The sequence below is a fragment of the Serpentinicella alkaliphila genome (assembly GCF_018141405.1).
Lineage (GTDB): Bacteria > Bacillota > Clostridia > Peptostreptococcales > Natronincolaceae > Serpentinicella > Serpentinicella alkaliphila.
This window is the reverse complement of the sequence record NZ_CP058648.1, coordinates 303,357-361,027: the sequence shown is the minus strand read 5'-3', so window position 1 is coordinate 361,027 and position 57,671 is coordinate 303,357. Positions and strand designations below refer to the sequence as shown.

At 32.6% G+C, this 57,671-nt stretch carries 56 protein-coding genes and 1 riboswitch (2 of these 57 cut by a window edge); of the genes, 50 read left to right on the top strand and 6 right to left on the bottom strand.

From position 1 onward, the window contains the following. A protein-coding gene (locus HZR23_RS01935) for a DUF881 domain-containing protein (RefSeq protein WP_213050305.1) crosses the window boundary here: on the top strand, positions 1-5 show its end. It extends 685 nt beyond the left edge of the window; only the last 5 of its 690 coding nucleotides appear in the window; its start codon lies beyond the left edge, outside the window; it ends in the stop codon at positions 3-5. A 35-nt stretch (positions 6-40) separates the two neighbouring features. On the opposite strand, the gene HZR23_RS01930 is transcribed toward HZR23_RS01935, so the two are convergent. Continuing rightward, positions 41-868 (bottom strand): DegV family protein, encoded by an 828-nt coding sequence (locus tag HZR23_RS01930; protein ID WP_132848134.1) that lies wholly within the window; start codon positions 866-868, stop codon positions 41-43. A gap of 456 nt (positions 869-1,324) precedes the next feature. Here HZR23_RS01930 and HZR23_RS01925 point away from each other — a divergent pair, with 456 nt between their 5' ends. From HZR23_RS01925 to panD, 4 genes are read left to right on the top strand one after another with little or no spacing between them, the layout of a single operon-like run. Beyond that, the gene (locus HZR23_RS01925) at positions 1,325-2,191 is read left to right on the top strand and encodes a Rossmann-like and DUF2520 domain-containing protein (RefSeq protein WP_132848135.1); all 867 of its coding nucleotides are present in this window, start codon (positions 1,325-1,327) and stop codon (positions 2,189-2,191) included. 1 nt (position 2,192) lies between these two features. Next, on the top strand, positions 2,193-3,023 hold the full coding sequence (panB, locus tag HZR23_RS01920) for a 3-methyl-2-oxobutanoate hydroxymethyltransferase (RefSeq protein ID WP_132848136.1): 831 nt from the start codon (positions 2,193-2,195) through the stop codon (positions 3,021-3,023). 31 nt (positions 3,024-3,054) lie between these two features. After that, positions 3,055-3,903: a pantoate--beta-alanine ligase gene (gene panC / locus HZR23_RS01915; RefSeq protein WP_330571407.1), complete on the top strand. Its 849-nt coding sequence runs from the start codon at positions 3,055-3,057 to the stop codon at positions 3,901-3,903. A gap of 5 nt (positions 3,904-3,908) precedes the next feature. Further along, positions 3,909-4,292 carry an aspartate 1-decarboxylase gene (gene panD, locus HZR23_RS01910; protein WP_132848137.1) on the top strand — a complete coding sequence of 128 codons (384 nt, stop codon included), beginning with the start codon at positions 3,909-3,911 and terminating at the stop codon, positions 4,290-4,292. A 45-nt stretch (positions 4,293-4,337) separates the two neighbouring features. Here the strand turns inward: panD and HZR23_RS01905 are convergent, their stop codons facing one another. Continuing rightward, on the bottom strand, positions 4,338-4,901 hold the full coding sequence (locus HZR23_RS01905; RefSeq protein ID WP_132848138.1) for a hypothetical protein: 564 nt from the start codon (positions 4,899-4,901) through the stop codon (positions 4,338-4,340). 222 nt (positions 4,902-5,123) lie between these two features. Here HZR23_RS01905 and HZR23_RS01900 point away from each other — a divergent pair, with 222 nt between their 5' ends. The 18 genes from HZR23_RS01900 (at position 5,124) to HZR23_RS01820 (ending at position 22,170) form a co-directional block, all read left to right on the top strand. Next, the gene (locus HZR23_RS01900) at positions 5,124-5,885 is read left to right on the top strand and encodes an alpha/beta fold hydrolase (protein ID WP_132848139.1); all 762 of its coding nucleotides are present in this window, start codon (positions 5,124-5,126) and stop codon (positions 5,883-5,885) included. 37 nt (positions 5,886-5,922) lie between these two features. After that, positions 5,923-6,486, top strand: coding sequence for a hypothetical protein (locus HZR23_RS01895; RefSeq protein WP_132848140.1), 564 nt, complete (start codon positions 5,923-5,925; stop codon positions 6,484-6,486). Between the two features lie 199 nt (positions 6,487-6,685). Beyond that, entirely contained in the window at positions 6,686-7,282 is a 597-nt protein-coding gene (locus tag HZR23_RS01890; RefSeq protein WP_165913661.1) for an HD domain-containing protein, read from the top strand. A 23-nt stretch (positions 7,283-7,305) separates the two neighbouring features. Further along, positions 7,306-9,057, top strand: a complete 1,752-nt coding sequence (locus tag HZR23_RS01885; protein ID WP_132848141.1) for a DUF4153 domain-containing protein — start codon at positions 7,306-7,308, stop codon at positions 9,055-9,057. Positions 9,058-9,070: 13 nt separating this feature from the next. Beyond that, on the top strand, positions 9,071-9,619 hold the full coding sequence (locus HZR23_RS01880; protein ID WP_132848142.1) for a nucleotidyltransferase family protein: 549 nt from the start codon (positions 9,071-9,073) through the stop codon (positions 9,617-9,619). Positions 9,620-10,041: 422 nt separating this feature from the next. Further along, positions 10,042-11,391 carry a citrate/2-methylcitrate synthase gene (locus HZR23_RS01875; protein ID WP_132848143.1) on the top strand — a complete coding sequence of 450 codons (1,350 nt, stop codon included), beginning with the start codon at positions 10,042-10,044 and terminating at the stop codon, positions 11,389-11,391. 28 nt (positions 11,392-11,419) lie between these two features. Next, positions 11,420-12,643 carry a cofactor-independent phosphoglycerate mutase gene (locus HZR23_RS01870; protein ID WP_132848144.1) on the top strand — a complete coding sequence of 408 codons (1,224 nt, stop codon included), beginning with the start codon at positions 11,420-11,422 and terminating at the stop codon, positions 12,641-12,643. 14 nt (positions 12,644-12,657) lie between these two features. After that, positions 12,658-14,148 carry a threonine synthase gene (gene thrC / locus HZR23_RS01865; protein WP_132848145.1) on the top strand — a complete coding sequence of 497 codons (1,491 nt, stop codon included), beginning with the start codon at positions 12,658-12,660 and terminating at the stop codon, positions 14,146-14,148. Between the two features lie 153 nt (positions 14,149-14,301). Beyond that, the gene (locus HZR23_RS17485) at positions 14,302-14,430 is read left to right on the top strand and encodes a hypothetical protein (protein WP_279229885.1); all 129 of its coding nucleotides are present in this window, start codon (positions 14,302-14,304) and stop codon (positions 14,428-14,430) included. Between the two features lie 78 nt (positions 14,431-14,508). Continuing rightward, positions 14,509-14,605, top strand: a riboswitch (TPP riboswitch). 104 nt (positions 14,606-14,709) lie between these two features. Further along, on the top strand, positions 14,710-14,904 hold the full coding sequence (gene thiS, locus HZR23_RS01860) for a sulfur carrier protein ThiS (protein WP_132848146.1): 195 nt from the start codon (positions 14,710-14,712) through the stop codon (positions 14,902-14,904). A 1-nt stretch (position 14,905) separates the two neighbouring features. Then, positions 14,906-15,712 carry a sulfur carrier protein ThiS adenylyltransferase ThiF gene (gene thiF, locus HZR23_RS01855; RefSeq protein ID WP_132848147.1) on the top strand — a complete coding sequence of 269 codons (807 nt, stop codon included), beginning with the start codon at positions 14,906-14,908 and terminating at the stop codon, positions 15,710-15,712. Between the two features lie 16 nt (positions 15,713-15,728). Further along, positions 15,729-16,505 (top strand): thiazole synthase, encoded by a 777-nt coding sequence (locus HZR23_RS01850; RefSeq protein ID WP_132848148.1) that lies wholly within the window; start codon positions 15,729-15,731, stop codon positions 16,503-16,505. Next, positions 16,505-17,608 carry a 2-iminoacetate synthase ThiH gene (gene thiH, locus HZR23_RS01845; RefSeq protein WP_132848149.1) on the top strand — a complete coding sequence of 368 codons (1,104 nt, stop codon included), beginning with the start codon at positions 16,505-16,507 and terminating at the stop codon, positions 17,606-17,608. The genes HZR23_RS01850 and thiH overlap by 1 nt, the downstream gene beginning before the upstream one ends. Positions 17,609-17,629: 21 nt before the next feature. After that, positions 17,630-18,658 carry a thiamine phosphate synthase gene (thiE, locus tag HZR23_RS17680; RefSeq protein ID WP_132848150.1) on the top strand — a complete coding sequence of 343 codons (1,029 nt, stop codon included), beginning with the start codon at positions 17,630-17,632 and terminating at the stop codon, positions 18,656-18,658. Continuing rightward, positions 18,659-19,972, top strand: a complete 1,314-nt coding sequence (thiC, locus tag HZR23_RS01835; protein ID WP_132848151.1) for a phosphomethylpyrimidine synthase ThiC — start codon at positions 18,659-18,661, stop codon at positions 19,970-19,972. Beyond that, positions 19,972-20,586, top strand: a complete 615-nt coding sequence (locus tag HZR23_RS01830) for a thiamine phosphate synthase (protein ID WP_132848152.1) — start codon at positions 19,972-19,974, stop codon at positions 20,584-20,586. Before thiC ends, HZR23_RS01830 begins: the two co-directional genes overlap by 1 nt. Before the next feature lie 104 nt (positions 20,587-20,690). Next, positions 20,691-21,107 carry a hypothetical protein gene (locus HZR23_RS01825; RefSeq protein WP_132848153.1) on the top strand — a complete coding sequence of 139 codons (417 nt, stop codon included), beginning with the start codon at positions 20,691-20,693 and terminating at the stop codon, positions 21,105-21,107. Then, positions 21,094-22,170 carry a phosphodiester glycosidase family protein gene (locus HZR23_RS01820; protein ID WP_132848154.1) on the top strand — a complete coding sequence of 359 codons (1,077 nt, stop codon included), beginning with the start codon at positions 21,094-21,096 and terminating at the stop codon, positions 22,168-22,170. The genes HZR23_RS01825 and HZR23_RS01820 overlap by 14 nt, the downstream gene beginning before the upstream one ends. A gap of 49 nt (positions 22,171-22,219) precedes the next feature. Here the strand turns inward: HZR23_RS01820 and HZR23_RS01815 are convergent, their stop codons facing one another. After that, positions 22,220-23,584, bottom strand: coding sequence for an MATE family efflux transporter (locus HZR23_RS01815; protein WP_132848155.1), 1,365 nt, complete (start codon positions 23,582-23,584; stop codon positions 22,220-22,222). A gap of 447 nt (positions 23,585-24,031) precedes the next feature. Between HZR23_RS01815 and gdhA the strand changes: the two genes are divergently transcribed. The 5 genes from gdhA to HZR23_RS01790 all read left to right on the top strand — a co-directional run bounded on the left by gdhA (position 24,032) and on the right by HZR23_RS01790 (position 30,644). Beyond that, the gene (gene gdhA / locus HZR23_RS01810; protein ID WP_132848156.1) at positions 24,032-25,378 is read left to right on the top strand and encodes an NADP-specific glutamate dehydrogenase; all 1,347 of its coding nucleotides are present in this window, start codon (positions 24,032-24,034) and stop codon (positions 25,376-25,378) included. A 141-nt stretch (positions 25,379-25,519) separates the two neighbouring features. Then, a complete protein-coding gene (locus HZR23_RS01805; protein WP_132848157.1) occupies positions 25,520-28,120 on the top strand; it encodes a PEP/pyruvate-binding domain-containing protein in 2,601 nt (866 codons plus the stop codon). Between the two features lie 174 nt (positions 28,121-28,294). Further along, a complete protein-coding gene (locus HZR23_RS01800) occupies positions 28,295-29,113 on the top strand; it encodes a transporter substrate-binding domain-containing protein (RefSeq protein WP_249536731.1) in 819 nt (272 codons plus the stop codon). Positions 29,114-29,266: 153 nt separating this feature from the next. After that, a complete protein-coding gene (locus HZR23_RS01795; RefSeq protein ID WP_132848159.1) occupies positions 29,267-29,929 on the top strand; it encodes an amino acid ABC transporter permease in 663 nt (220 codons plus the stop codon). Then, on the top strand, positions 29,922-30,644 hold the full coding sequence (locus HZR23_RS01790; protein ID WP_132848160.1) for an amino acid ABC transporter ATP-binding protein: 723 nt from the start codon (positions 29,922-29,924) through the stop codon (positions 30,642-30,644). The genes HZR23_RS01795 and HZR23_RS01790 overlap by 8 nt, the downstream gene beginning before the upstream one ends. A gap of 53 nt (positions 30,645-30,697) precedes the next feature. On the opposite strand, the gene HZR23_RS01785 is transcribed toward HZR23_RS01790, so the two are convergent. Next, on the bottom strand, positions 30,698-31,447 hold the full coding sequence (locus tag HZR23_RS01785) for a peptidylprolyl isomerase (RefSeq protein WP_132848161.1): 750 nt from the start codon (positions 31,445-31,447) through the stop codon (positions 30,698-30,700). A 188-nt stretch (positions 31,448-31,635) separates the two neighbouring features. On the opposite strand from HZR23_RS01785, the gene HZR23_RS01780 reads away from it, so the two are divergent. The 12 genes from HZR23_RS01780 to ltrA all read left to right on the top strand — a co-directional run bounded on the left by HZR23_RS01780 (position 31,636) and on the right by ltrA (position 43,038). After that, positions 31,636-32,583, top strand: a complete 948-nt coding sequence (locus tag HZR23_RS01780; protein WP_132848162.1) for an L-threonine 3-dehydrogenase — start codon at positions 31,636-31,638, stop codon at positions 32,581-32,583. A 139-nt stretch (positions 32,584-32,722) separates the two neighbouring features. After that, the gene (locus HZR23_RS01775) at positions 32,723-33,235 is read left to right on the top strand and encodes an NADH-quinone oxidoreductase subunit NuoE family protein (RefSeq protein WP_132848163.1); all 513 of its coding nucleotides are present in this window, start codon (positions 32,723-32,725) and stop codon (positions 33,233-33,235) included. Positions 33,236-33,246: 11 nt separating this feature from the next. Further along, positions 33,247-33,639: a (2Fe-2S) ferredoxin domain-containing protein gene (locus tag HZR23_RS01770; RefSeq protein WP_132848164.1), complete on the top strand. Its 393-nt coding sequence runs from the start codon at positions 33,247-33,249 to the stop codon at positions 33,637-33,639. 14 nt (positions 33,640-33,653) lie between these two features. Continuing rightward, on the top strand, positions 33,654-35,444 hold the full coding sequence (locus HZR23_RS01765; protein WP_132848165.1) for an NADH-quinone oxidoreductase subunit NuoF: 1,791 nt from the start codon (positions 33,654-33,656) through the stop codon (positions 35,442-35,444). A 15-nt stretch (positions 35,445-35,459) separates the two neighbouring features. Then, the gene (locus HZR23_RS01760) at positions 35,460-37,202 is read left to right on the top strand and encodes an NADH-dependent [FeFe] hydrogenase, group A6 (RefSeq protein ID WP_132848166.1); all 1,743 of its coding nucleotides are present in this window, start codon (positions 35,460-35,462) and stop codon (positions 37,200-37,202) included. A 134-nt stretch (positions 37,203-37,336) separates the two neighbouring features. Then, positions 37,337-37,843 (top strand): sigma-70 family RNA polymerase sigma factor, encoded by a 507-nt coding sequence (locus HZR23_RS01755; protein ID WP_207667858.1) that lies wholly within the window; start codon positions 37,337-37,339, stop codon positions 37,841-37,843. Continuing rightward, positions 37,843-39,282, top strand: a complete 1,440-nt coding sequence (locus tag HZR23_RS01750) for a DUF4179 domain-containing protein (RefSeq protein ID WP_243098197.1) — start codon at positions 37,843-37,845, stop codon at positions 39,280-39,282. Before HZR23_RS01755 ends, HZR23_RS01750 begins: the two co-directional genes overlap by 1 nt. Before the next feature lie 117 nt (positions 39,283-39,399). Further along, complete coding sequence (locus tag HZR23_RS01745) at positions 39,400-39,828, top strand: DUF1893 domain-containing protein (protein ID WP_132848168.1); 429 nt, start codon at positions 39,400-39,402, stop codon at positions 39,826-39,828. Between the two features lie 23 nt (positions 39,829-39,851). Next, positions 39,852-40,142: a hypothetical protein gene (locus HZR23_RS01740; RefSeq protein ID WP_132848169.1), complete on the top strand. Its 291-nt coding sequence runs from the start codon at positions 39,852-39,854 to the stop codon at positions 40,140-40,142. A 144-nt stretch (positions 40,143-40,286) separates the two neighbouring features. Beyond that, positions 40,287-40,796, top strand: a complete 510-nt coding sequence (locus HZR23_RS01735) for a hypothetical protein (RefSeq protein WP_132848170.1) — start codon at positions 40,287-40,289, stop codon at positions 40,794-40,796. A gap of 25 nt (positions 40,797-40,821) precedes the next feature. Continuing rightward, positions 40,822-41,184 carry an Asp23/Gls24 family envelope stress response protein gene (locus HZR23_RS01730; RefSeq protein WP_243098195.1) on the top strand — a complete coding sequence of 121 codons (363 nt, stop codon included), beginning with the start codon at positions 40,822-40,824 and terminating at the stop codon, positions 41,182-41,184. Between the two features lie 447 nt (positions 41,185-41,631). After that, positions 41,632-43,038, top strand: a complete 1,407-nt coding sequence (gene ltrA / locus HZR23_RS01725; RefSeq protein ID WP_213050304.1) for a group II intron reverse transcriptase/maturase — start codon at positions 41,632-41,634, stop codon at positions 43,036-43,038. 85 nt (positions 43,039-43,123) lie between these two features. Here the strand turns inward: ltrA and HZR23_RS01720 are convergent, their stop codons facing one another. Next, positions 43,124-43,537, bottom strand: a complete 414-nt coding sequence (locus HZR23_RS01720; protein WP_207667870.1) for a hypothetical protein — start codon at positions 43,535-43,537, stop codon at positions 43,124-43,126. Positions 43,538-43,827: 290 nt separating this feature from the next. Between HZR23_RS01720 and cuyB the strand changes: the two genes are divergently transcribed. The 5 genes from cuyB (at position 43,828) to HZR23_RS01695 (ending at position 50,857) form a co-directional block, all read left to right on the top strand. After that, positions 43,828-44,535 (top strand): cysteate racemase, encoded by a 708-nt coding sequence (gene cuyB, locus HZR23_RS01715; RefSeq protein WP_132848360.1) that lies wholly within the window; start codon positions 43,828-43,830, stop codon positions 44,533-44,535. A gap of 172 nt (positions 44,536-44,707) precedes the next feature. Then, positions 44,708-46,327 carry a Na/Pi cotransporter family protein gene (locus HZR23_RS01710; RefSeq protein WP_132848359.1) on the top strand — a complete coding sequence of 540 codons (1,620 nt, stop codon included), beginning with the start codon at positions 44,708-44,710 and terminating at the stop codon, positions 46,325-46,327. Positions 46,328-46,487: 160 nt separating this feature from the next. Further along, complete coding sequence (locus HZR23_RS01705; RefSeq protein ID WP_132848358.1) at positions 46,488-47,300, top strand: cyanophycinase; 813 nt, start codon at positions 46,488-46,490, stop codon at positions 47,298-47,300. Between the two features lie 29 nt (positions 47,301-47,329). Further along, the gene (gene cphA / locus HZR23_RS01700) at positions 47,330-49,960 is read left to right on the top strand and encodes a cyanophycin synthetase (RefSeq protein WP_132848357.1); all 2,631 of its coding nucleotides are present in this window, start codon (positions 47,330-47,332) and stop codon (positions 49,958-49,960) included. A 168-nt stretch (positions 49,961-50,128) separates the two neighbouring features. Next, a complete protein-coding gene (locus HZR23_RS01695) occupies positions 50,129-50,857 on the top strand; it encodes an HAD family hydrolase (RefSeq protein ID WP_132848356.1) in 729 nt (242 codons plus the stop codon). A gap of 16 nt (positions 50,858-50,873) precedes the next feature. On the opposite strand, the gene HZR23_RS01690 is transcribed toward HZR23_RS01695, so the two are convergent. Further along, the gene (locus HZR23_RS01690) at positions 50,874-51,917 is read right to left on the bottom strand and encodes an FAD:protein FMN transferase (protein ID WP_132848355.1); all 1,044 of its coding nucleotides are present in this window, start codon (positions 51,915-51,917) and stop codon (positions 50,874-50,876) included. A gap of 484 nt (positions 51,918-52,401) precedes the next feature. Between HZR23_RS01690 and HZR23_RS01685 the strand changes: the two genes are divergently transcribed. From HZR23_RS01685 to HZR23_RS01665, 5 genes are all read left to right on the top strand, one after another. Beyond that, the gene (locus HZR23_RS01685) at positions 52,402-53,142 is read left to right on the top strand and encodes an FMN-binding protein (RefSeq protein WP_132848354.1); all 741 of its coding nucleotides are present in this window, start codon (positions 52,402-52,404) and stop codon (positions 53,140-53,142) included. 123 nt (positions 53,143-53,265) lie between these two features. After that, positions 53,266-54,669: a sensor histidine kinase gene (locus HZR23_RS01680; RefSeq protein WP_132848353.1), complete on the top strand. Its 1,404-nt coding sequence runs from the start codon at positions 53,266-53,268 to the stop codon at positions 54,667-54,669. Continuing rightward, complete coding sequence (locus HZR23_RS01675; protein WP_132848352.1) at positions 54,666-55,301, top strand: response regulator; 636 nt, start codon at positions 54,666-54,668, stop codon at positions 55,299-55,301. Before HZR23_RS01680 ends, HZR23_RS01675 begins: the two co-directional genes overlap by 4 nt. Before the next feature lie 138 nt (positions 55,302-55,439). Then, complete coding sequence (locus HZR23_RS01670) at positions 55,440-56,840, top strand: FAD-dependent oxidoreductase (RefSeq protein ID WP_132848351.1); 1,401 nt, start codon at positions 55,440-55,442, stop codon at positions 56,838-56,840. A 112-nt stretch (positions 56,841-56,952) separates the two neighbouring features. Continuing rightward, positions 56,953-57,671, top strand: the 5' portion of a protein-coding gene (locus tag HZR23_RS01665; RefSeq protein ID WP_132848350.1) for a L,D-transpeptidase family protein. 124 nt of this gene lie beyond the right edge of the window; 719 of the gene's 843 nt are visible here — the first part of the coding sequence; its start codon is at positions 56,953-56,955; its stop codon lies off the right edge, out of view.

Genomic DNA, 57,671 nt, shown 5'->3' with positions numbered 1-57,671 from the left:
ACTGAATAGATTTTTTTTAGGGTTTTATTATAAATGATCTTTAATAAAGATAACAGAGACCTAATGCCTTTGGACCTAAATGGGCTCCAACAACTGGACCTAAATCATCAATAGTAACTACTGCGTTAGGAAACTTTTCTTGTAAAGTCTCTTTTACAGCTTGTGCCTCATCCAATGCATATATATGAGCGACACTTATTCTAAAAGCATCTTGAGGAATAAGCTCTATCATTTTTTCCATTGCCTTTTTCTTTCCGCGGGTTTTAGCAACGCCCTCAAGTTTACCATCTACTAAAGCAATAATAGGTCTAATATTTAGTAGGTTAGCAAAGAATGCTCCCGTATTAGAAAGACGACCACCTTTTTGTAGATAGTCTAGTGTGTCTACCGTAAGGCATATGCTGGACTTTTTCTTTTGTTCTTCTATTTTACTTACTATTTCAGCTCTAGTATGGCCTTTTTGTATCATGTTTAATGCGATTTCAACAAAGGCCTTAAGATTTGATGCAGTTGATTCTGAATCAATAACTGAAATTTTACTTTCATCAACTATTTTAGCAGCAGAATTAGCACTATTAAAAGTTCCGCTTAATTTAGATGAAATTGTAATAACAATAATCTCTTTATTTTCTTCAATTGCTTTTTCATATTCCTGTACAAAAGCACCTATTGAAGGCTGTGATGTTGTAGGAAAGTCCTTTGCATTAGCTAATCTATTAAAGAAGCTTTCATACTCTCCAACAAAACCTTCTGTTTCAATTTCTCCTTCGAAATGCACAGATAGAGGAACCACTACAATACCTTTATCCTCAACAAAGGACTTATTTATGTAAGATGTACTGTCGGTAATAATTTGAATATTAGACATTTAATTACACCCCTTATATTAGATTTAATAAGATATATTATAAGATTATAATACCAGATACTAATACTAGAAGCAAATATTTTTTGTTTGAAGTAGTTCGAGTTGCTCATATAAAAGGGCTCATATTTAATTATATATTAAATGAAAAAAATGAAGAAAAAAGAGGAAAAATGTTGATGAAAATTTAGTTATAAGGTTATTGTTTTTAAAATAAACTTGTGTTAATATGTTTTTGGATAGTATCGTAGAACTATACCATTATTATGAAAATGTAATTATAACTTAATAGGTATTGCTCTGAGCCTTGAAGGACCGAGACAAAGTCACCATAAATATAAATTCTCATGCCCTCTTCTGTAATGCTCAGAAAGGGTATAATTTTTTTTGCACTTTTGATTGGTTAGACCAGTGGAGCAACTAGACATTTAATAATATATAAGCAAAAGGAGAACGTTCATGGTTATTGGGTTTGTCGGAGCAGGTAAAGTTGCTAAAAGCTTTGGGAAGTATTTAGCAAAAAACGAAATATCTGTAAGAGGGTATTACAGTAGAAGTTTGTCTTCTGCTCAGGAAGCAGCAGAGCTTACTAATTCAGTTGCTTTCGATAGTGTTAAAAACTTAATAAAGGAATGTGAATTGGTATTTATTACTACTCCAGACGATGCTATTGAAGAAGTATGCAATCACATTGCAAAAGATGTGGGCTTTAAAAAGGGACAAATAGTAGCTCATATGAGTGGAGCTGCAAGCTCTAATATATTAAAGAGCGCGAGGGACCAAGAGTGTTTTACTTACTCGATTCATCCCCTACAGGCATTTGCTGACGTAAATAAGGCAGTAGAAGATCTAAATAAAACTCCTTTTGGCATTGAAGGTGATGAAGGAAAGTTAAATGATGTAATTAATTTAATTCAAAAATGCGGTAATGAATACTTTATAATCAGTAAGGAAGACAAAGTACTATATCATGCAGCAGCATGCATTGTTTCAAACTATTTAGTTACATTAATGGATGTTGGAGTATCATTTATGAAAGCTGTTGGTATAGATGAAAAGAAGGGCTTTGAAGCTTTATATCCTTTAGTATCTGGTAGTTTGCAGAATGTAAGAAAACTTGGAGCAGCAAGTGCTTTGACTGGACCTATAGCAAGAGGTGATTTGAAAACAGTAGAGCATCATTTAGAGGAAATTGAAAATAAGTTACCTGAGCTCTTAAAAATTTATAGTGTGCTTGGAAAAGCGACTGTAGATTTAGCTAGTAAAGAGAAAATAAAAGATATTAAAACTATTGAAAAAATGAAAAATATTTGGAAAGAGGGATAAAATGAACAGATTTACAACGGCTTCTTTTATAAAGGCAAAAAAAGATGGTGATAAGATATCTATGTTAACAGCTTATGATTATTCAATGGCCAAGCTTATAGACGAAGCAGGGGTGGATAGTATCCTTGTAGGAGACTCTATGGGTATGGTTGTACTTGGATATGAAAATACTCTGCAAGTCACAGTTGATGATATAATACATCATACTAAAGCTGTTGCAAGAGGAGCAAAAAGAGCGTTGGTTATAGCTGATATGCCATTTTTATCCTATCATATTAGCGTTGAAGATTCTGTTAGAAATGCAGGTAGAATGATTCAAGAGGGAAATGCTCATGCAGTAAAACTTGAAGGTGGTTTAGAAGTAATTGATAAGGTTGAAGCTATCGTTAAAGCACAAATCCCTGTAATAGGGCATCTTGGATTAACCCCGCAATCCGTAAATGTTATGGGTGGATTCAAAGTTCAGGGTAAGGATGAGGCTCAGGCTAAAAAAATAATAGAAGATGCAAAATTACTTGAAAAGGCTGGAGCTTTTGCTATAGTATTAGAATGTGTTCCTGAAAGGCTTGCGAAAATAGTTACGGAAAGTGTTAACATACCAACAATAGGTATTGGTGCAGGAAAGTATTGCGATGGACAAGTTCTTGTAACTCAAGATATGTTAGGAATGTTCACTGATTTTACTCCGAAATTTGTAAAGAAATACAGTGAAGTAGGAGCGAGTATTAAAGGTGGAGTTCAATCTTATATAGATGAAATGAAAAAAGGCTTATTCCCAGAGGAAAAACACACGTTTGCTATAGATGAAGAAACTCTAAAAAAACTTTACTAATAAATAATTTAAATCAAAGGCAGGGAGATTAATGATTCAGATAGTTTCTACAGTAGAAGAAGTACGTAATATTGTAAAAGCTGAAAAAGCTAAAGGTAAGTCAATCGGATTTGTACCAACAATGGGATTTTTACATGAAGGTCATGTTTCACTAATTAAAAAGGCGAAAGAAGAAAATGACTTCGTTGTAGTTAGTATTTTTGTAAATCCAACTCAATTTGGTCCAAATGAAGATTATAGTATTTATCCAAGAGATTTAGATAGAGATTCGAAACTATCTGAACATGGTGGAGCAGATTTAATATTTCATCCAACGGTAGATATAATGTATCCGAAGGGGTCAAAAACTACTGTTGAAGTTAGTGATATTACTGAAAGACTATGTGGTGCATCGAGACCAGGACATTTTAAAGGCGTTACAACTGTTGTTACAAAATTATTTAACATAGTTGCGCCTCATAGAGCATATTTTGGTGAAAAGGATGCACAACAGCTTACTGTACTACAAAAGATGGTGAAGGATTTAAACGTAGATATTGAAATTGTACCGTGTCCAATTGTACGTGAAGAAGATGGCCTGGCAATGAGTTCTAGAAACGTTAATTTAACTTCTGAGGACAGAAAGGCAGCTCTTGTATTATCAAGAAGTTTGAGGACTGCTAAAGAAAAAATATTGCAAGGTGAAAAAAATGTTGGTACAATACAATCATTGATTAAATCTATTATTGAAGAAGAGCCACTAGTAGCTATAGATTATATAGAAATTGTTGATGGATACACGCTAGAACCAATTGAAGCAGTAAATGGAAAAGTGTTAATTGCTTTAGCGGCTAAGGTAGGGAAAGTTAGACTAATAGATAACGTTATAATGGAGGGATAATCAAAATGCTATTAAATATGTTTAAATCTAAACTTCACAGAGCTACAGTTACACAAGCAGACCTGAACTATGTAGGTAGTGTTACGATTGATGAAGATTTAATGGACTTGGCAAATATTTTGCCTAATGAAAAAGTTCAAATTGTAAATAATAACAATGGTGCAAGACTTGAAACATATGTTATTAAGGGACCTAGAGGAAGCAAAATGGTTTGCCTAAATGGGGCTGCAGCAAGATTAGTTCAACCTGGAGATAAAGTAATCATTCTTGCTTACACTTGGTTAAGTGAGGAAGAAGCAAGAAAGCATGAACCTAGAGTTGTAATACTTGGTGAAAATAACGAGGTTGAATCAGTAGATTATAAAGAATTCCATAGTACTAAATTATAATATTATAATTTGTATTCGAGAGAGACCGAGGTCTCTCTTTTTGGTCTAATTAACCATTACAATAATAGGATCTGCTATATTATAAGTTTTAAGCTTCCCTAGAATATTATTTGACTCATTTACTGCATATACGTTAAGAATTTGAGTTCTTAATTTATTTGGATCCGTATCCTGAAGAGAATCTGGCATAGAGGAAATAAATGTATTATTAATGGCAGTAACCTGCTCTGTATCGCCGTTTAAATATTCTATTATAAACTTTTCTACTTGATCTTCAGTGTTAAGTATTCCCCAGATAACGTTTCCAACTTCTTTAATATACTCAGTCTCAACGACTATTTCAGAATTACAAGTATCTATTTTGTTAATTAATTTAAAGTTATCATAGTTCCCATTATTATAATTATATCCCCCTAAAATGTAGTGGTACTTATTGTAGCATAACACTAGATTAGTTTCTTTACACACGTTAAGAATTTCAATTTGATGGGAGGAAATGTTGCTCTTAACTGCTTCTTCTAATGTTGAATATGTTGGTTTACTACTACATCCTGAAAATATTGATGCAAACATTATAAAGCAACTTACATATATGAAAATACGTTTCAACTATATCACCCTTTAACATAATATTGTAATACAACTTATAATTTATTATGGTTAATTATTAAATTAATATATATGATATTTAAAATTTAAAAATTATTTTTAAAAAATATAGTCTAATGGAAAATTAAATAGTGAAACCTATTAAAAGATATCAATCCTACAAGTACTTTGTTGAAAATATCTATATATGTTAAAATATAAAAGTATAAAAAAGGAGGTTGGATGGTGGACATGAAATCTTTAATTGACATTTCGAAAGTAAATATAAATGGTGTACCTTGTATACATATTAAACCTAGTTTTGAAGAAGGGGATCTATCAACGGTTTTTTTATATCACGGTTGGTCATCAAACAAAGAAAATTTTAAATTTATAGCAACTGTTTTAGCATACCATGGATACAGGGTTATAGTACCCGATGCTGTAGATCATGGGGAAAGAGGCTTATTAGATTATGAAAAGATTGAAGCTTTTAGAGATAACTTTTGGAGAGTTGTTTTTGAAACAGTAGAAGAATCTAAAGGTCTAATTGATAAGGCAATTAAACACTTTGGGGTTCATGAGAATAGAATTGCGGTTATTGGGAGCTCTATGGGTGGATTTATAAGTAGTGGAATATTTTCAAATAATAGCAATATTAAGTGTATTATTAATATGAATGGCGCATGTGCTTGGGAGAATGCAGAGTATTGTTTTAGAAAGCTACATAATATTGAATTTACAACTGAAGAGCAGATGAAGTATATTAAGGAAAATGATCCGATAAAAAATAAGGATAAGTTTTATCCAAGAGGAATATTACTTTTACATGGGGACAGTGACACTCAAGTTTCTATAGAAACCCAAAGATATTTTTACAAGGAAGTTAGAAATAGCTATGGAAGTAGCAATAATATCCAATTAATAGAATCACCTGGCTTAGACCACTATAAAACTGTTAAAATGTTAGAGGATAGTATTTGTTGGCTTCAGAAATTTCTATAGCATTTTTTAGTAGAATGACTAAAAAGGGGGAGTAGCTTTGAATAAAGAGGGTTTTAATAAATTGTATTGGGGTTTTCTATTTATAATGTTTGATTTTAGATTAGCAGGTTTTGATATTTTACCTGATATAGTAGGATATATTTTATTTGCCATGGGTTTTGGCCTTTTAATAGAAAGTAGTTTTCAGTTTAGTAAGGCAAAAAAATATAATTTTATTTTAATATTTTTATCATTGTTCCAAATTTATGAACCCCAGGTTCAACAACAGACGGGGATTAATTTGGGGTACTACGGGGCTTTTGGAATTATTGTAGGTATAGGGGCTTTTGTGTTAGGTCTATTGACTATATATCACTTATTTATGGGTATTAAAGAAATGGCTGAGCAAGCAGGAGAAGAAAGTGTTTTTGATGATATATATGCTGAGGCCGATAAAAGATGGAATCAGTATTTAGTTTTAAGCATAGCCTCCCTAGCTGGCTTTGTTGTTATGTTTATTCCTGTAATAAATCTATTTTACATTATGGGAATTTTAATAGCATCTATAGCATTGATGGTTGCATTTATGAAGTTTATGAAGAAGTGCTCATATAATTTTTAGTAGTTTATATTCGATAATTTATTTCCACTTATAGAAAATTATGGTTTTAAAATATATTGAAAATCAAATAAATAATAGTTTAGAAGTAAAAATTGTTAAGTGTAGGCACACCCTACACTTTTTCTATTGTTTTACAACTTTTAAAAATAGGAGTAGAATTATATTGTAGAATTTTATAGTTTAGAAAGGGGTTGGTAATTTGACAATAGATGAGTTGCAAAGCAATATTAAATTTATAGTAGAGATAGATAAATTAAAAAGTGTATATAGGCAGACTCTTTTGACTGACAAATCTAGATATGAAGGGGATGCGGAGCATTCGTGGCATTTAGCTACTATGGCTTTTTTACTTAAAGATTTTGCTAATGATCCTAATGTTGATATTTTAAAGGTTATAAAGATGGTACTAATACATGATATTGTCGAAATTGATGCGGGAGATACATATTGTTATGATGTGATTGGTAATAAGGATAAAAGGGTAAGAGAGGAAAAAGCAGCGAAACGCATATTTAATATATTGCCAGAAAAACAAGCTAAGGAAATGCTAGATTTATGGGAAGAGTTTGAAGAAATGCAAACATCTGAAGCTAAATTTGCAGCGTCTTTGGATAGGCTACAGCCTATGCTAAATAACTACTATACAGAAGGAATTTCATGGAATAAGCATGGGATTAAAGTCAGTAAGGTTATAGAGAGAAATAAACATATAAAAGAAGGTTCTCCATTGTTATGGGACTTTGCTTTGAAATTAATAAATGATGCCGTGGAAAAAGGTTATCTACAGCGGGATTAGCAAAAAAATGGAGGTGTGTAATAATGAAGAATAAAATAAGTATGCTTTTTAAATCTTTAATAATAAAATTATCAATGAGTTTAAAACGTTTTCCTGAAGCCTTGGTTTTTGCAACAGCGACAGTATTTACATTGATAGCCTTAAATCATACAAACTATTCTAATCATGAGTCTTTTAGACGTATAGCTATGGTTTTTGCCCTAGGAATACCATCTTCCTTAAGTATGAAGGTATACATAGAGAGGGTGAATGGTATCCTTAGTAAAAGAATTATATTTTTAGCAGGCATTGTTGGGGCTTTAGGGCTATATTATAAATTTTTACTTTCTGAATTTAATTTAGTTACTGGTACAAGGTATATAGGAACAACCTTAGCTTTATATTTATTATTTACTGTAATACCTTATTATAATAGAAAAAAACACTATGAGCTCTATTTAGTAAATTTACTTACTAGATTATTTATTACCTATTTATACGGTGTCATACTTTTTTTAGGCCTTGCGTTTACTTTATTCACAATAAATACGTTATTTAATCTTAATTTATCGTATGAATTATATTTTGATATATGGCTTATAGTCGTTGGTATATTTGCACCTGCATACTTTTTGGCTGATATTCCTAATTATGAAGAAGACCAAATATATGATGATTATTCAAAAATATTAAGGGCCTTACTATTATACATTGTTATGCCTATAATAGTTATTTACACTTCTATCTTGTATGTATATTTCTTAAAGATATTAGTTCAAAGACAGTGGCCTGAGGGGCTAGTATCACATCTTGTATTATGGTATTCGATTGTTAGTGCAGCGGTTATTATATTGGTTTATCCATTAAGAAATTCAAATAGATGGGTGAATACATTTGTATCATATTTTCCAAAGACCATAATACCAATACTACTTATGATGTTTATATCTATTAGTATTCGTATTAATGCATATGGAATTACAGAGAACAGATATTATGTTTTTGTTACGGGCATTTGGATAGCTGGTACTATGATTTATTTTGCTTTTAGAAATAAAACAAGAAATGTGTATATAGTTATGGCGTTAATTGTAGTCTCTATCATATCAGTATATGGCCCTATAAGTAGCTATTCTATTTCAAAGATTAGTCAGAATAATAGGTTTGAGAAATTACTGAGTAAATATGATATGATTAGTCAAGGTCAAATTACTCAGGGATCTTCAGAAATATCACAAGAGGATAAACAACAAATAAGCTCAATTGTTATATATTTTAATAGTATGCATAGACTCAAAGATATGAGGGTAATACCAGATAGTTATGAAATCAAGGATATTGAAGATGCATTAGGTTTTCAGATAACATATCATTGGGGTGGACCATACGATCAAAGGGAATATTTTAGATATCATATGAAGGAAGAAGGAAGAATTATTAATGTTTCGGACTATAACTATTTTATAGAAATACCATCATATAGGGTAGTTAATATGGAAATGCTAGAGGAAAATATGTTTGTTTCATATAACAATGAAAATAGAATTTTTAAACTAAGAAAGGGTAATGTAGACGTATATACTAAGGCCTTAGATGATATAGCTAAAAACTTTGCAATTATAGCAGGAGATAAGTATGAGTTAGATAGTAATGAAATGATGTTCGAAGATAAGCTTAATAATATCACTGTGAAGTATTTAATTAATAATGTAAGTGGTTACAGAGATAAGTCATCTAATACTATTACGATTGATTATATTGACTTCAAGGTTTTAATTAAAATAGATAATAATTAGTTGGGTGGTTATAATGAAAGGGGCACTAATTAAAATAGCTAAAGAACTAAATGAAAAACAAATATTATGGGCTTTAGGTGGATCCTTAGTTTTAAAGCACTATAATCTTGTAGGAGCTCCTAAGGACATTGATATCTTTGTTCATGAAAAAGATTTAGATTCTGTAATTAAAGTCATGGAAACTATGGGTGAGAATACAGAAGTTTTAGGGAAGGGTCTATACACTACAAAATATTTTTATAAGTATGTTGTCAACAACGTAAATGTAGATATAATGAGTGGTTTTGGTATTAGACATGAAGCAGGGATTTTTAATTATAATTTTGATGAGACATCCATAGTGGATAGGATAAAATACAGAGAAGTTAACATCCCATTAACTTCTTTAGAAGACTGGTTTGTTATATACCAATTAATTCCTAATAGAGATGAAAAGGTAGAACTAATTGAACAATACTTTAATAGTGTAGGTAATGTTAATAAAAATGTGTTAGGTAATTATCTTGAGTATAATCTGCCAAGTAAAGTGAAAGAAAGAATAGTGAGTCTAATTAAAGAATAATTTATAAAAGCAACTTTTCGAAGTTGTTTTTTTTTTAAAGTCTTTTATAGCGTGGTAAGTACTATTATATGTATTTGGTAATAATATGTGTAAGAAAAAAATGTGATAGTAACCTTTATATAGCAACTACATTTAGTTTAATAAAAGACTTGATTACTATAGTTTAATAGATTATAATAAAATGAAATTTACAATTATAAAAATTTCAGTTAATACAATATTTTAATAATTTGTTCAAAAGGACTTTAATGTTAAAATATCAATAAATACAACAACAAACATTTTTTGAGTTGATATGTGTTTAGATATAAATATAGAAGTTAATGTATAAATTATTTCATTTTTATAATGAGGTCAAGCATATATATAAATAAATATAAGGAATTTAGAATATAAAGAATTTATTTAGGGGGTAAATTTATATGGTAGATTTACAGAAATTCATAGATGAGCAGTATTCTATTGTGGAGATAAATAACACAATTGCTCCGGAACTTCATAGAAGATATAATACAAAAAGAGGATTAAGAAATGAAGATGGAACTGGTGTATTAATTGGTTTAACGGAAATAGGGGAAGTACATGCCTACATAATGGTGGATGGAGAAAAAATACCCCAGCAAGGAAAACTTTTTTATCGTGGCTATGAAGTGAGTGAGCTAGTTAAGGGGTATAAACAAGAGAAACGTTTTGGGTTTGAAGAGGTAGCATATTTATTAATCTTTGGTGAATTACCTAATGAGAGTAAATTAAAAACTTTCAATGAAATACTAGGTCAATACCGGACATTGCCCCATGGGTTTACAGAGGATATGATTCTAAAAGCCCCAAGCTCAGATATAATGAATAAACTTGCGAGAAGCGTTTTAACCTGCTATTCATATGATAATAATCCGGATGACATCGAAATTACTAATGTATTAAGACAAAGTATAGAGTTGACTTCAAGATTTCCAATTATGGCGGCCTATGGTTATCAAGCAAAAGCCCATTTTTATGATAATAAAAGCCTATATATCCATTTGCCACAGGAGCATTTAAGTACAGCTGAAAACTTTTTATATATGATAAGGCCAGATAATCAATATACGGAATTAGAGGCAGAAATTCTGGATTTAAACTTAATTATTCATGCGGAGCATGGGGGCGGAAACAACTCAGCCTTTACAACTCATGTAGTATCATCTACAGACACAGACACATATTCTGCTATCGCAGCCGCAGTAGGGGCTTTAAAAGGGCCTAAGCATGGTGGAGCAAATATTAAAGTAATGAATATGATGGATGATATTAAAAGAAATGTTAAGGATTGGTCGAATGGGAGGCTGTTAGAGGATTATTTGGTTAAGATAGTTAAAAAGGAAGCCTACGATAAATCAGGCTTAATATATGGAATTGGTCATGCTGTATATACTTTATCTGATCCAAGATCAGTACTACTAAAGGAAAAAGCAACAGAGCTTGCTAAAGAGAAAGGCATGGAAGAAGAGCTTAATCTATACTTTGATATAGAGAAATTAGCACCTAATATATTAGCTGAGGTTAGAGGTATTACAGATGTAAGAACTGCTAATGTGGACTTTTACTCTGGCTTCGTTTATGATATGCTAAATATTCCAAGGGAATTATATACACCACTTTTCGCTATTGCTAGAATCCCAGGCTGGTGTGCCCATAGAATTGAAGAAATAGTTAGTGGTGGTAAAATTATTCGTCCTGCATATAAAAATGTTGCAGCGAAGCAAAGATATATTCCTTTAAACGAAAGATAAATGAAACATTGAAAAAGGGGATGAATTAATGAAATTTGTTGTAATACTTGGAGATGGTATGTCGGATTTTCCTATTGAAGCATTAGATAATAAAACTCCACTTCAATACGCAAATATACCTACAATTGATTTCTTAGCTAAGTATGGCACTGTTGGGATGGTTAAAACTGTTCCAACTGGAATGGCTCCTGGTAGTGATACGGCAAACCTTTCTGTAATGGGGTATGACCCATTTAAATTTTATAGTGGTAGATCACCCTTTGAAGCTGCAAGTATGGGTGTAGAAATGAAGGATACGGATGTTACTTTCAGGTGTAATTTAGTTACCTTGTCTGATGAGGCGATTTATGAAGAAAAAATTATGCTTGACCATAGTGCTGATGAAATAACAACAGATGAAGCTAGAATACTTATTGATTCAGTCATAGAACATTTGGGTACAGAACAAAACAGATTTTATGCTGGGGTTAGCTATAGGCATTTAATGGTATGGGACAATGGACCCTATGAGTGGGATTTAACACCTCCCCATGATATTATCGGTAAAAAGGTTAAGGATTATATGCCCAAAGGAAATCAGGCAGAAATAATAGAAGCTATGATGAAAAAGAGTACTGAGTTTTTACTTAATCATCCAATCAATGTAAAGAGGGTTGAGAATGGATTAAAGCCTGCAAACTCCTTATGGATTTGGGGTGAGGGAAAAAAACCTTTATTGTCAAGCTTCTATAATAAATATAAAATAAAAGGTTCAGTTATTTCTGCAGTAGATTTAATAAAAGGTTTGGGAATATGCGCTGGTTTGGATTCTATTGATGTAGAGGGAGCTACTGGAAATATTCATACTAACTTTAGAGGAAAGGCTGAGGCTGCAATTAATGAGCTGAAAAATGGTAAGGATTTTGTATATATTCATATAGAAGCTCCAGATGAGTGTGGACATAGACAAGAGTTAGATAATAAAGTTAAATCAATTGAATATATAGATAGTAAGGTAGTAAAGATAGTTAAGGACGGGTTAGATGAGCTTGGTGAAGACTATAAAATTATGATTTTACCAGATCACCCTACTCCACTTGTACTTCGAACACATACTAGTGACCCGGTACCATTTTTAATTTATGAAAAAAATAATGAAAAAAATTTACTGAATCAAACATATGATGAATTTAGTGCTCAAGAAACAGGCGTTTATATAGATGAAGGATATAAGCTAATGGATTACTTTATTTTAGGAACAAAAGAAGATTAGGAGGCTTAATTAATATGAAAGAGATATGCTATATAAGTACTAGAGGAGATAAAAGTGTTTTTTCTTCTTCCCAGGCAATTGTAAGAGGTATTGCGGAAGATGGAGGCCTATTTGTTCCTACAGAAATGCCTAAATTATCAAGTGATTTAAATACACTAATTGAACTAAACTATAGGGATTTAGCCTATGAGATATTAAAATTATTTCTTACTGATTTTACCGAGGAAGAATTAAAGTATTGTATTAATAGTGCTTATGATGAGAAGTTTGACACTCCTGTAATTGCCCCTATTGCCAAAGCAAAGGATAATTATTTTTTAGAATTATTTCATGGTCCAACTTTAGCATTTAAAGATATGGCTTTAACAATACTACCATATTTATTAAAGACTTCAGCTAAAAAATTAAATATTGACAGTGAAATAGTTATTCTAACTGCAACTTCAGGGGATACTGGAAAGGCAGCCTTAGAAGGTTTTGCTAACATAGATGGAATTAAAATAATTGTTTATTTCCCTCAAAATGGGGTTAGTGAAGTACAGAAAAAACAAATGATTACACAAGAAGGGTTTAATACATATGTAGTAGGTATAGAAGGTAACTTCGACGATGCCCAAAGTGGAGTTAAAAACATCTTTACAGATGAAGATTTTAATGGGAAGTTAAAAGAAAAAGGATTTATGTTTTCCTCTGCTAACTCCATTAATATAGGTAGATTAGTCCCACAGGTTGTATATTATTTCTATGCATATGCACAAATGTGTAAATCAGGTGATATTAAAGTTGGTGATGAAATTAATTTCGTTGTTCCAACAGGAAACTTTGGGAATATATTAGCAGGTTATTATGCAAAAGAGTTGGGTTTACCTGTAGGGAAATTAATCTGTGCATCTAATGAAAATAAGGTTCTATTTGATTTTATGGCTACAGGAACCTACGATAAGAAGAGAGCCTTTATTCTGACAATGTCACCTTCAATGGATATACTAATCTCAAGTAATCTTGAAAGGTTATTGTATACTTTAAGTGGACAGGATTCTAGTAAAGTTAAGGACCTAATGGATAAATTAAATAGTAATGGAGTATATAATATTAGTGATGATATGAAACAAGCTCTAAAGGACTTTGTAGGTGGATATGCTTCAGAGGAGAATACAACTAAGGCAATAAAAGATGTATTTGAAAACTCAGATTATTTAATGGATACACATACTGCTGTTGCATATTCAGTGTATAAAGAATATAAGGATAGTAGTGGAGATGATAGAAAAACAGTAATTGTTTCAACTGCTAGTCCATATAAATTTACAGCAAATGTAATGAAAGCTATAGATTCAAAATATGACGGACAAGATGAGTTTGAGCTTATGAATGAGATGGAAACACTTTCTAAGGTTATTATTCCAGAATCAATAAGAGATTTAAATACTAAGCCTATATTGCATACAACTATATGTGCAAAGGATGAAATGAAACAACAGGTTGAAAAAATATTAAATATATAATTAAGGAACCATCAATATGATGGTTCTTTTAAATAGAATATACATAAATCTCCTTATAATATAGCTTTCGATAATTTTAATAATAAAGTTTAACTAGTCTAGCTGTAGGGTAATAACTACTTTAGCTATTATATTTTCAGGAGGCAAAGAAAGATGAATAATTATGAAAATGCTTTGGATAGACTATATGTAGAAATTAAAGAAATTGCCAATCAAATAATATGGTTAGAAGCTAGTATAAAGAATATTGACTTTAGAAGTGAAAATTATGATGAGGAATAAAATGGTATATAAATTGGTGTAAATAGCTTTACAAAAAATTACTACTAGCATATAATTACCTTAATGAAAAAAATAAAATAGTTTTGCTGGGGGTGCTTAAGCTGAGAAGGAAAAATCCTAACCCTTTGAACCTGATGTAGGTAAATCTACCGTAGGGAAGCGTATATGTAAATTTGAATTTATTACGCTTGCTGTAAAGGCAAGTGTTTTTTTAAAAATAATATACAAACCTAGGGGTTTGTATTTTTTTATTTTTTGTCATTATTAGGAGGTGAAAGTATGATTGTTAATGGAAAAGAAATGGACTTTCAAGAAGGAATAACTGTTGAGCAACTATTAAACGAGCTAAATCTACCTAAGGAAAAGGTTGTAGTTGAAGTTAATCTTAATATCATTGATGTATCTACATATTCTTCAACTGCTTTAAATAAGGGAGACCGAGTAGAAATAGTCAGATTTGTTGGAGGCGGATGAAGTGAAAATTCAAGCAAATGAAAAATTTTATGAAATTACAAATAATACTACTGCCTTTGGGATAAGGGACAGTATTAAACCTGAAGCGGATATAGTGATACTAAACGGTTTTATAATTAAGGAAGATTATACTTTAAATGACGGGGATAAACTATCTTTTATTAAACGTGGTGAAATACCTACTGAACAGGAGCTGGAAAGTCTACTAGTATCTAGACATACACCAGGTGTTCACGAAAATGTAAAAAAAGCTACAGTAGGTATTGCAGGTCTAGGGGGCTTAGGATCAAATATTGCTATTTCCTTAGCTAGAATAGGTATAGGTAAGCTATTATTAATAGATTTTGATGTAGTTGAGCCTAGTAATCTAAATAGACAGCAATATTTCATTAAGCATATAGGAATGCATAAGACAGATGCCTTAAAGGATTTAATCAAAGAGATAAACCCTTTTGTGGAGATTGAAACTAAAAACATATATTTGGATAAATCAAACATTGTGGAATCTTTTAAAGATGTGGATGTTATTGTAGAGGCGTTCGATAATCCTATTTGTAAGGCGGAGTTAGTAACAACTACACTAAATATGTTAAAAGACAAGCCAATTGTTGCCGCCTCAGGACTAGCTGGATATTTTTCAAACAACTTAATACAGACAAAGAAGATTAGAGACAACTTTTATTTAGTAGGAGATGATATTTCTGAGGCCAAACCTGGAAGCGGACTAATGGCACCAAGAGTTGCAATCGCTGCCAATCATCAGGCTAATATGGTACTTAGGATATTACTAGGAGAACGAGAAATATAATTTAGGAGATGTTAGAATGGATAATTTAATTATTGGAGGTATTGAACTTAAAAGTAGATTATTTATTGGTACTGGTAAATATCCTAACCATAAATCTATGTATGAAGCAATTGAAAGCTGTGGTACTCAAGTTGTAACAATGGCTTTAAGAAGAGTTGATTTAGATAGTAAAGAGGATAATATAATAGAATTTATACCTAAGGATTGTATTTTATTACCAAATACATCTGGAGCAAGAAACGCTGAAGAAGCAGTAAGAATAGCGAGATTAGCAAAAGCTATGGGATGTGGAAATTGGATTAAAATTGAGGTGATAAGTGATAACAAATATTTATTGCCTGATAATTATGAGACAATTAAGGCCACGGAAATATTAGCTAAGGAAGGTTTTATTGTATTACCTTACATGAGTCCGGATTTAATGGCTGGTAAGATGTTAGTTGATGTAGGGGCAGCTGCGGTTATGCCCTTAGGATCACCTATTGGGACCAATAGAGGTATTAGAACTAAGGAATTAGTTCAAATAATGATTGACGAGATAAATGCCCCAATAATCGTAGATGCTGGTATAGGTAGACCTTCAGAGGCAGCCGAGGCGATGGAAATGGGAGCTGCAGCAGTTTTAGTTAATACAGCTATAGCAACTTCAGGTAACCCTATTCAAATGGCTAAAGCCTTTTCATTAGCCGTTGAAGCTGGAAGAATTGCATATAATGCGAAGTTAGGAGCTACGGGTAGTCTAGCTAAAGCTTCGTCACCTTTAACTGGATTTCTAGGAGAAGGTGATAAGTAATGGAATTATTAAACTATATGGAGAAATACAAAAACATTGATTTGTACAGTTATTTCTCTCAATTAACAAAAGAGGATGTAAAAAGAGCAATAAGCTCAAGAAAACCAAGTATTATTGACTATTTAACCCTATTATCTCCTATAGCGGGAGATTTCCTTGAGGAAATGGCCCAAAGAGCCCATACAATTTCTCTACAGAATTTTGGGAAATCAGTCTTGTTATACACACCATTATATTTATCGAATTATTGTGTTAACTTATGCTCCTACTGTAGCTTTCATAGTAGAAATAAAATAAAAAGAAAAAAATTGAATATGGACGAAATAGAGACCGAGGCTAAGGAGATTTCGGCTTTAGGACTTAAACATATTCTTATATTAACCGGCGAATCTAGAAAAGAAACCCCAGTGGAGTATATTATAGAGGCAGTTGAAGTTCTTAAAAAATATTTTGATTCTATATCAATAGAAGTATATCCTCTAAAGGAAGATGAGTATGCAAGGTTAATTGAGGTAGGTGTAGATGGACTAACTATATATCAAGAGGTATATGATGAAAAGGTCTATAATAAAGTACATATAGCAGGGCCTAAAAAAGAATACAGCTTTCGTTTGGAGGCTCCTGAAAGGGCATGTAGAGCAAAAATTAGAGGTGTGAATATTGGTGCTCTTCTAGGTTTAAACGATTGGAGAAAAGAGGCCTTTATGACTGGGGTACATGCAGATTATTTGCAAAATAAGTATCCGGAAGTAGAAGTTAGTGTTTCTCTACCAAGAATTAGACCCCATGTGGGTATGGTGAGTAATTATGATGTAGTAGAGGATAAAAACTTAGTACAAATAATGCTAGCAACTAGAATCTTTTTACCTAGGGCAGGAATTACTATATCCACTAGGGAACGAAAAGAATTGAGAGATAACTTAGTTGGTTTAGGTGTAACTAAAATGTCTGCGGGAGTATCTACAGAAGTAGGGGGCCACAGTTCAACAGAGAAGACAGAAAGTCAGTTTGATATTTCTGATACAAGAACTGTAGCTGAGATGAAGCAAATGTTACTTTCTAAAGGTTATCAACCAATTTTAAAAGATTGGATGCATATATAAATTATATTTGAGGTGTAGCCAATGAATGCTTATCGTATAATAGATGCGAATATTAATAGGGTGTCCGAGGGGATTCGGGTTTTAGAGGATATTTCTAGATTTATATTTGAAAATAAAGCTATAACTAAAGAGCTTAGAAATTTAAGGCATATTACTAGAAAAAGCTTTAAAGATGATAATATGATTAAATTTAGAGATTCCATAGGAGATATAGGCTTTGAAATTTCGGCTAATAGTAGTCTAGACAAAAAAGAATCTATTGAAAATTTGATTGATGCAAATTTTAAAAGGGTTCAAGAGGGACTTAGATGTATTGAAGAAAGCTTAAAAATACTAGGTTATTATGAAATATCTAAAGTTTATGAAAACATAAGATATAGCTCATATAATCTAGAGAAAGAGTTTCAAAAAAGAGATGTGGCTATAGATACTGATATTTACTGTATTACAGGCGAGGAATTTTCTCTTGGAAGAGACAATTTAAGTGTAGTTAAAGAATTGATTGATGCAGACATTAAAGTAATTCAATACAGAGAAAAAAATAAAAGTAAGAGTGAGAAGTTAAAGGAATGTACCGAAATAAAACAAATTACTGATAAAGCTGGAGTGACCTTCATAATAAACGACGATGTAGATATTGCCATGGCAATTAAAGCGGATGGAATACATATTGGACAGGGTGATATGCCAATTAGTGAAGTAAGAAGGCTTGTAGGTAAGAGGATTATAGGGGTATCTACCCATAACCCTGATCAAGCTATGAAGGCAGTTAGAGATGGAGCGGATTATATTGGTGTAGGTCCAGTTTTCGAAACAAAAACAAAATCTAATGTTGAAGCCTCTGCTGGGTTAGATTATATTAAGTGGGTTTCAGAAAACATTACTATACCCTACGTTGCCATAGGGGGTATTAATGAAGAAAATATTCTGTTAGTACAAAGAAATGGTGGAAAGAGCTTTGCTATGATTTCTGACATCGTAGGATCAAAGGATATTAAACATAAGATTAAAAGTATTAGAGCTAAATTAAATATAGGGGAGATGAGTTAAATGAGTTATACAACACAGATGGATGCGGCAAGAAAAGGGATTATAACAAAAGAAATGACTATAGTTGCAGAGAAAGAAAAAATGGATGTTAATGTACTTATGAAAAAAATAGCAGAGGGTAAGGTTGTTATTCCTGCAAATAAAAATCACCATTCCTTAGACCCTGAAGGAGTAGGGGAAGGTCTTAGAACAAAAATTAATGTTAACTTAGGTATTTCAAAGGATTGCCCTAACTTTGATTCTGAGCTAGAGAAAGTAAGAATGGCATTAGATATGAAAGCAGAAGCAATAATGGATTTAAGTTCTTTTGGTAAAACTGAAGAATTCAGAAAAGAGCTTATCGGAATGTCTCCGGCCATGATAGGCACAGTTCCAATTTACGATGCAGTTGGATTCTACGATAAAGAATTAAGTGATATAACTGAAAAAGAATTTTTAGATGTTGTTGAAAAACATGGTAGAGATGGTGTGGACTTCGTAACTATCCATGCTGGTATTAATAAAGAGACGGCTGCTGTATTTAAAAGAAATAAAAGACTAACTAATATCGTATCCCGAGGCGGATCTTTAATTTATGCATGGATGGAATTAAATAATAAAGAGAACCCATTCTTTGAGTATTATGATGAATTATTAGAAATTTGTGCAAAATATGATATTACAATTAGTTTAGGGGATGCATGTAGACCTGGAAGCATAAACGATGCAACTGACGCTAGCCAGATAAAGGAGCTTATGATATTAGGAGAACTTACTCTAAGGGCATGGGAGAAGAATGTACAAGTTATGATTGAAGGCCCTGGTCATATGCCATTAAACGAAATTGTAGCTAATATGATTATTGAGAAAAAACTTTGTCATGGGGCACCATTCTATGTTCTTGGACCTTTAGTTACAGATGTAGCACCGGGTTATGATCATATTACTAGTGCAATTGGTGGTGCCATAGCAGCTAGTTATGGTGCTGACTTCCTATGTTATGTTACTCCAGCGGAGCATTTAAGGCTACCAACAATAGAGGATATGAGAGAAGGTATTATTGCTTCTAAAATCGCTGCTCATGCTGCGGATATAGCGAAAAATATACCAGGGGCTATAAGTTGGGATTATGAAATGAGTAAGGCCAGACAACAGTTAAATTGGGAAAGAATGTTTGAATTAGCCATTGACCCAGAAAAGGCAAGAAGATATAGAAAAGAGTCTAGTCCAGAGCATGAAGATAGCTGTACAATGTGCGGTAAAATGTGCTCTATGAGAAATATGAATAAGGTCATGGAAGGAAAAAATATTAACATTTTAAGAGAGGATGACTAATGTTATTTGTTGTTACAAATAGGAAATTAGTTGAAACTGGTAATTTTTTAAATAAAATTGAGCAGATAGTAGCTGGTGGGGCAGGTGGGATTATTTTAAGAGAAAAGGACTTACCATTTGATGAACTACTCTTACTTGCTAAGAAAGTTAAGGCTATAACTGAAGGTTCTGCAACTAAGCTTATTATTAGTCAATCTATAGATATAGCTATTGAGGTAGAAGCTGCTGGTGTTCAATTGAGCTTTGAGCCATTTACTAACATGAAAAAACAGTTTAATGGTTTGATTGGAGTTTCAGTACATTCTGTAGAGGAAGCTGTAAGGGCAGAGGATCTAGGAGCAAGCTATTTATTAGCCGGTCATATATATACTACTGAATGTAAAAAAGGTATTGAGCCTAGAGGGATAAGTTTTATTAAAGATATAAAGGCAAAAACTACTATTCCTTTAGTTGCAATAGGCGGTATCAATGAGAATAACATTGATGATGTTTACGAAAGTGGTGCTCAAGGGGTAGCCCTAATGTCATTGATCATGGAAGCAGAGGACTGCTTTAAGAGGGTTGGAAAATTTAAGCAATTAACTAACACTAAATTTAATAAAATTGTAATATAAAAGTGCTTTTAATATGATAAAATCAAACTGTAGTTTAAAATAAAGGAAGTTTAATATAGCTTCCTTTATTTTATTTTGTAAGTATAGAATTGGGGGTTAATAAAATGAAAGACAATATTTCTTCATCAAGAACTGATAAAAAAAGAAATGGAACATCAGTTGTAGTTATTGCTGTGTTATTGATAGCGCTTATAGGGAGTGCTGTAGGGTTTAGTTACTTTGGATATAAATATATTGATGGTAAGTTTAAGCTAATTCAACAGGATGTTGAAGAAAACTTAGCCAGTGTTTTAAATGAAATACAAAGTATAAATACCAACAATATTAAGTCCATGGAAGAGTCTTTAAATCAAATGATTTTAGAAATGGAAGAATTAAAGAAAGTAGTATCTGATGCGGACAAAAGTGTTACATCTACTTCTGCAGCTCAACAGAGTTTAACTGATAAAATTCAAAACTTAGAAAAACAATTGAAGGATTTACAAAAAGGAATGGAGTTGCTTAAAGATGCGATTCGTTAGAACGATTGCAATATTTTTAATTATTGCTCTTTGTCCGCTCTTTGGAACCCTTTATTATTTTAAATCTAATGCCGAGGATTTAACGCCTTATGTAGATAAGGATAGATTTATGATTGAAATTGATAAATCCAGGGAAAGTATAAATAGGCTCCTGAGTAATAGTGTAGATTTACTTGAAAAAGCAAATCAAATGAAGGCTTCGATAGATGGCCAAAGTGCAAATGTTATTAGACAAGATCAATTGCTAAATGAAATGATCTCAAATAGTAATAAACAAAAGGCCCTTTATAGTCAAACCTATGAAAAATATATTTATGCTCCGTTAGGAAGAGTAATAGATAGCCACGTTTCTAGCAAAGCTGAGATTAAATTATATGAGGTTGTGGAATCTAATTATAGAGGGTATATTGCCAAGGTAAAACTATTTAACCCTTCTGCCTTAAATGTTAGTCTAGGAGAGGGTGAATTAGGGAAAGCAGAGACTACAAGTGCTGCTGTAAAAAGAGAGAATGCTATATTTGGAGTTAATGCTGGAGGCTTCTTCTTCTCTAACCATTCAGGAACTGGATTATATTATCCTGTTGGTAATACAATGCTAGATGGAAGGTTAATAGAAAACTTTAAAATTCCTTCGGAAGAAGGTTTGTTCTTTAGTGGATTTACAAGAGATGGTAGATTAGTTGGTGGAATATATAATTCACATGAAGAACTACTTCGTTCAGGTGCTTATTGGGGCACAAGCTTTGTACCTATATTAATACAGGACAGACAAACTCAGACAATACCTGGAAAATGGAGGAATTCAAGACAACCAAGAACTATAGTAGGGAACTTACACAATGGTGATCTATTTTTTATGGTTATAGATGGTAGACAACCAGGATGGAGTAACGGTGCTACTCTAGAAGAAATGCAAAGAAAGCTCAAGCAGCTAGGTGCTATATCTGCATATAATTTAGATGGTGGTGGGTCAACTACTATGGTATTTAAAGATAAAATAGTTAATAGACCTTCCGATGGAAAGGAAAGACTTGTTGTAACTAATATTTTAATAAGTAAATAAAATACCTAATAAGAGCCTAATCCTGAATTTTAAGGAATAGGCTCTTTATTTACATTTCTTCAATTATATTTCGTACCCATTTTTTAGAGATTACTCTAGGGATACCAAAAAATGCTTTTAGGATTTCCTCGAAGGATACGAAGGCTACAACCCAGTAAATAGGTAATTTCCATATTAGAGCACCTATAAATGCTAAAGGAACACCAATTAGCCATACACTACCCATATCTAAAAGTAAGGAATACTTTGTGTCTCCACCACCCCTAAGAATACCTACAATTAATATTGTGTTAAAGACCTTTGCACTCATAACTACTGAAAGAACCATTAAAATCCTTATTGTATTATAGCGGACTTCTTCTGATATATTAAAAAATGATACAACAAATGGGGCGGACACAAATAAGGTTAACCCTATTATAAAACCAATAATAAAGCCGATAATTGAAAACTTTTTAGCATAGGAAATAGCTGTATCATTTTTATTAGCTCCGATCTCATTACCTATCATTACAGTAGATGCATTTGCAACACCAAAAGCGATAACCATAAAAAAGTTCTGTACTGTATTTGAGATATGAATAGCCGCAATTGCTTCTGTCCCGATTCTTGCATATGCAGCTAAATACATCGTTACGCCTACAGACCATAAGCCTTCATTTAAAATAACTGGTGCTGCAGTTTTAAAGAAGCTTTTTAAAAAGTCAGTTGAAAAGCTAAACATTTCCTTGAAATTACCTGCCAAAGGATGCCCTTTATAATATATTAATCCCAATAGTAAAAACATTTCTAAATATCTAGAAAATAGGGTTGCTAATGCTGCTCCCTTAACTCCCATAGCTGGGATAAATCCCATACCAAATATTAGAATATAGTTTAATACTGTATTTAGTAGTAAGGATATACTACTAATGAGCATAGGGAGTTTTGCTTCTCCAATACTTCTCGAACCAAAAGAGTATGAAAAACTAATGGCTGTGGTAAGATAACTTAGTCCTACAATAGATAAATATGAACTGCCTAATTCCAGTGTTGAAATATCACTTGTGAATAAGCTTAAAACTTTTTGTGGTATAAAAAATGAAAAGCTACCAAAAATAAAACTTATTATTCCTCCAAAGAATAGTGCTATGCCTAAAATTTTTCGAATACTAACTATGTCATTTTTTCCCCAAAACTGAGAAAAGAATATGGATGCACCACTATTTAAACCGAATAATATAAGGATGAATATAAAGAAAAATTGATTAGCAAGACCAACAGAAGCTATTTCTACTTCTCCAAGTTTTCCAACCATTATAGTATCAACTAAATTAAGCGATGAAGATATAAGGTTTTGCAATGTAATTGGAATTGCAATACTCATAAGAGTGTTATAAAATTGTCTATCTTTTAAATGTTTTGTTAAAAGCATAATAATCCTCTTTCAATTTATAATATGGTAATGAAATAAACTTAAATCCTATTACTATTTTACAGTGAAACTAAGATAAATCAATATTGATTAATTAGCATTATTATGTTCTCTGTACAAAATTTATTAAAATTAAGGAATAATTACAAAGGCAATAGCCAATAAATTACATAAAAGTAAGTATTATATACAGGGAGGAAAAATGAGATTATTCAAATTTCAAAAAAAGTAGATGCGTTACAATTTATTCTAACGACAATAATAGACTATTTATGAAAAAAGAACATGTTGCTACGAACAATTTTTAAATAAAATAGTTGAATTGTTTCTTATTTGTTGTATAATAATAAATAAATTATTTTATAGAAGATTCTGAAATTTATAATTATACAAGATTTTTCTTGTTATATATTATTAAATAAAAATAGTTTTAGGGGGCTTGTGTAAATGAACGCAAAGCAGTATGTACATGACGTGTTTGAGGCAGTGGTAAAAAGAAATGGAAATGAACAAGAGTTTCAGCAAGCAGTTAAAGAGGTTTTAGAAACACTTGTACCAGTTTTTGAGAAGTATCCAGAATATATGGAAAGTGGTATCCTGGATAGAATTGTTGAGCCTGAAAGACAAATAATATTCAGAGTACCATGGGTAGATGATAGTGGTAAGGTTCAAGTAAACAGAGGTTTTAGAGTTCAATTTAATAGTGCAATTGGACCATATAAAGGAGGACTTAGATTCCATCCTTCTGTAAATGTTAGTATTATTAAATTTCTAGGTTTTGAGCAAATTTTCAAAAACTCATTAACAGGACTACCTATAGGTGGAGGTAAAGGCGGATCGGACTTCGATCCTAAAGGTAAATCAGATAGTGAAATTATGAGATTCTGCCAAAGCTTTATGTCTGAGTTATATAGACATATTAGCCAAGATATTGACGTGCCAGCAGGAGATATTGGTGTAGGCGCAAGAGAAATTGGTTTCTTATTTGGTCAATATAAAAAGCTAAGAGGAGCATACGAGGCTGGAGTTCTTACTGGTAAAGGCTTAGTTTATGGTGGTAGCTTAGCTAGAAAAGAAGCTACAGGATATGGACTAGTTTACTTTGTAGACGAAATGATTCAAGCTAAAGGTATGACTTTGAAAGATAAGACTGTAGTTGTATCAGGTTCAGGAAATGTTGCTATATATGCGATCGAAAAACTACACCAATTAGGAGCTAAAGTTGTAGCATGTAGTGACTCAAATGGATATATTTATGATAAAGATGGAATTAAAGTTGAAACTGTTCAAAAATTAAAAGAAGTTGAAAGAAAAAGAATAAGCGAATATGTTAAGTACCATCCAGAAGCTGAATATAATGAAGCTTTCTTAGATATTTGGAAAATTAAATGTGATATAGCACTGCCTTGTGCTACTCAAAATGAAATTGACGAAGAAGCTGCTAAAATACTTGTAGCTAATGGAGTTAAGGCTGTAGGAGAAGGTGCTAATATGCCATCGACTTTAGAAGCAACTGAAGTATTTTTAAAGAATGGAGTATTATTCGCGCCAGCAAAGGCTGCCAATGCGGGTGGAGTTGCAACTTCAGCTCTTGAAATGTCTCAAAATAGCATGAGATTATCATGGACTTTTGAAGAGGTAGACGCTAAGTTAAAAGACATAATGGTAAATATATACAAAAACGCTAGTAAATATGCAGAGGAATTTGGTATGACTGATAACCTTGTAGCCGGAGCTAATATAGCTGGATTTATGAAGGTTGCTGAGGCAATGCAAGCACAGGGGATAGTTTAATAAATACTAAAGATATAAAGCTAATTCTAAGGAAGTCTAACTTCTTAAGAATTAGCTTTTATTAAAATTTTTATTTTCTTTTGAAAATGAATTGAATATTTAAGGGTATATATAATCTGTAATCATTTAGGGGGAAAAGTGATGAGTTCAGATAAACGAAGTACTGGCATAGAAAGTCTAGATAAGGTCTTAGACTATTTAAGGCTAGGGGATAATGTTGTATGGCAAGTAGATAGCGTTGATGACTATATAGAATTCGCAAGACCTTTTGTATATGAAGCAATAAACAATGGACGAAGAATAGTTTATATGCGCTTTGCAGACCATGAGTCAATTATAAGGAATAATTCATCAGTAATAACCTATGAACTAGATGCTCAAGATGGTTTTGAGTCATTTTCTACTACAGTACATAATATTATTGCCAGAGAGGGTCTAGGGGTTTATTACATTTTTGATAGCTTATCGGATCTTTTATCTGTATGGGCAACAGATTTAATGATCGGAAATTTCTTCTACATAACCTGTCCATTTCTTTTCGAACTTGATACAATAGCATACTTTGCGATAATAAGAGATAGGCACTCCTATGATTTAATCTCTAGAATAAGAGGAACTACACAGCTACTACTAGATTTATATTGTTATCAAACTGATATAAAAACCTATTATTTACATCCCCTTAAAGTATTTAAAAGATATTCCTATACAATGTTCTTACTTCATGTCCTAGAACATGGAAATTTTATACCAATAGTAAATTCAATTCAGTCAGCAACACTATTTTGTGCGTTACAAGACAGGAAACTAGGTAGTAAACAAAAATATTTAGACTACTGGGATAAAGTGTATGAAAAGGCTGAACATATTTATAATATGTCAAAGAATGATGGTTCAGATTTTCTACCAGAGGTTAAGGAGACGACTACCCTACTATCTAAAATGATGTTAACGAAGGATGCGAGAGTTCTAGAGCTAGTAGAAAAATATTTTACTTTAGAGGATTTAATAAAGATTAAATCTAGGTTAATTGGGACTGGTTTTGTTGGGGGTAAATCCTTAGGGATGTTATTAGCGAGAAATATTATTTTAAAAGATAAGGAATTTGATTGGAAGACTTATTTAGAGCCACATGATTCATTTTATATAGGTTCTGATGTGTTCTATACATATATTGTTCAAAATGGTTGGTGGAGAGAAAGGGTTAAACAAAAAACAGATGAAGGATATTTTGAGATAGCCAAAGATTTACGAGAAAAGATGCTAAAGGGTACTTTCCCACCGGCTATAAAGGAGCAATTTATTCAGATGCTTGAATATTTTGGGCAATCTCCTATAATTGTTAGATCTAGTAGTTTGTTAGAGGACGGTTTTGGAAATGCCTTTGCAGGAAAGTATGAAAGTGTGTTTTGTGTAAATCAAGGAAGTCCAGAAGAACGATATGAATGTTTTGAAAAAGCAGTTAAAATTGTATATTCCAGTGTTCTAAATGAGGACGCTTTAACTTATAGGCTTAAAAGAGGACTTCAGCACAAGGACGAACAGATGGCCCTATTAGTTCAAAGGGTATCCGGTTCATATAATAAAAAGTATTTCTTTCCACAGATGGCAGGTGTAGGCTTCTCATATAATACATATACATGGAAAAATGATATAAATCCAGATGCAGGAATGCTGAGATTAGTCTTCGGTTTAGGTACTAGGGCTGTGGATAGAGTGGAAACTGATTATCCAAGGATAGTATCTTTAGATAAGCCAATGCTTAAAACTCATTCTCATAAGGAGGATTTGAGAAGATTTTCTCAGCAAGATGTGGATGTATTAAATATAGAGGAAAACAGTATTCAAACTATATCTGTAAAGAAATTAATAGGACAGAAGCTTAATATGGATATGGACTTATTTGGGATAAGAGATCATGAAATTAATAGAAAGCTAAGGGAATTTGGAATCAATGATGAAGAGGCATGGATTATTACTTTTGACAAGCTTTTTACTGAAACTCCCTTTGTAAAAATAATGAGGCATATACTTAAAATAATCGAAAAAGTATATGAATATCCAGTTGATATAGAATTTGCAGTAAACTTTACTAATAGGACACCTCAAATTAATTTATTACAGTGTAGACCATTACAGACAAAGGGAAAAGGGGTAAAAGTGAGGTTCCCTCAAAATATTTCACAAGACAAAATTATAGTAAAAACGAATGGTAATTTTATGGGGGGAAGCATTGATTCTAATATAAATAAGATTATATATGTTAATCCTGAGGGCTATAGCAAACTGGATAATACAAAAAAATATGAAATAGCTAGAATAATAGGTAGATTAAATAAGGAGTATATAGACCCTAATAACGATAGAGTAATGCTACTAGGCCCTGGTAGATGGGGAACGAGCACCCCGTCCTTAGGTGTTCCGGTAACTTTTTCTGAAATAAGTAATGTAACAATATTGGGTGAGGTTGCATTTAGTAGCGGCGGACTTATGCCAGAACTCTCCTTTGGTACCCACTTCTTTCAGGATTTAGTCGAAACAGATATATTTTATATAGCTATTTTCCCTCAAACAAAAGGTGTATTATTTAATAGTAATACATTTGGTAAAAATCATTTTTCAACTGTACTTCCTAATTTTACTCAATTCCAAAATATTATAGGTGTATACAACTTTAATGATAACATTGTAAGATTTAGAGCGGATTTAATATCTCAAAAGGTACTTTGCTATTTAGATTAACTTATAAATATACTTAAAATAAAAACTTTTAATTTTGAAATTTTTTATGTATATTTTTAAATATTTTTTAATATTTATTAAAAAAAGTATTGAAAAAATTCAAAAATGTATTAAAATATATTCGTAGGACAAATCAATTATTTAAAAAAGGGGAGATTTAAATTGAATAAAATTATGAAAAAATATTCAACTGTTCTAATAATTATTCTAACAATTGCACTTTTAGCTGGATGTTCTAGCAAACCTGCAGATACTACTAACAACAATAACAACGCTGGAACCATTCAAAGATATGGTGATATACCAGCAGCTTTAACAGAGTTAATTAACGGTGGAGTAGATGCAGTAGTTGCGGATTCACCAGTAGTTTTAGAGTTTTTAGCAAACAACCCGAGTACAGGATTAACTGCATTTGGAGATGAAAGCTTTGAAAAAGAGTTTTATGGTATTGCAATGAGACAACAAGATACAGAAATTCATGAATTAATAAATGAAGGATTAGAAAGAGTAATCGCTAATGGAGTTTATGACAAAATCTTTAACAACTACTTCGGAGATGGAACTGAGTATGTAGTTGAAGAAGGAGAGAATACATTAGGGATTACAATAAAAGCTGGTGCTGATATGGCTTATGCTCCATTTGAGTATGTTAATGACAAAGGTCAACCAGAAGGTTTTGATATGGACTTAATAAGAGCTATTGGAGCTGAGATGGGCTTTAAAGTTGAATTAATAAATACAAACTGGGATGGAATAATTCCTTCATTAATAGCTGGAAATATAGATCTAATTATTTCTGCAATGACAATTACAGAGAAAAGACAAGAAACAGTTACTTTCTCTAACCCATATTTTGAAGCTACACAATATATCGCGGTTAAAGAAGGATCTACAATCAAAAGCTTAGAAGACCTAAAAGGTAAAAAAATCGGTGTTCAAAATGGTACAACTGGAGATATCGCAATTACAAACTATTTAGAAGGTCAAAAATAAAGGCTAGTATCCTTTAAACTAAAGTAGGTGGTGCCAAGGTAACACCTACTTTTTAATGTCACCAATAATTAACATATTTATATTGATTGTTAAATACGTTTTAAGTAGAAATCATGTTATAATGTTTTTATCCAAATGAAAAGGAGGATTTCTATGGATTTTCGTTTTAATGTAATTGTTGATTATCTACCTTTGTTAATGCAAGGAGTTAGATTAACCATACAATTATCTGTTGTTTCAGTTGCTGTTGGAACAATAATCGGACTTGTTATTAGTTTATTAAGATTATCTAGTATTCCACCATTAAGATGGTTTGCAAAAGGATATGTAGAGTTTTTAAGAGGAACTCCATTAATGGCTCAGATATTTCTTATACACTTTGGTACTCCACAATTTTTAGGGATTAGTGCCTTTAACCCATTAATATCTGGAACAATAGCTCTAAGCTTAAATAGTGGTGCCTATGTAGCAGAGATTTTTAGAGGTGCTATACAATCTATTGATAAGGGGCAAATGGAAGCAGCTAGATCTTTAGGGATGACATATCCACAAGCAATGAGATATATTATTATCCCCCAAGCTTTTAAACGTGCTATACCACCTCTAGGAAATGAGTTTATAGCAATTTTAAAAGACTCTTCTTTAGTTTCGGTTATATCACTTCAAGATTTAATGATGGCAGGAAGAATTATGCAAGGTAGAACATTCCGATTTGTTGAAACATGGCTAGTTGTTTCACTTCTATATTTAGTTATGACTTTAACATTATCTCAATTTGTAGCATATCTTGAGAGGAGGTTTAGTAAGAGTGATTAAAGTAAATGACCTCAGAAAAAGATTTGGAAAGTTAGAAGTTTTAAAGGGAATTAATGCAGAGATAAAACACGGTGAAGTAGTAGTAGTTATTGGTCCTTCAGGCTCTGGAAAAAGTACATTTTTAAGATGTATTAATCAACTTGAGGAAGCAAGTGAAGGTGAAATTTTAATTGATGGTGTTAATCTTCTAGATAAATCTACTAATATTAACGAGGTAAGACAGGAAGTAGGTATGGTATTTCAGTTGTTTAACCTTTTTCCTCATAAGACAGTGTTGGAAAACATTATGTTAGCTCCGATGAAGGTAAGAAATATACCAAAAGATGAAGCAGAAAAAACAGCCCTACAGCTACTAGATAGAGTAGGCTTAAAAGATAAAGCTAATGTATACCCAGGTACACTTTCTGGTGGACAAAGACAGAGGGTAGCTATTGCTAGAGCTCTAGCTATGAAACCTAAGGTTATGTTGTTTGATGAGCCAACTTCTGCCTTAGACCCAGAAATGGTTGGGGAAGTTCTTGAAGTAATGAAAAGCCTAGCTAAAGAAGGTATGACTATGGTAGTTGTTACTCATGAAATGGGCTTTGCTAGAGAAGTAGGGGATAGAGTATTGTTTATGGATGAGGGAATGATAGTCGAAGAAGGTAAACCAGTAGACATCTTTACTAATCCTAAAAACGAAAGAACTCAATCATTCTTAAATAAAGTATTATAGAGAAAATAACAGCCTTTGGGAAAGAAGTTACTTCCAAAGGCTGTATTATTTTATTATTCAAAGATTTTAACGCTATATTTTTCTTTTAAACTTTCAACTGTATCATAGTAAATAGTTTGTTGTTTTTCGGCTACCAAGTGTTGTCTAATTTGATTTTTAACTTCCTCAAGAGGCCTTTCAGTTTTTTCATTCTTTTCCACTACTTTGATTAAGTGAAATCCAAATTGAGTTTGAACAGGCGCGCTAACAGCATTTTTTTCCATATTGAATGCAGCTTCTTCGAATTCTGGAACCATTCTACCTCTGCCAAATACTCCAAGATTCCCTCCTTGTGCACTTGAAGGACAAGATGAATATTGAGTGGCAGCCTCTTCGAAAGAAAGTCCGTCATTTATTTCTTTAAGAATTTCTAAAGCTTTATCTTCATCTTCAACTAAAATATGACTAGCCTCAACACTTTCTGGATTTACAAATTTCTCTTTATTCTCATTATAGAAGGCTTCTATTTCTGAACCAGCTACGGTGGCTTGGCCTACTACTTTACTTATAGTATATTGCTTAAGGAAAGTTGAAATTATTTTTTCAAGCTCTAACTTATATTGCTCTTCCTCTTCAATATTGTTCTCTTTAGCATATAAATAAAATAATTCTTGATTAACCAGCTCTTCTATTACTCTATTTATTCCCTCTGGTGATTTGAATTGTGCAGCTTTTTGAGGGTCCATACTTCTCAATAGTAGTTCAACATCTAATCTGGTAATTTCTCTTCCACCGACTGTTGCTACAACTTGACTATTAGACATAATTTAACACTCCTTTATATGTAATTATTTATATAATATCAAACATAATATATATTGTCCAATTAACAACACATAATTATTCTATTAATAGAAAAATTAGGTTATAATATAATTGCATTTGATTTGTTGAATAAATGGGTTTAAGTAGCAATATGATTAACTAATAAAATGAGCATTGGAGGAGTATTATGAAAAAGATACTTATAACTGGGGCTTTAGGACAAATAGGAACTGAGTTAGTTTTAGCTATGCGTGACATCTATGGAAGTGATAATATTATCGCCAGTAATATAAGGATGAATGGCTCTGAAGAAGTAATCAATTCTGGTCCATTTGAAATATTAGATGTTATGGATAAAGATAGATTAAAAGAGGTTGGGCAGAAATATAAGGTGGACTCTGTTATACATTTAGCTGCTATTTTATCTGCAGTTGGTGAGAGTAATCCGACTTTAGCTTGGGACATAAATATGAATGGTCTTTTTAATGTATTAGAGATGGCTAGAGAACATAATTGCTCCGTTTTTGTACCTAGTTCTATAGCTGTATTTGGTAATGATACTCCAAAGGATAGTACCCCACAGGATACACTGCAAAGGCCTTCTACAATGTACGGTGTTTCTAAAGTAGCTGGGGAACTTCTATGCGATTACTATTATAAAAAGTATAATGTAGATTGTAGAGGATTACGCTTCCCTGGATTAATTTCTTATATGGCTCTACCTGGTGGAGGAACGACTGATTACGCAGTACATATTTACCATGAAGCAATTAAAAATAAAAAGTATACTTGCTATTTAAATCAAGGTACATATATGGATATGATGTATATGCCTGATGCGATAAATGGTATAATCTCATTGATGGAGTCTGATACTAATAAGCTTAAACATAGAAATGCTTTTAATGTAACAGCTATGAGTTTTGCTCCTGAGCATGTATTTGAAGAAATAAAAAAACATATACCTGAATTTGAGATGGACTATAGCATAGACCCTGTAAGACAAGAGATTGCAAATTCATGGCCGAACTCATTAAATGATAATGAGGCCAGAGAGCAATGGGGATGGAAGCCTAAATACGATTTAAGCTTAATGACTAAGGATATGTTAGAAAAATTATCAAAAAAAGTATAAATAAAAAAATAATTAAAATAAAAAATATTCAATTAGAAATACTATCTGTTAAAGATAGTATTTTTTTTGTATATGAAACTTAACTAGTGAAATAATAAAGCATAGTTTTATTTCAAGACAAAGTTATTGGAGGTTATATATGGGAGAACAACATTTTAAGTTACAGCAAAAAAACGATTTAGAGCAAGTACTTCCAAAGGAAAAGTATGATGAGTTAGCGGATTACATTAGAAGCCTCGATAGTTTAGAAGGTAAGTTAATACAGGTGCTATATGAAGCCCAGCGTATTTTTGGATATCTTCCTAGGGATGTGCAGCTATTTGTTGCTAGGAGATTAGGACTATCTGGAGCGGAAGTGAACGGTGTAGTTACCTTCTATTCATATTTTGTTGAAACACCAAAGGGAGAGCATAGTATTAATGTGTGTACTGGGACAGCTTGTTTTGTTAAAGGTGCAAATAAAATTGTAGATAGAATAGAAAGAAAATTAAATGTAAAGCTAGGTGAGACATCTAAGGATGGCAAGTTTACACTTAATGGGTTAAGATGTGTTGGAGCTTGTGGATTAGCTCCTGTTGTTATAGTAGATGAGAAGGTATATGGACGAGTAAAGCTAGATGAAGTTGATGAAATATTAAGCAAGTATCAATAGGAGGTAGTTTAATGTCAACTATAAAATCCTTAGATGAACTTAAGAAAATAAGGGAGCAGTCTTTAAAAAAGATGGAATTAAGAACTGTTGGTGCCGAAAAAGATAGCATAAAAATATTAATAGGTATGGCAACATGTGGTATAGCAGCCGGGGCAAGGGATACTTTAAGTGGAATTTTAGATGAAATAGACAAACAGAATCTAGATAATGTCTATGTAGTTCAAGTAGGTTGTATGGGTTATTGCTATGCTGAGCCAGTAGTACAGGTAAATATGCCAGGTAAGGAGCCTATAGTATACGGAAATATTGATGCTAAAAAAGGAAGAGAAATAATAAATAAACATATTCAAAAAGGAGAACTTTTAGAAGATTTAATTATATCTAAATCTTTTCATAGGGTTTGATGAGGAGGAAGAAAATGAGTAAATATCGCTCACATATACTAGTTTGTGTTGGTACAGGGTGCCAGTCACAAGAAAGTAACGACCTAATAGAACAATTAAAGCATGAGCTTAAATCAAGAGGATATGAAGAAGAAATACAAGTAGTCAAAACAGGATGTTTTGGTTTTTGCGAAAAGGGACCAATTATTAAAATATTGCCGGAAGATGTCTTCTATATTGAAGTAAAGCCATCGGATGCAAAAGAAATAGTTGAGGAGCATATAGTTAAAGGTAGACGAGTTGAGAGGTTATTATATGAGGAGCCTAATATACAGAAGCGACTAGAAGAGCAGCATGATATACCCTTCTACAAAAAGCAAATTAGAATTGCCCTTAGAAATTGTGGGTTAATTAACCCAGAGGACATAAGGGAGTATATTGCTGTTGATGGATATTTAGCTCTTGGTAAGGCATTAACAGAAATGAAGCAGGAAGAAGTAATAAAGCTTGTTAAAGATAGCGGACTTAGGGGAAGAGGCGGTGGTGGTTTCTCAACTGGCTACAAGTGGGAGCTGACATATAATAATAAAAATGACTTAAAGTTTATTATTTGCAATGCAGATGAAGGGGACCCTGGTGCATTTATGGATAGAAGTATTTTAGAAGGGGATCCTCATAGTGTACTTGAGGCTATGGCAATTGGAGCATATGCTATTGGCGCAGAAAAAGGATATGTCTATATTAGGGCAGAGTATCCATTGGCTATACATAGATTAAAGATTGCTATAGAACAGGCTAGAAAATATGGATTCCTAGGAGAAGGGGTTTTTGGGACAAAATTCAATTTTGATATAGAGCTTAAATATGGTGCAGGAGCCTTTGTTTGCGGTGAAGAAACCGCACTGCTAAATTCTATAGAAGGGGGAAGAGGGGAACCTAATGCAAAACCACCATTCCCTGCAGAAAGTGGGCTGTGGAATAGGCCAACCTGTGTTAATAACGTGGAAACCTTTGCGAATGTTCCACCAATTCTTTTAAATGGACCTGAATGGTTTAATAAGATTGGTACGGAGAAGAGCAGAGGTACAAAGGTATTTGCGCTGGCTGGGAAAGTAAACAATGTTGGACTTATTGAAGTGCCGATGGGAATTAAGATGCGAGAGGTTATATTTGATATAGGCGGTGGCATAAGAGATGGTAAGAAATTTAAAGCTGTGCAAACAGGCGGGCCCTCAGGTGGTTGTATTCCTGAAGAGCTTTTAGATACTGCCATTGACTTTGAAAGCTTAAAGGAAATTGGTTCTATGATGGGGTCTGGTGGAATGATTGTAATGGATGAAGATGATTGCATGGTAAATATAGCTAAGTTTTATCTTGAATTTACAGAGGAAGAGTCCTGTGGTAAATGTACACCATGTAGAATAGGTAATCGAAGATTACATGAAATCTTAATAAAGATAACTGAAGGCAAAGGTACTAAAGAGGATTTAGAGGATTTAAAACGTCTTGGTGAAATGATTAAAATAAGCTCCCTTTGTGGCCTAGGACAAAGCTCGCCGAATCCAGTTCTAAGCACTCTAAAGTATTTCTATAATGAATATGAGCAACATGTATTTAATAAGCATTGTCCTGCGGGGGTATGCACAGCACTTAAAAAGTATGAAATAATGTCTGATAATTGTAAAGGTTGTACACTATGTAAGAAGGTTTGTCCAGTTGAATGTATAGAGGGAAATACGAAAGAGGCCCATAAAATAGATCCGGAAAAATGTATTAAATGTGGAGCGTGTTTTGAAGCCTGTAAATTTAATGCTATTGCAAAATAATAAGGTGGTGAACGAATGAGTAAAGTAAAGATAAAAATTAACGAAACGGAAGTAAAGGTTCCTAGGGAGTATACTGTATTAGATGCAGCCAAAGAGGCTGGAGTTATGATACCTACCCTTTGTCATCTAGATTTACACGATTTAAAGTTTGTAAATAGAACTGCATCATGTCGTGTATGTATGGTAGAGGTAGAAGGACAGCCAAACCTAGCACCAGCCTGTGCTACACCAATTAGAGATGGTATGGTAATTAAGACAGATACACTGAAGGCAATCACTGCGAGGAGGATGGCTGTGGAATTTTTACTTTCTAATCATCCTACTGATTGTTTAATTTGTCCTAAAAATCTACATTGTGAGTTGCAGGAACTAGCACAACGTTTAAGTGTAAGAGAAATTAAATATACAGGGACGGCTATGACTACACATCTGGACACTTCTAGCCAGTCATTAGTTAGAAATCAAAATAAGTGTATTTTATGTAGAAGATGTGAAACTGCTTGTAATGAAATACAAACCTGTGGAATTCTATCAGCTCTAAATAGGGGTTTTGAAACCATAGTTGGGCCTGCCTTTAATTTACCAATGGTTCATACATCCTGTACCTATTGTGGTCAATGCGTAGCGGTTTGTCCAACGGCCGCTCTAACAGAAGTTAACCATGTACCAAAAGTATGGGAGGCATTAAATGACCCTGAAAAATTTGTAGTAGTTCAAACAGCACCTGCTATTAGGGTGGCTATTGGAGAACTATTTAATATGCCTGCGGGTAGTATAGTTACTGGTAAACTTGTTGCTGCTTTAAGAAAGCTTGGCTTTGATAGAGTTTTTGATACAGATTTTGGTGCAGATTTAACTGTAATGGAAGAAGCTAAGGAGCTCATACACAGAATAGAGCATGGTGGAAGATTACCTATGCTTACGAGTTGCTGCCCTGCCTGGGTTAGCTTTATAGAGCATCAGTTTCCTGATCTAGTTGATGTACCTTCAACATGCAAATCACCTCACATTATGTTTGGAACCATTGCTAATACATTTTTAGCAAAAAAACTAAATATAGAGCCAAGTAAAGTTACTGTTGTGTCGATAATGCCTTGTATAGCTAAAAAGGCAGAGGCTGCAAGAACAGAGCTTTCTATAGATGATGTTAATAATGTAGATATAGTAATTACCACTAGAGAATTAGCAGCAATGATAAAAGAGGCTGGTATAGATTTTGATAAGCTTCAAGATGAAGACTTTGATCATCCATTAGGAGAAACCTCAGGAGCCTCTGTAATCTTCGGTACAACTGGTGGAGTTATTGAAGCAACTATGAGGACTGCTTATGAGTGGTTAACTGGTGAAGAATTGAAAAAAGTAGAATTTAAACAATTAAGAGGATTGGAAGGCATAAGAGAGGCAGCTATTCCAATAAATGGTGAGGAAATTAGAATTGGTATTGCCCATGGCTTAGGGAATGCAAGACAATTACTTGAGGAAATTAGAAGTGGAAAATCGAAATATCATGCTATTGAAATTATGGCATGTCCAGGGGGCTGTATAGGTGGTGGTGGACAACCTTTCCATCATGGCAATGAGGATGTAATAAAGAAAAGACAAGAGGCCTTATATAAAGAAGATAAAAACAAAAAAGTAAGACAATCCCACAAAAATAAAGAGATTTTAGAGCTTTATGAAAACTATTTAGGACAACCATATGGAAAGCTAGCCCATGAGCTGCTGCATACAAGATATAGACCAAAAGAGAGAATATAATATATAAGGAAGAATAGAGTGATTTGCATTCTATTCTTTTTTAATATATTTTATAAATAGCAAAACTTTATTGTATTTGACATAGTCTAATAAATAAGATATTGAAATGGCGATGAAAAAATGAGGTGGGAACTTTGGAATTTGAAGATTTAGTAATTGCTTCTCAAGAAGGTGATGACAATGCTTTTTATGAACTTATGAAACTAAATAAAGTTAAGCTATATAGAATAGCGTATACCTATTTAAAAAATGAAGAAGATTCCCTAGAGGCAATACAAGAAACTACATATAGGGCTTATACTAAGTTAAAAAAACTTAAAGAACCTCAATTCTTTAAAACATGGTTAGTTAGGATATTAATTAATTATTGTTTTGACGAATTAAAAAGGCAAAAAAAATGTCTTCCTATGTTGAATGACAAAGAAATTTCCCAGGAAATGAATAATGATAGATTAGATATGGAATGGGCTATTGACAAATTGTTACCAAAGTATCGAGACATAATTATACTAAAGTACTTCGAGGACTTAAGGATACAGGATATAGCTTTAATACTAGAATGTCCTGAAGGTACAGTGAAAACTTGGCTAAACAAAGCACTGAACGAATTAAGAACAATCATAAAGGAGGGTGGTCATTGATGTTTCATGATGAAGAGAAAAAGTTATATAAGTTAAAAGAAAACTATGATAATATTGAAATTCCCCAAAATTTAGATGATTTTATTATTAAGGGTATAAAAAAAGGTCAATTTTCTGAAAATAATGTAAAAACAAGAAAGATGATTTCTTTAGCTGCATCTTTATTAATAATTATATTTATTACTTCTATTGTAATATCTCCTGCTTTTGCAGATTTCGCAAGTAGAATCCCTGGAATAGGCTATTTTATGAATTTTTTTAATTATGATAAAGGAATTCAAGCAGCTTTGGAAAACGATTTTATACAAGTTATTAATGTCTCTGATGAACATGATGGCACAAAGCTTACAGTCGAAGGAGTAGTAATAGATGAGTCTAGAATGATAGTTTTTTATAACATTCAAACGCAGGAGGAAAATGCAGATATTTATTTACATGAAATTGAGTTCTTAAATGGTAGTGGGGAACATCTAAGGGCTGGATTTGTTTATTCACCACCCATTTTTGAACAAGAAAATAAAAGTTTTAAGGGGACGATTGATATAAGTTTTAATGAAGAGACAAAAATAACCAATAATCTTACTATGATATGTAATTTAGTAATTAATGAAAAAAACAAAGAGATGGTAGAGAGAAATATAAATGATATAGATAGCTACTTCAGTAGTGTTCATAAACCTCTTTGGGATAGAGAGGTTAATGGATTATTTAAAATTAACTTTAATGTGGATACAGAAAAATATGAGAACCTAAAAGAAGTATACGAGCTTAAAAAAGAAGTATGGGTTGAAGGTCAAAAATTTATTGTTCAGAGAGTCTCAATTTATCCCTCTAGGACTGAGATTGGTATAAGTTATGATGAAAAAAACACAATGAAAATATATGGCTTTGAGGACTTAAGAATAGTTGATAAAAGTGGTAATGAATTTTCGAGTATAACAAATGGTATAACAGCATCCTATATAGGAGAGGATGGAATAAGACTTTATTTACAAAGTAACTTCTTTAAGCACCCAAAAGAATTATATTTAGAAGGGAGTACCTTAAGGGCGTTAGATAAATCAAAAAATAAAGTAGTTATTGATTTAGAAGATCAAATAATTATAGAGCAGCCTGATGGTAGATTTGAACTATCGAATCTTGTTGAGAATATTATAGATAATACCATTGGTATAGAGGTAAAATATGAGTATGAAGTGCCAGTAGATCAAATGAATAGATTTATAGGAGTAGAGCTTTCTCATACATTTACTGATGAGCGTGGAGTTGAGTATACACCACGTAATAGTGGATCATCTGCAACTAGTACTGAAGGAAAACATATTTATACTATATATAATAGGTTTGATAGGGTTGAAGGTCTTGGAAGGAAAATAACTTTTAAACTTACGAATTATCCTAAAACAATAAAAGCGCCATTTAGAATAAAAATTAAATAGTATTATAGTTGGAGCCTTTTAGGCTCCATTTAATATTAGTGACAAAAAAAAATTATTTGATATAATAAGACTAATAGGATTAAATTTGGATTCTATTTAAATTGGAGGAGGCAAGGGATGACTGAGTTTAACATAGCTAAGGATTTACTAATAAAAGAGGCTTATTCTTTGGTAATATATAAGGATGGAAAAATAATAATGACCTCAAAAGAAAAAGGCTTAAAACCAATTATGGTTGCATTAGCAGAATATAGAGAAGAGATTAAAGGGGCAATTCTTGCGGATAAAATAATTGGAAAAGCAGCCGCTTTATTATGTATTTATGGAGGTATAAAAGAGGTTTATGCCCATACCCTAAGTGATTGTGCTAAAGAAATTTTGCAAAAAAACGGCGTAAGGGTAGAGTCAAATAGAGTTGTGCCATATATAATAAATAGAGAAGGTAATGATAAGTGTCCGATGGAAAAGTTGGTAGAAAACATTGAAGTGCCAGAGGATGCTCATAAAGCAGTTTTGAATTTTATATCAAAGCAGACTAGAAAGTAAAATTACAGTATAAAGGAGTAAATATGAGTTTAGAAAATATAAAATGTCCACTATGTAAAAGTGATTCAAATGAAGCGAAAAATAAACCATTAAGGAAGATTGTAAGAGAAGAGTTAAAGCATTTGATCATTGATGAAAGCTATTACTTTTGTAGTAATTCTATATGTGAAGTAGTCTTTTTTAATAAAGATATGGAAAAAATATTTTTACTTGAGGATGTAAATCTATTTGCAGATATAGATGAACAATCGGGTTGTGGTTGCAATAATCAAAAGAATGGATGCAATAAAAGTGGCGGTTGCTGTGGTAACTAAAAAAGGTTTGTTATAACCTTATCATAATAAATATGGTAAGGTTTTTTTATATTAAAAAATATGCTATGTATTGGTAAAAACCTTAAAATATGTTAAGTATATATGATATAATAGTACTGTAATTAGCTAAAGGGGTGATATTTTTTGGTGACTGCTCTGCCTATTTATGAATTGATAAACACTAAGGTAGTAAAAGGACAGTATGATAATAAAAATAAGGAAAGAATAGGATCTAGAAAACATACTGATTTTTCATCGATTATGGGTTCGGTTTATAAAAAAGAGTCTGTACCAAATGAAGAATATACGCCTAAGATTGCCTATGAAAGAGCTAATTTAATGAACAGTTTAAAACAATCTATTGTATTAAACAATGACTATGAAGAGTTTAAACATAATTTAAAACTATGCAAATATAAATATGATAAAAATAAAAGTGTTTTTGTTCAAAAACATGTATTTTCCTCTTTAGATATTGAAACCATTTTAGATAAAATTGATCAAATTAATAACGTAAATAAAGATTTAGAGCCTAAACAACTTAAATTAGAAAGACAACTTTTCTCATGGCCAAAGCAGGCATTAAGGTATAATAATTACAAAAAAGGCAATTATGAAAGATATGGTTCTAATTTAGATGTTATGGTTGGTTAGATTAATTAAATGAGGAGTGAGAAGAATGGCTACTGATCCAATGGAGATAGCATGTGATGGTGGTAGAATTAAAATATCCCATGATATTGTTATGACAATTGCAAGACATATTGCTACGGAAGTTAAAGGGATAGTGTCTATTAGCGGAGGTATACCTGGTGGTATTGTAGATGTTTTCTCTAAAAAAACCACAACTAAGAAAGGCGTTAAAATTCAAAATGAAGAATCACAAATAGCAATAAACGTAGCTCTTGTTATAAAGTATGGAGTTAAGATACCAGATGTAGTTAAGGAAGTACAACAAAAAGTAAAAGCTGCTATTGAAGCTATGACAGAAATTAAGGTATCTAGGGTGAATGTTTACATACAAGACATAGAGGTAGAATAAAAAAGCGGCGAAAATTTTAATCAACTCGCCGCTTTTCTATGCGTGCGCCCAGCATGGGCGTGAACTTGCTGGTGAAAGTCCAGTACGGGGGCTGGTAGTGCCAACCGTTAGCCAAGAGCAAGGGTGTCCATCGTGAGGTGGAATCTGAAGGAAGCTGGAGGCAAAGCACCGAACCGAGGTACACGAATCACATTCGAGGCTCATTCGAGTGGATGAGGTTGCGCAACAAACCAAAGTCCAATAACTACCCGAAACTTGAAGAGTAAATGTGGCGGTTACATGGTGTGAAAGTGCACGCTCTTACCTGGGGAGGTCTCATGGACATGTGAAGATGAAATTCGAAACATGGTTGAAACAAGATTTATCATGAGAAGTCAGCAGAGGTCATATTAGCTAAAGGGTCATGAACCTTTAAGTGAAGGACTGAACGTTAGGAGGTTTTCAACTTTGAAAGACTTAGAACAATCACAGAGAAAGCAGACAACTAAATATTTAGGTCGCCTTGAGCAAGTAGAAGTGGAACTTCGAGGTAATCAAGGGGCGCTGAGTGATGTCCTTGGAAACTCAAAGAGAGAAAGAGAAAACGATAGATTAGTTGATACTAGTGACCTACTCGATAGAATTCTAGCCAGAGATAATATGTTAATGGCTATGAAACGAGTAATTGCCAATAAAGGAAGTCATGGTGTTGACGGCATGAGATACGATGAACTTCGTGGATTTGTCGTCAATCATTGGCTGAATATAAAGACAAGGTTACTAGAAGGAAAGTATATTCCCTCCCCCGTTAGGAGAGTAGAAATACCGAAACCTGATGGAGGAACAAGATTACTAGGGATACCTACGGTGCTAGACCGAATGATACAACAGGCGATAGCACGAGAGCTTAACAAAATCTACGAACCAACCTTCTCAGAGCGTAGCTATGGATTCCGACATGCACATATGGCTATCTCAAAGGCAAAAGAATACATTAACGAAGGGAATCGTTGGGTCGTAGATATGGACTTGGAGAAGTTTTTCGATAAAGTTAATCATGACATACTTATGGAACGCCTGTCAAGAAGAATCAAAGATAAGAGAGTCATTAGACTAATAAGGAAATATCTAGAGAGTGGCATTATGATAGAAGGTTTAAAAGTAAGTAGCGAAGAAGGCACACCTCAAGGTGGACCCCTTAGTCCACTACTTTCAAATATAATGCTTGATGAAATAGATAAAGAATTAGAAGGTCGAGGACACAGATTCTGCCGCTTCGCGGATGATTGTAATATCTATGTTAAAAGCAAAAAGGCAGGAATTAGGGTCATGGAGAGTATGACAAGATTGCTAGAAGGAAAGCTAAAGCTAAAAGTCAACAGAGAAAAGAGCAAGGTAGACTTAGTAACTAGAAGAAAATTTCTAGGGTTTTCATTTTACTTCAATAGAAATGGAGTCCAAGTAAGAATACATGAAAAATCATATAGGAGATTTAAGGAGAAGATTCGAGAAATAACGAATCGTAATAAAGGTATAAGTATGGAGTATCGCCTTAAAAGACTAAATGAAATCACAGTCGGTTGGATTAACTATTTCAGTATCGCGAAAGCGAAGGCAAGAATTAGAAGTCTTGAAGAATGGATAAGACGACGATTGAGGGCATGTATATGGAAACAATGGAAAAAGATTAAAACGAAGTTTATAAACCTAAAGAAGTTGGGTGTTGATAAACAAAAATCTTGGGAATATGCAAACACAAGAAAAGGTTATTGGAGAATATCCAAAAGCCCAATTCTACAAAGAACGCTTACCAATACTCGCCTAGAAAAGCTAGGTTATAAAAGTATTAGTAAGCGCTATCAGTTAATACATTAGATCCTAATGAACCGCCAAGTACCGAACGGTATGCTTGGTGGTGTGAGAGGTCGGTAGATAAAATAATTATCTACCTCCTACTCGATTATTTACATGGATGGGGTTCTGGATGACAAGGTTGAGGCGTAGGATGGCATGGGTGTGGATGTGTTGGATGGTGCATCATCTTATGTCTGTATGCCTCTGCTTTATACATTGCTGCCATATACATATACATATAATATGTTTTTTCATGGTCATGCATATCATCAATTATCGGCATGATTGGTGGACATGGAGCAGGCATTCCAGGGTATCCCATACCAGGCATACCAGGCATTCCCGGATAGCCCATATCAGGCATTAGCGGCATTGTAGGCATACCAGGCATTCCCGGATATCCCATTCCAGGCATAGCAGGGTATCCCATACCAGGCATTCCAGGGTATCCGATACCAGGCATACCTGGCATTAATCCTTCATCTATTGGGGGCATGATTCTACCGTTTTGAGTTTCCATTTATTATCCTCCTAATATTTTATTGTATTAGTTACTTTATACTAACATATGTAATATAGCTGGGTTTGGTAACTTGTCTAAATATATAATAAAGTCTAATAATTTTTTTAGCTAAATTATGATATAATGATAGTCGGCATTTGATAGAAATTAATTATTTGAATTTAACTTATAAGCGCTTAATATAATTTCAGTGAGTATATTTATGAATAAAAAAATGTCTGTATACAAAGGTCCAAGTATAGAAAAATTATATTGTAGAATATATAATTCCGAGAGGTGTAGGATAAATGAAAGAAAAAATAGTGGGTATTTTGGGTGGTATGGGTCCAGAGGCTACATGTGAAATGTTTAGGAGAATAATAAAATTAACCGGAGCAAAAAGTGATTCTGAGCATTTAAGAATAATTATTGATAATAATCCTAAAATTCCAGACAGAACAAAGGCTATTTTACATAATGGACATAGCCCTGTTGAGGAAATGGTATCAACAGCGAAGAATCTAGTAGGGGCAGGAGCAGATTTTATTATAATTCCGTGTATGACAGCACATAGGTTTATTAGTGAGGTTCAAAGCTTTGTAAACGTACCTATTTTAGATGCAATTGAATTAACAAAACAATATATTGAAGAGAAGTATAAAAATATAAATAGAATCGGCTTGCTTGCAACTTCTGGAACCGTTTATGCTGGATTATTTCAGAAATATTTGGTAGAAAATAAAATTATAGTGCCTAATAGTGCTTTGCAGGATGAAGTAATGGATATAATATATGGTAATAACGGAATAAAATTTGGTAACACATCGCAAGAAATAGTCGATCGGTTAAAAAAAATTGTATTAGAGTTGACGGAAGCTGAAGGTGTCGAAGCAATTATTGCAGGTTGTACCGAAGTAGGTTTTGTTTTAAAGCAATCGGATATAGATTTGCCATTAATAGACCCCTTAACGGTACTTGCAAGTGAATCCGTGAAGCTAGCGAAAATTAATAGTTAAAACTATTAATAAAAGTAATTTTTTATTCTAGATTTATAATATTAATTTTGATATAATAAAAAACGGCGTTTTAGTCGAAAATTGTAGAAAATATAATTTATAACTAATACTAAACATACTAAACTATGGGATTTTGTAGATAAGCTACCCATTATTAATGAGGAGGACAATTATGGAAATGTTGTTTGGAGTTCTTGGTGGACTCGGTTTGTTCCTATACGGAATGAATGTAATGAGTACAGGATTGCAAAAAGCTGCTGGTGATAAACTTAAATCGATTATAAGCCTATTAACAAGTAGTAAAATAATGTCGGTTTTAGTTGGTGCTGGGGTAACTGCAATTGTTCAAAGTAGTAGTGCAACAACTGTAATGGTAGTAGGTTTCGTAAATGCTGGAATGATGAAGCTGACTCAAGCAGTTGGGTTAATAATGGGTGCTAATATAGGTACAACTATAACTGCACAAGTTATTACATTTAAAATAGACAAATATGCCCCTATAATTGTAGGTATATCTGTTGGGGTTTGGCTATTTACGTCAAATAGAAAAGTTAAACAGATTGCTGAGGCATTTATAGGTTTTGGTATTTTATTTATAGGTATGAAATTTATGGGGGATGCTTTAAGACCTTTAAGAGCGTATCAACCTTTTAAAGATTTGCTAGTTAGTTTTGGTGAACATCCGTTTCTTGGTATTTTAGCTGGATTTGCAATTACTGTAGCAGTACAGAGTAGTTCAGCTTCAACAGGTATATTGTTAGCTCTAGCTATGGAAGGTTTAATCCCTATTAGCTCAGGATTACCTATTTTATTTGGTATTAATATGGGGACAACCATTACTGCAATTATTTCAAGTATTGGAGCAAATATTACAGCTAAAAGGGCTGCTGCATTTCACTTTTTATTTAACTTCATAGGTACAATTATATTTATATTTATTTTAAGAATACCATTATATAGAATTATTAATGTTATTAGTCCTGGTGATGTGCCTAGACAAATAGCAAATGCCCATACTATATTTAACGTAACTAGTACTATTCTACTTTTACCTTTTGCTGGATTATTAGTTAAGATTGCTAAAAGAATTGTACCTGGAGAAGAAGAGGCAGCAGAGGGTATCAAATATATTGATGAACGTATTTTGGAGACTCCATCGATTGCCTTAAGTAGTGTTGTTAAAGAAACGCTTCATATGGGTAATGTTGCGAAGGATTCATATAAAAACTCTTTAGAGGCATTAATAGAAAGAGACTATAAAAAGATTGAGGAAACAAAACGTATTGAGAAGATTGTAAACGAACTAGAAAGAGAAATTTCAAAATATTTAGTTAAACTTTCAAATACTAATATATCTGCCCAAGATAGGGAAGTAGTTGATGGGCTTTTCAGTACAATTAATGATATTGAAAGGGTAGGAGATCACGCGGAAAACGTTGCTGAACTTGCCGAATATATGTTAGAAAATGATTTAGCATTTACTGAAGACGCAGTTGAAGAGTTAAAACATATTTCTGGAATAGTTATGGAAGCATATACTGATTCCTTAACAGTTTTAACATCTTATAATTATGACTTAGCAAGAAAAGTTACAGCAATGGAAGAAGAGGTAGATGTGCTAGAAAGAAGACTTAGAGCTAGTCATATAGAGAGATTAAATACAAACAAATGTGTTCCTTCTTCAGGAGTAATTTTCCTAGATTTAATAAGTAATTTAGAAAGAATAGCGGATCATGCTTCTAACATTGTAATGCCTATACTAGATCATGAGAAAAAGAAAAAAAATAAATAAATGTATATAAACAAAAAATACAAACCACTAATTACGGTTTGTATTTTTTTTGTTTTGTTTAATCAATAATAATTATAGATTGAGTTTTTTCATGATAAAACTGAATATTTAAATTATGAAAGGTTAAAAATATAGATAGTTTTATTGAAAGGGGTAATTTATGGAAAAGGACAGTAGAGTTTCTTTAATTATTATTGGTGGTGGAGAAGACAAAAACGCTCATATGGAAATTTTAGAGGATGTAGTTCGTTTATCCGGTGGAAAAGATGCCAATATAGCAATTATTACTACAGCTACGAATTATCCCTTAGAAGTAGGGGAACAATATAAAAGGATTTTTTATGATATTGGGGCTAATTTAGTAGATACCTTAAATATAGAATCAAGAAAAGAAGCGAATAATAAACATCTACTTCGAAACCTAGAAGATATAAAGTGTTTATTTTTCACTGGTGGGGATCAATTAAGGATATCGAGTATATTAGGTGGAACTGAGTTTCATAGATATATTCAGCAGAGAATAAAGAAAGACTTAATAGTTGCTGGTACAAGTGCTGGTGCCTCAATGATGAGTGAGGTCATGGTAGTAGCTGGAGATGATGAAGAGGCGCCAAGAAAGAGTACTGTAAAATTGGCACCAGGGATGGGATTTATAAAAGGTGTTATTATTGATCAACACTTTAATCAAAGAGGAAGAATAGGAAGATTACTTGGAGCAGTAGCACAAAATCCATATGCCTTAGGCATAGGTATAGACGAGGATACTGCTATAATTATGAATGACAAAGAGGAAATTGAAGTAATAGGCTCTGGTGTAATAACAATCGTTGATGGAAAAGAAATTACTTATACTAATATTTCTGAACAAAATCAGCATGAACCATTAGCTATAACTGGTGTAAAAGTTCATATATTACCTGAAGGCTATAGATATAGCCTAATAAATAGAAAAACCATTATTGATGAAAAATAAAGGTTGGTTATTTTGAGGAGGATAGTTTAATGAATCTAATAAACATAGTGGCATATCCAGGGCGAAATATATATGCTCACTTTCCTGTAGTAAGAGTAATTGTTGACTTAGGTGAATACATGGATATACCCACTTGTGATATTCCAGGATTTAATGATAAATTAATAGCCATGCTGCCTGGATTAAGGGAGCATAAATGTAGCAGAGGATATGTTGGAGGATTTTTAGACAGACTTGAAAAAGGTACCTATTTAGCTCATATAATGGAGCACGCTTCTTTGGAAATACAAAAGCAATTAGGGTTTGATGTAAGTTTTGGAAAAGCCAGATTTTTAGAAAAAGAAACGATTTATTATGTTGTTTTTGAGTATATAAATGAGATTGCTGGTTATGAAAGTGGGATGCTAGCATTTAACATACTAGACTCAATTTTGAATAATAAGGGAGTAAATATAGAGAAGAACTTTGACATTATTAGAAATAAAATGAAAGAAAATGAACTAGGTCCAAGTACAAAGGCCATAATTGATGAAGCAAGAAAAAGAAAAATACCAATAACTAGAATAGGAAACGATAGTTTAATACAATTAGGATATGGAAAATACAATAGAAAAATCCAAGCTACGCTATCTGATAAAACTAGCTGTATTGCTGTTGACACCGCATGTAATAAGGAATTAACAAACTATATATTGTCAATAAAAGGAATTCCAGTGCCAGAAGGAGAAAGCTTTTATACATTTGCTGAAGCTCGTGAGTTTATTGATAAACTTCGGTTTCCAGTAGTTATTAAACCCTATAATGGAAATCAAGGCAAAGGTGTTTCTTTAGGGATAAATAATTTTAAAGATGCTGAAACTGCTTTTAATATTGCTTTGCAATACAGTGATAAAGTGCTAGTAGAAAGATTTATTATTGGTCAAAATTATAGAATAGCAGTGGTGAATGATAAAGTAGTCGCTGTTTCTAAAAGGATTTGTGCAAATGTTATTGGAGATGGTAAAAGTACTTTAAAACAGTTAATTGATCGTGAAAATCAAAATCCACTTAGAGGAGAGGGCCATGAGAAGCCTTTAACTAAAATAAAAATTGATGATGTAATGATGCTTTTATTAGATAAAAATGGTATTAACCTAGAGCATGTCCCACCTTTTGGTGAAGTTGTATATTTGAGAGAGAATGATAATTTAAGTACAGGTGGAACTGCTATAGATGCGACAGAAGAAATACATCCAGAAAATATTAGATTAGCTATTAATGCAGTTAATGCTATTGGATTAGATATTGCTGGAGTTGATATGGTAGCTATTGATATATCTAAGCCAATTAGAGAATACGGTGGTGCAGTAATCGAAGTAAATGCATGCCCAGGAATAAGAATGCATCATTTTCCTTCAAAAGGAATTGAGAGAAATGTAGCAAAAGAAATAGTAAACATGCTATATCCTGAAGGTGCAAGCCATAGCATTCCAATATTTGCAATTACTGGTACTAATGGTAAGACAACTACGACTCGCATAATTGAAAAAATAATGAAAGAAGATAAGAAAATTGTTGGAATGACAAGCACTGGTGGAGTATATATTGATGGTGAATTAATAGTCCCTGGAGATACTACAGGGCCTAGAAGTGCCCAAGCCATATTGATGGATAACCGTGTTGATGTTGCTGTATTAGAAACAGCTAGAGGTGGTTTGATTAACAGAGGTTTAGCCTATGATAAAGCGGATATTGGTATTATCACGAACATTAGTGATGATCATTTAGGGATAGATGGTGTAAATACATTAGAGGAAATGGCAGATGTAAAAAGTCTTGTTGTTGAAGCCGTAAAAAAAGAGGGATATGCTGTGTTAAACGCAGATGATAAATTTACCCCACAAATTGTATCTAGAGTAAAAAGTAATATCATATATTTCTCAGAGAGTTTCGAAAATCCTATTATTCAAAATCATATAGAAAATAAAGGATTAGCAGTTTATTTAAAAAACAATGTTGTAATAATTTATGATGGTATCGGAGAAATCAATTTAATGAAAATCAATGAAATCCCTGCAACCTTAAATGGATTACTTAAACATAATGTTCAAAACAGCCTAGCATCAATTGCAGCTACTTACGCTCATGGAGTTGATATTGATGTAATCCGTCAAGCATTGAGGAAATTTACTACTGATGAAAAAAGTAATCAAGGAAGATTTAATATATTTGACGTTAGGGACTTTAAAGTAATTTTAGATTATGGGCATAATATTGATGGAATAAATACAGTTTTAAGTGCTATTGATAAAATAAAGCAGAATAAAGCAATTGGTGTAATCGGAACACCAGGTGATAGAACAGATATAAGTATACTAAAAATCGGTGAAATATGTGGAAAGTATTTAGATTATATTTATGTTAAAGAGGATAAGGATACGAGAGGTAGAAAAATTGGAGAAGTTGCCAACATTCTTAGAAAAGGATGTGCTATTGGCGGAGCCGTAGAAAGTTGTACTACAATCGAGCTTTGTGAGGTCACAGCATTGGAAAGGGCTATGGAACAGGCGAGTAAAGATGATATAATAATAGTGTTTTATGAAAAATACTATCCATTACTAGAAGCAATAAAAAGGTATCAAAATAATGAAGTTAAACAAATCCAGTCAGAAGTTATATAAGAAATACTAAAACAAAAATGTAAAATATAGAATTGAAATATAAAAAATAAGTCAACCTTAGGCTTATTTTTTATATTTTATAAGATTTAATAGTATTGTAGTTTTAATAGTTATCATATATATTAAGAATAATATATATATAAACTAAGTAAAAAGAGGTGGGCAGATATGACAAAAAATATAGGGGCTTTTTTCGATATTGATGGTACCTTGCACAGGGACTCACTTATGATGGAACATTTTAAAAAACTAATAAACGATGAAGTTATAGATCCTGTTATATGGCATAATATAGCGAAAAAAACCTTTCAAAACTGGGATAAACGTATGGGTAATTTTGAGGATTATTTATTAGAGGTAGCAGAGGTTTATTTACAGTCGATGAAGGGAATGAGAAAGGACCATATAGAATTTGTATCTAATCAAGTAATTGATAGTAAAGGTGATCGAGTATATAGATTTACTAGGGATAGAATAAAATGGCATAAGGAACAAGGTCATAAAGTAATTTTTATTTCTGGAAGCCCAGATTTTTTAGTAGCAAGAATGGCAAAAAAATATGACGTAACTGATTTTAGAGGTACTAGCTACTTAGTAGATGAAAATAACATATTTACTGGAGAAATAGTGCAAATGTGGGACTCTTGTAGTAAGCATGATGCGATTATAGATTTTGTTGGTAAGTATAATATAGATTTGAGCAAAAGCTATGCATATGGCGATACAAATGGAGACTTATCAATGTTAAAACTTGTAGCTCACCCAACTGCTATTAATCCGGCTAAAGAACTTATTACAAATATAAAGAAAGATCCAGAATTAGTTGCAAAAACAACAGTTATTATTGAACGTAAAGATACAATATATAAGATGTCAGCAGATGTAGAAATATTATAAAAAAAAGAAAGGGAGACTACAACTCCCTTTCCTCATAGCTATCATTTAATATATTTAACTGGTCCTTTAGACCTGAACTAGTATATATTTTTTTATCATTGGTAATTATTAAGGTTTCAACACCATCAAGAGATTCAATTAAGGACATGCCCTTTTCTAATCCCATTATAAAAACAGCTGTTGATAGTACATCCCCATCGATTGATAAGTCAGAAATGATCGTTACACTTCTAAGGTCATTACGTACAGGATATCCAGTCTTTGGATCTATTATATGATGATATCTTATATTATCCTCCATGAAAAAACGTTCATAATCACCTGAAGTAACTATAGACTTATCAGTAAGAGGAATACTTGCAATCGGATTTGCACCCTTTTCAGGGTCCTGAATTCCAACATTCCATGAGCTGTCATCAGCCTTTTTACCAAAGGCATATATATCCCCACCTAAATCAACCAGACCACTTTTAATTCCATTTTCTCTTAAAACTTTTATTGCTTCATCTACTGCGTATCCTTTAGCAATTCCGCCTAAATCTATTTGTACATTTGGAATATCTATTCTTACAGATTGATTGTCAATGTTTATTGCATTTATATCTATATTTTCCATTGCAGCATGAATATTTTCTTGTGATGGAACCTTATTTGTTTTTCCAATACCCCATAAATTAATTAGTGCCCCTATAGAAATATTAAAGTCCCCACCAGTTAGTTCATAGTATTCTAGACCTTTATTAATTACATAAAGAGTTTCTTTATCAACTGTTATATAATTATTTCCGGCATTTTCGTTAAGTAGATATACATCACTACCTGCTATGGAAGTACTCATCTTATTTTCAATTTCACGGACTCTATCAAAGGCTTTTGCAATAGCCCTTCGTCCATCCTCTTCTGACTCTGACAAAACATTTATCCTGCCCATTGTACCTAATACAAAATCCACTTCTTTAACAAGCTTTAGAGAATTTTGCGAATCATTTGATTTGCAGCCATAAAGTAAAAAAAGAAGTACTAAAGTTAATATTGTAATTTTTTTTAATGTATTTTTCATGGGTATCGCGGCAAAAGTTATTGTCTTTTTATCCATGACTTAAAGACAAATAGACTTACCGCTGTTCACCTCACTTTCTGATAGTATTCAAAATATTATAGAAACTACTTTAGTGATATAGTTACAGGTCACGTAGATTCCAACTGTTTTCATATATACTACTATAACCTAAATAATTATATCATATTATGAGTAGCAAACAATAATTAAATGTAAATGGTTAAAATTAATTAGTAATTATTATTATTTAATTTATTTTGTTTATAACCCAAAATATTTTTATTTTATTAATTAAGTGAAAATTAGGAAATTAGATGTAATTCTCTTATGGACTTAAGTATATTTGATTTAAAAATATTTAGAAAATATAAACATTTTATATTAACTAACAACAACTCTTGTTTACTATTGAAAATAATGGGGATTTGGATTATAATTATATTGTACATAATAATTATTTATTTAACAAAGGGGAGGAAGTAAAATGAAAAAAATTATAGCTTTAGTTTTAGCAATGGTAACGATGCTTGCTGTTGTTGGATGTACAAAGACAGAGCAACCATCAACTAATGCACCAACACCAACAACGAACAAATACAACGACGGTACATACGTAGCTTTCGGTAATGGTACAGACAAAGGTTATGGTATGGTTGAAGTAACAATTGAAAATGATGTTATTGTTGATGTACAAGTAACTGAGTTTAATGGAATTGGAGTAGAAAAAGGCGAAGCATATACTTATGAGGCATTCCATACGGCTAAAGCTGAGATGCCAGGAAGATTTGTAGAGGCAAATGGAACTGATGTTGAAACAGTATCTGGTGCAACTGGTTCTTCAAGTAACTGGATTCTTGCTGTAGAGAGAGCTTTAGAAAAGGCTTTAGTTGAGCCAGCTTCAGCAACTACGTTATTTAACGGAACATTCTATGGTGTATCTGATGCTACAGATAAAGGTCGTTCAGTTGCTTTAGTAACAATTGAAGACGATAAAATAGTAGAAGTTAAATTATTAGCTACTACTTTCACTAAAGATGATGTGCCAAAAGAAGTATTTAAAAATGAAGAGTACCCATATGCTACTTTCCATGAAGCAGCTGTAGAAATGGCAGCTAGATTCGTAGAAGCTAATGGTCCTGAAGTAGATACTTTCACAGGAGCTACTGGATCAAGCGTACAATGGAAGCAAGCTGTTGAAAGAGCTTTAGAAAAAGCTACAAGATAATAATAACTATTCAAAAAATCTTACCTAATAGAAATTAGGTAGGATTTTTTTATTTTCTATGTACTTGTCTTCTAAAGAATTTTGTTATTAAATATACGTAAGACTTAACCTTGAGGTGTTTTTATGGAGTTTAATTTTAATAACACATATGTTTTTATATTTTTTATCTATGGGCTAGCATTTTTTTCAATGGGTATTTCAGCCCTACAGCAAAATGCTACTACAGGTAGTAAACTAAATATTGCTATACATATAAAATATTTAGGATGCTTTGGGGTTATACATGGGATTATGGAGTGGGTTGTAATGATTAGGATTGCACTCATGGATACTACCGGAAGGTTATATTTGTTAATATTAGCAATATTCTTAAATGCTATATCATTTGTTTTTCTTCTTATATTTGGAATAAAATTAATTGAATCTAGGGGTAAATACTATAGAATTTTTGAAAAGATACCCTATATATTATTAGCTCTATGGATAGTAGCATTTATTGCAACGTTTACAACTTCTAAGAATAATTTTATATATTATTTAATAATCGATGATATTGCTGCTAGATACTTTATAGGGTTTCCAGGTGGCATGGTTACGGCTTGGGCTCTTGTTAGAAATGCTAGAGAGCTTCTAAACCTACCTATTAAAAATGTTGTGAGAAAATACTATGCTTTAGCCATTCCATTTGCAACATATGGAGTATTAGCTGGCTTAGTAGTAGAAAAAAGAAGTTTTTTTCCTGCAAATATTATAAATAAAGAGTTGTTCAAAAGCTTATTCGGGTTTCCAGTTGAATTAGGTAGGGCCTTATCCGCTCTTGCTATTACAATACTATTTATATCAATTATTGATTTAATTAAGTGGGAGTCTAATGAAATAATGACAAAACTATCTAAACAAAATATTATTAGCGACGAAAGAAAGAAATTAGGCCAGGAACTACACGATGTAGTTATACAGAATCTATTTGCTACAGGCCTTCATATTGAGAATATAATTGAATCAGTCGAAGTAGAGCAACAAGTAAAGGATTTGCTATTAGTTAAAGAAAACCTTAATTATACAATAGAGCAGGTAAGAGGTTTTATCAAGGAGTTTTCATCTAAGAGTGACAGTATTGAAGGGCTATATATAAAGCTACAGGATATGATTGTAAAATATGAGAGTATTACAGGTATTTCAATTAAACTTAATTTTGAAATCTCAGATATTATTATTAATGATATTTCAGCCCTAAAACTAACCCAATTATACTATATTGTCCAGGAAGCTGTGAGTAACTCTATAAAGCATTCTGATGCATCTATAATTGAAATATCAATTACTCCTAAGGCAAAACAAATTATTGCGCTTATCAAAGACAATGGTAAAGGTTTTGATGTAGATAAGGTTTTTTCAGAAAACTGTTATGGTTTAATAACTATGAAAGAAAGGGCTATATCTATAAGCAGTAAATTAATAATAAATAGTAGTAGCAGGGGAACAGAAGTGATACTAAACATTCCAAGGGGAGCGAACTTATTATGAGTGATATAACAAAGATACTTTTAGTTGATGACCACGCGGTTGTAAGATGGGGCATTAAATCTGTTATTGAAAGAAATCCCAAATATATAGTTTGTGCCGAGGCAGAAACCCTTGAAGATGCTTATGAAAAAGTAAAGGATTTAATGCCTGATATAGTTATTCTTGATTTAAAATTACCTGATGGTGATGGCGTAACAGGGTGTAGGAAAATGAAGGCTATTTTACCTAATGTCAAAGTAATGATCTTAACAGCCTATGGTGATGATCAGATTATTGTAGAGTCCATAAGGGCAGGGGCTGACGGTTTTCTTTTAAAAAATATTGATAGTAATAAGATAATATCAGCTATACATGATGTCTCTTTGGGAAAATCAATTTATGATTCAGCTGTTATAAATAAAGTTATTTCTGCTGTACGTCAGAATAATGAGTTTGATAATGTGCTTTCGAATCAAGAAAAAAAGATTTTGGATTTGATTTGTGAGGGTAAAACGAACAAAGAAATTTCAGAAAGGCTTTTTATTGCTGAAAAAACAGTTAGGAATAATGTTACAAAAATTATGAAAAAAATAAATGTTAATAACAGAACTGAAGCTGCTATATACTGGTCGAGACAAAAGTCCCTTTTCTAAGGGACTTTTATAATTAATAAAGGACATATGACAGTATGACAATAGTTTTGATCATAGTATGATAATTATATAACATATATGACAGTTAATTAACTAACAAGAGTTAGAGTAAAAACTACTTATGGGAGGAATAGTAAAATGAAAAAGAAGTCAGTTTTATTAATATCGTTAATTTTAGTTTTTTCATTAATCGTAGTAGGTTGTTCTAGTAACAAACAACCGGCTAGTAATAAACCAGAAGTTAGTAATAGTGCAGATGTTCTAGTTAATGGTGGCGGTGGGGCTGGATTAGTTTCTGCAATAACAGCAGCAGAAAATGGAGCTAAAGTTATTTTAGTTGAAAAGATGCCTATGATTGGTGGAAATACAATAATTTCTGCTACTGGATTAACTGCATCGGATACAGAATTACATGAAGAAGCAGGAGTACCGTTTACAGTTGAAGATCATATAAAAAGAACTATGGAGACAGGAAATAATTTACCAGATGAAAATCTAGTAAGAATTTTAGCTGAAAATAGTAATGAAGCTTATGAATGGTTAGTTTCACTAGGTTTAAGCTATAAGCTTAATGAAAAAGAGCCATGGTGGATAATTCCATCAGAAGGTCATTTTGGATCTTTATTAGTTGGTGCTTATCAAAAGGAAGCTCAAAGGCTTGGAGTAGATGTTAGGGTAAATACAACGGCAACAGAATTAGTTGTTGAAGATGGAATAGTAGTAGGAGCAAAGGTAGTGGATAAGGATGGAAATGAGTCTGTTATTGAGGCTAAATCTGTAATACTTGCTACAGGTGGTTTTGGTAATGCAACAGATCTTATTGGAGAATACAATCCTAAGTATGCAAATGCTCATAATGTAATGAGTACTGCTGGACCAACGGGAGATGGATTTAGAATGGCAGTAGAACTAGGTGCAGGAACTAGAGATATGGAGTTCCATCAAATGAGACCTTTAGCAACTCCAGGTTACTGGATTAGAGAATCTGTAATAAATGCTGAAGGTGGCGGAGTATTACTAAATAAAGATGGTGTAAGATTTACAAATGAAACACTTAAACCATTAGATTTAGTACCACAAGTGTTAGCACAAAAAGACAGAGTAGGATATGTAATTTTCGATTCTGAAGTTGCAGAAACTAGTAATGGAAAGGCAGCCATTGAAAAGGGCAGAATGATTCAAGCGGAAACTATCGAAGAATTAGCTCAAAAGCTTGAGCTAGATCCAGCAGTTGTAGTAGAATCAATTAAATCATTTAATGATGGAGTTGATGAGTTTGGAAGAGGAACTGTAGGAAAAGTTACTGTTGGGCCTTTCTATGGTGTAGAAGTTAGACCATCGTCACATTATACAATGGCTGGTATTACAATTAATGAAAACGCGCAGGTAACAGATACTAATGGTGTAGCTATTCCAGGGCTATATGCTGCAGGAGAAATAGTTGGTGGACTATACGGTTCAGGACGTGTGGCAGGGAATAATACGACAGAAAACATTGTATTTGGTAAAATAGCAGGAAGAAATGCAGCTTTAAAATAATAATATAGTTACTCCCCTTAAAGTGAGCATTGCTAATTTAGCAATGCTCACTTTATATTTTGTAAACTTTTAAATTTTGTCACGTACTATATAATATAAGGAGGGGTGCGAAATGAAGGTAAGTAGTAGATATTTAAGGTTGCTTCTACCGTACATGGAAGGTCCAGACGTAATGCATGTACAGGAGCGGCTAACAGAACTAGGTTTTTACGATGGACCTATTGATATGATTTATGATGAGGATATATATGAAAGTGTAAAAGCATTTCAGACAGAATATGGACTAAATCCAGATGGAATAGTTGACCCCGATACTTGGAATGCTATAGGCCTTAGTCCTGAGAGACAGTACCCTATACCACCTGAGGGGTATTCAATAGAGATTGATTTAGATAGAAAGGTACTTACTTTAAAAAGATTTACAGAAATTATTAACGCATACAGGGTTGCTGTTGGTGCACCATCTACACCAACACCTGTAGGGGATTGGCAAATTATACAGAAAACTAGAAACCCAGGGGGCCCATTTGGTACTAGGTGGATGAGATTAAATGTGCCTTGGGGTGGCTATGGAATTCATGGAACAAACGATCCTGAATCTATTGGGCAGGCTGCTAGTAGAGGTTGTATAAGGATGTTTAATGAACAAGTAAATGAACTTTACGATATTGTGCCTCTTGGAACACCTGTAAAAATTACAGGAGAGGTTTTTACAGGGAGAATTTTAGACGTTGATAGTTCCCCGGGACCAGATGTATTTGAAGTAAAATCTATATTACGCACACTAGGGTATTATGAGGGTGAGGTTGATGGTGTATATGACCAGGCTAC

Bases quoted from the DNA above. Each gene is read 5' to 3' on its own strand.
- HZR23_RS01930 (WP_132848134.1), bottom strand. From the start codon at position 868: ATGTCTAATATTCAAATTATTACCGACAGTACATCTTACATAAATAAG.
- HZR23_RS01925 (WP_132848135.1), top strand. From the start codon at position 1,325: ATGGTTATTGGGTTTGTCGGAGCAGGTAAAGTTGCTAAAAGCTTTGGG.
- panB (WP_132848136.1), top strand. From the start codon at position 2,193: ATGAACAGATTTACAACGGCTTCTTTTATAAAGGCAAAAAAAGATGGT.
- panC (WP_330571407.1), top strand. From the start codon at position 3,055: ATGATTCAGATAGTTTCTACAGTAGAAGAAGTACGTAATATTGTAAAA.
- panD (WP_132848137.1), top strand. From the start codon at position 3,909: ATGCTATTAAATATGTTTAAATCTAAACTTCACAGAGCTACAGTTACA.
- HZR23_RS01900 (WP_132848139.1), top strand. From the start codon at position 5,124: ATGGTGGACATGAAATCTTTAATTGACATTTCGAAAGTAAATATAAAT.
- HZR23_RS01885 (WP_132848141.1), top strand. From the start codon at position 7,306: ATGAAGAATAAAATAAGTATGCTTTTTAAATCTTTAATAATAAAATTA.
- HZR23_RS01880 (WP_132848142.1), top strand. From the start codon at position 9,071: ATGAAAGGGGCACTAATTAAAATAGCTAAAGAACTAAATGAAAAACAA.
- HZR23_RS01875 (WP_132848143.1), top strand. From the start codon at position 10,042: ATGGTAGATTTACAGAAATTCATAGATGAGCAGTATTCTATTGTGGAG.
- HZR23_RS01870 (WP_132848144.1), top strand. From the start codon at position 11,420: ATGAAATTTGTTGTAATACTTGGAGATGGTATGTCGGATTTTCCTATT.
- thrC (WP_132848145.1), top strand. From the start codon at position 12,658: ATGAAAGAGATATGCTATATAAGTACTAGAGGAGATAAAAGTGTTTTT.
- HZR23_RS17485 (WP_279229885.1), top strand. From the start codon at position 14,302: ATGAATAATTATGAAAATGCTTTGGATAGACTATATGTAGAAATTAAA.
- thiS (WP_132848146.1), top strand. From the start codon at position 14,710: ATGATTGTTAATGGAAAAGAAATGGACTTTCAAGAAGGAATAACTGTT.
- HZR23_RS01850 (WP_132848148.1), top strand. From the start codon at position 15,729: ATGGATAATTTAATTATTGGAGGTATTGAACTTAAAAGTAGATTATTT.
- thiH (WP_132848149.1), top strand. From the start codon at position 16,505: ATGGAATTATTAAACTATATGGAGAAATACAAAAACATTGATTTGTAC.
- thiE (WP_132848150.1), top strand. From the start codon at position 17,630: ATGAATGCTTATCGTATAATAGATGCGAATATTAATAGGGTGTCCGAG.
- thiC (WP_132848151.1), top strand. From the start codon at position 18,659: ATGAGTTATACAACACAGATGGATGCGGCAAGAAAAGGGATTATAACA.
- HZR23_RS01830 (WP_132848152.1), top strand. From the start codon at position 19,972: ATGTTATTTGTTGTTACAAATAGGAAATTAGTTGAAACTGGTAATTTT.
- HZR23_RS01825 (WP_132848153.1), top strand. From the start codon at position 20,691: ATGAAAGACAATATTTCTTCATCAAGAACTGATAAAAAAAGAAATGGA.
- HZR23_RS01820 (WP_132848154.1), top strand. From the start codon at position 21,094: ATGCGATTCGTTAGAACGATTGCAATATTTTTAATTATTGCTCTTTGT.
- HZR23_RS01815 (WP_132848155.1), bottom strand. From the start codon at position 23,584: ATGCTTTTAACAAAACATTTAAAAGATAGACAATTTTATAACACTCTT.
- gdhA (WP_132848156.1), top strand. From the start codon at position 24,032: ATGAACGCAAAGCAGTATGTACATGACGTGTTTGAGGCAGTGGTAAAA.
- HZR23_RS01805 (WP_132848157.1), top strand. From the start codon at position 25,520: ATGAGTTCAGATAAACGAAGTACTGGCATAGAAAGTCTAGATAAGGTC.
- HZR23_RS01800 (WP_249536731.1), top strand. From the start codon at position 28,295: ATGAAAAAATATTCAACTGTTCTAATAATTATTCTAACAATTGCACTT.
- HZR23_RS01795 (WP_132848159.1), top strand. From the start codon at position 29,267: ATGGATTTTCGTTTTAATGTAATTGTTGATTATCTACCTTTGTTAATG.
- HZR23_RS01785 (WP_132848161.1), bottom strand. From the start codon at position 31,447: ATGTCTAATAGTCAAGTTGTAGCAACAGTCGGTGGAAGAGAAATTACC.
- HZR23_RS01780 (WP_132848162.1), top strand. From the start codon at position 31,636: ATGAAAAAGATACTTATAACTGGGGCTTTAGGACAAATAGGAACTGAG.
- HZR23_RS01775 (WP_132848163.1), top strand. From the start codon at position 32,723: ATGGGAGAACAACATTTTAAGTTACAGCAAAAAAACGATTTAGAGCAA.
- HZR23_RS01770 (WP_132848164.1), top strand. From the start codon at position 33,247: ATGTCAACTATAAAATCCTTAGATGAACTTAAGAAAATAAGGGAGCAG.
- HZR23_RS01765 (WP_132848165.1), top strand. From the start codon at position 33,654: ATGAGTAAATATCGCTCACATATACTAGTTTGTGTTGGTACAGGGTGC.
- HZR23_RS01760 (WP_132848166.1), top strand. From the start codon at position 35,460: ATGAGTAAAGTAAAGATAAAAATTAACGAAACGGAAGTAAAGGTTCCT.
- HZR23_RS01750 (WP_243098197.1), top strand. From the start codon at position 37,843: ATGTTTCATGATGAAGAGAAAAAGTTATATAAGTTAAAAGAAAACTAT.
- HZR23_RS01745 (WP_132848168.1), top strand. From the start codon at position 39,400: ATGACTGAGTTTAACATAGCTAAGGATTTACTAATAAAAGAGGCTTAT.
- HZR23_RS01740 (WP_132848169.1), top strand. From the start codon at position 39,852: ATGAGTTTAGAAAATATAAAATGTCCACTATGTAAAAGTGATTCAAAT.
- HZR23_RS01730 (WP_243098195.1), top strand. From the start codon at position 40,822: ATGGCTACTGATCCAATGGAGATAGCATGTGATGGTGGTAGAATTAAA.
- HZR23_RS01720 (WP_207667870.1), bottom strand. From the start codon at position 43,537: ATGGAAACTCAAAACGGTAGAATCATGCCCCCAATAGATGAAGGATTA.
- cuyB (WP_132848360.1), top strand. From the start codon at position 43,828: ATGAAAGAAAAAATAGTGGGTATTTTGGGTGGTATGGGTCCAGAGGCT.
- HZR23_RS01710 (WP_132848359.1), top strand. From the start codon at position 44,708: ATGGAAATGTTGTTTGGAGTTCTTGGTGGACTCGGTTTGTTCCTATAC.
- HZR23_RS01705 (WP_132848358.1), top strand. From the start codon at position 46,488: ATGGAAAAGGACAGTAGAGTTTCTTTAATTATTATTGGTGGTGGAGAA.
- cphA (WP_132848357.1), top strand. From the start codon at position 47,330: ATGAATCTAATAAACATAGTGGCATATCCAGGGCGAAATATATATGCT.
- HZR23_RS01695 (WP_132848356.1), top strand. From the start codon at position 50,129: ATGACAAAAAATATAGGGGCTTTTTTCGATATTGATGGTACCTTGCAC.
- HZR23_RS01690 (WP_132848355.1), bottom strand. From the start codon at position 51,917: ATGAAAAATACATTAAAAAAAATTACAATATTAACTTTAGTACTTCTT.
- HZR23_RS01685 (WP_132848354.1), top strand. From the start codon at position 52,402: ATGAAAAAAATTATAGCTTTAGTTTTAGCAATGGTAACGATGCTTGCT.
- HZR23_RS01680 (WP_132848353.1), top strand. From the start codon at position 53,266: ATGGAGTTTAATTTTAATAACACATATGTTTTTATATTTTTTATCTAT.
- HZR23_RS01675 (WP_132848352.1), top strand. From the start codon at position 54,666: ATGAGTGATATAACAAAGATACTTTTAGTTGATGACCACGCGGTTGTA.
- HZR23_RS01670 (WP_132848351.1), top strand. From the start codon at position 55,440: ATGAAAAAGAAGTCAGTTTTATTAATATCGTTAATTTTAGTTTTTTCA.